We start from the raw sequence: 56,282 nt of genomic DNA on the forward strand, positions 1-56,282 counted from the left end.
CGTCGGCGATTCCGAGATGGCCCAGAAGCTGGGTTGCCTCGAGCTCGACGAGGAAGATCTGGCGCTGTGCAGCTACGTCTGTGCCGGCAAGTACGAATACGGTCCCATCCTGCGTGACAACCTCACGCGCATCGAGAAGGAGGGTTGAGCATGGGGCTGCGTTCCTGGCTCGACAGCATCGAGCACCATTTCCACAAGGGCGGCAAGTACGAGAAGTTCTATGCGCTCTACGAGGCCGTCGATACCGGTCTCTACAAGCCGGCCAGCGTGACCCGGACGACCGCCCATGTGCGCGACGGACTGGACCTCAAGCGGATGATGATCACCGTCTGGCTGTGCACTTTCCCGACGATGTTCTTCGGCATGTGGAACGTCGGTTTCCAGGCCAATACGGTTTTCGCCGCCAACCCGGAACTGCTCGCCGCCCAGGATAACTGGCGGCTGGCCCTGATCGCGCTGTTTGCCGGGTTCAACCCGGGCAGCGTCTGGGACAACCTGGTGCACGGCGCTGCCTACTTCCTGCCGATCTACGCCGTCACCTTCATCGTCGGCGGCTTCTGGGAAGTCCTGTTTGCGGCGATCCGCAAGCACGAGGTCAACGAGGGCTTCTTCGTCACCTCGGTGCTGTTCGCGCTCACCCTGCCGCCTTCGATTCCCTTGTGGCAGGTGGCGCTCGGCATCAGTTTCGGCGTCGTCATCGCCAAGGAGGTTTTCGGCGGTACCGGCAAAAACTTCCTCAACCCGGCGCTGGCCGGCCGTGCCTTCCTGTTCTTCGCCTATCCGGCGCAGATCTCGGGCGACGCGGTGTGGGTGGCGGTCGACGGCTTCACCGGCGCGACGCCGCTGGCGGTTGCCGCGGCCGGCGGGATCGAAGCGGTGATGGCCGGCGGCCTGAGCTGGACGCATGCCTTCTTCGGCCAGTTGCCTGGCTCGATCGGTGAAACCAGCACGCTTGCCATCCTGCTCGGCGGCGCCGTGCTGCTGGTGATGAAAATCGCCTCCTGGCGCATCGTCGCCGGCGTCATGCTTGGCATGGTCGCGACCAGCCTGCTGCTCAACGGCATCGGTTCGGCGACCAATCCGATGTTCGCGATGCCGTGGTACTGGCACCTGGTCGTCGGTGGTTTCGCCTTCGGCATGATGTTCATGGCCACCGACCCGGTATCGGCGTCGATGACCAACACTGGCAAATGGATTTTCGGTGCCTTGATCGGCCTGATGGTGGTGCTCATCCGCGTCGTCAATCCGGCTTTCCCCGAGGGCATGATGCTGGCGATCCTGTTCGCCAACCTTTGTGCCCCCTTGATCGACCACTTCGTGGTTACGGCCAACATCAAGCGGAGGGCGGCGCGCCATGTCCAGTAACAAAGAATCCACCAGCCGCACGCTGCTGGTTGCCCTGACCGTCAGCCTGGTGGCTGCGGTTTTCGTCGCCGGCGCGGCGGTTTCGCTGAAACCGGTGCAGGTCGAGAACCGTCTGCTCGACAAGCAGCGCAGCATCCTGTCAATCGCCGGTCTCGGTGACGAGCTGAGCTCGGCCCAGGTCAAGGACTTGTTCAACAGCCGGATCAAGGCGCGTGTCGTCGATCTGGCGACCGGCGACTACGCCGAGGGCTTCGACCCGGTCAGCTTCGATCCGCTGAAGGCGGCGCGCGACCCGAAAAACTCGAAGGCGCTTAGCGGCGATCAGGACAAGGCGCTGATCAAGCGGCGCGAACAGTACACCACGGTGTACATGGTCGAGCAGGACGGCAAGATCGAATCGCTGATCCTGCCGATCCGCGGCTACGGCCTGTGGTCGACGCTGCACGGCTTCCTCGCGCTGAAGGCCGATCTCAATACCGTGGTCGGTCTCGGCTTTTATCAGCATGCCGAGACCCCGGGTCTCGGCGGCGAGGTCGACAATCCGAAATGGAAAGCGCTGTGGCCCGGCAAGACGCTGTTCGACGATGCCGGCAAGCCGATCATCAAGGTGGTCAAGGGCGGTGTCGATCCGGCCAGTCCGGATGCCGGCCATCAGGTCGATGCACTGGCCGGCGCGACGCTGACCAGTAACGGCGTCGACAAGCTGCTGCAGTTCTGGCTCGGCGAGCAGGGCTTCGGGCCCTATCTCGCGAAATTGCGTCAACAGGGGGTGTGAGCGTGGCACAACAACCTACCGTCAAGGAAGTCCTGTTCAATCCGGTCTTCAACAACAATCCGATCGCATTGCAGATTCTCGGCATCTGCTCGGCGCTGGCCGTCACCTCCAACCTCAAGACGGCGCTGGTCATGGCCATCGCGCTGACGCTGGTGACCGCCTTCTCGAACCTGTTCATCTCGCTGATTCGCGCGCAGATTCCGGGTTCGATCCGGATGATCGTGCAGATGGTCATCATCGCCTCGCTGGTCATCGTCGTCGACCAGCTGCTGCGCGCCTATGCCTTCAGCCTGGCCAAGCAGCTGTCGGTGTTCGTCGGCCTGATCATCACCAACTGCATCGTCATGGGCCGGGCCGAGGCCTTCGCCATGCAGAACCCGCCGCTGCTGTCCTTCTGGGACGGGATCGGCAACGGTCTCGGCTACAGCACGATGCTCGTCGCGCTCGGCGTCATCCGCGAACTGTTCGGTGCCGGCAAGCTGCTCGGCGTCGAAATCCTGCCGCTGATCAAGGACGGCGGCTGGTACCAGCCGAACGGCCTGCTGCTGCTGCCGCCGTCGGCCTTCTTCCTGATCGGCCTGTTCATCTGGGGACTGCGTACCTGGAAGAAGAACCAGGTCGAGCCGGCAAGCTTCCGCATGGCGCCCCAGGTCAACGACAGGGAGGCCTACTGAGATGGAACACCTGCTGAGTCTTTTCGTCCGTTCCGTGTTCATCGAGAACATGGCGCTCTCCTTCTTCCTCGGGATGTGTTCGTTCATCGCCATCTCGAAGAAGGTCGAGACCGCCATCGGCCTCGGCATCGCCGTCGTCGTCGTCCAGGTGATCACGGTGCCGGCCAACAACCTGGCCTATACCTACCTGCTGCGCGAAGGCGCACTGGCCTGGGCCGGCATGCCCGATGTCGACCTGTCCTACCTCGGCCTGCTTACCTACATCGGTGTCATCGCGGCGATCGTCCAGATCCTCGAGATGCTGCTCGACAAGTACGTGCCCAGCCTGTACAACGCGCTCGGCATCTTCCTGCCGCTGATCACCGTCAACTGCGTGATCATGGCCGGTTCGCTGTTCATGGTCGAACGCGACTACAACTTCTCGGAGAGCGTGGTTTACGGCTTCGGTTCCGGCGCCTCGTGGGCGCTGGCGATCGCGCTGCTCGCCGGCATCCGCGAGAAGCTGAAGTACAGCGACGTGCCCGCCGGCCTGCAGGGCCTGGGCATCACTTTCATCACCATCGGCCTGATGTCGCTGGGCTTCATGTCCTTCTCGGGCATTCAACTCTAAGGGGCAGGAATGAACATCCAGGAAATCCTGCTCGCCATCGGCATGTTCACCGGCATCGTGCTGGCGCTCGCGGTCTTCATCATCGCCGCCCGTGCCAAGCTGGTGTCGTCGGGCGATGTCGAGATCGAGATCAACGGCGAGCGCACCATCACCGTGCCGGCCGGCGGCAAGCTGTTGCAGACGCTGGCCTCGAACAACATCTTCCTGTCGTCGGCCTGCGGCGGCGGCGGTACCTGCGCCCAGTGCAAGTGCCAGGTGCACGACGGCGGCGGCGAAATGCTGCCGACCGAGGAATCGCACTTCACCAAGCGCCAGGCCAAGGAAGGCTGGCGCCTGTCGTGCCAGACGCCGGTCAAGCAGAACATGAAGATCGAGGTGCCGGAAGAGGTCTTCGGCGTCAAGAAGTGGGAGTGCACGGTCGAGTCCAACCCGAACGTTGCCACCTTCATCAAGGAACTGACGCTGCGCCTGCCGGAAGGCGAGAGCGTCGATTTCCGGGCCGGCGGCTACGTCCAGCTCGAATGCCCGGCGCACGTCGCCAACTACAAGGACTTCGACATCCAGCCCGAATATCGCGGCGACTGGGACAAGTTCAACATGTGGCGTTTCGTGTCGAAGGTCGACGAGCCGGTCATCCGTGCCTACTCGATGGCCAACTATCCGGAGGAGAAGGGCGTCGTCAAGTTCAACATCCGCGTCGCCTCGCCACCGCCGAACCGCGACGACATCCCGCCGGGCAAGATGTCGTCCTTCGTCTTCAACCTCAAGCCGGGCGACAAGGTCACGGTCTACGGCCCGTTTGGCGAATTTTTCGCCCGCGACACCGAGGCCGAGATGGTCTTCATCGGCGGCGGCGCCGGCATGGCGCCGATGCGCTCGCACATCTTCGACCAGCTCAAGCGTCTCAAGTCGACGCGCAAGATCAGCTTCTGGTACGGCGCCCGCTCGATGCGCGAGGCCTTCTACGTCGAGGAATTCGACAAGCTGGCCGCCGAAAACCCGAACTTCAAGTGGCATCTGGCGCTGTCCGATCCGTTGCCGGAAGACAACTGGACCGGCTACACCGGCTTCATCCACAACGTGCTCTACGAGAACTACCTGAAGGACCATCCGGCGCCCGAGGATTGCGAGTTCTACATGTGCGGTCCACCGATGATGAACGCCGCGGTGATCAAGATGCTGCTCGATCTCGGCGTCGAGCGCGAGAACATCATGCTCGACGACTTCGGCGGCTGAGCGGCGGGGGAGCACTATGGAAACCTTCCTCGTCACTTTTGGCGTGATCGCCCTGCTGGTGCTGCTCATGGCCGTCGGCGTGATTTTCGGGCGCAAGCCGATCGCCGGCAGCTGCGGCGGCTACAAGGCGCTCGATCTCGATTGCGCAGCCGGTTGCAAGGAACCCTGTGAAAAGCGCCAGGCCAGGATCAAGGTGCAACAGGAAGCGGCTGGCAAAATGGCTGAAACGAAGGGGTAAACATGCTCAAATCCTTGCTCGTGAAGGATTACATGACGGCGGATCCGCTGTCCTTCAAACCCGGCACCGAGGTGCTGGCCGCCATTCATGCATTGCTGGCGCATGGTCTGACAGGGGCGCCCGTGGTCGATGAACGTGGTTGTCTGCTCGGCTTCTTTTCCGAAAAGGACGGCCTGAAGGCGGCACTCAACGCGTCTTACTACGAGCAACCGGGCGGTCCGCTGGATGCCTACATGACGCGCGAAGTTCAGGTGCTGGAGGCCAATGCTTCGATGGCCGATGCCGTTGAACGGTTCGTCGCCAATCACTACCATGCCTACCCGGTGATGGCCGACGGGCATCTGGTGGGTCAGTTGTCCCGCCGGGATGCCCTGAAGGCACTCGAAAAACTCTGGTAAAACGTGGCCGCCGTGGCGTGCCATACTTCGGCACGACATGACACATCCTCGACAGATCAGCGTACTCGGCGTTGCCAGCGGAATCGGCGCACAGGATCAGGCCTGCAAGGACGGGCCGCTGGCCTTCCGGCATTCGCACGCCTGGCAGGCGCTCGCCCGCCAGCCCGGGATCGACTGGGCCGATCTGCTGTTCGCGCCGGAAGTGGCGTACACGCCGATCCAGCGTATTGCCGCACTTGGCCGAATGCTGGCCGATGCTGTTGCCGGGCAACTGCATGTCGGCCATCTGCCCTTGGTGATCGGCGGCGATCATTCGGTGGCGATCGGCACCTGGAGCGGCGTGGCGCGTGCTCTGGGCGAGCGTCCCGGCTTGCTCTGGATCGATGCGCATCTCGACAGCCACACGCCATCCACCTCGTATTCGGGGGCGGTCCATGGCATGCCCCTGGCGGCCTTGCTCGGACAGGGAGATAAGCGCCTGCTCGATATCGGCTTGTCCGGCAGCCAGATCGACAGTGCGCACAGCGTCGTTTTCGGGGCGCGCAGTTATGAGCCGGAGGAACTGGCGTTTCTTCAGCGTCGCGGGGTGCGCTTGTATCTGGCCGAGGAGATCGCCCGTCGCGGTTTCCGCATCTGCTTTGCCGAAGCGCTGCATGCGGTGGCGCAGGCAACGGCCGGCTTTGGCGTCAGTATTGACCTCGATGCGGTCGATCCCGGTCTGGCGCCCGGCGTCGGCAGTCCGGAGCCGGGCGGCCTGTTGTCCTTCGATCTGATCGAGGCGATGCGCGAGGTCGCCGCCATGCCTGGCCTGCAAGCCGTGGAAATCGTCGAATACAACCCGGATCGGGATCGTCACGGTGCCACGGCGGCGCTGATCGCCGATCTGATCGAACTGCTGCTCGTCGCCCGCAAACATGCCTGAGATGGAATTTGATCCCTGTGCCATCCTCGGCGTTTCCCCGGGCGACTCCCCGGAAATATGGAAAAAAGCCTATCGGCGTCTGGCCATGCGCTGGCATCCGGACCGCAACGACGATCCGCAGGCAACCGAGCGGTTCAAGGAGATCGGTGCGGCTTACGAGGCGCTGCTGAGCGGCGACGACGAAGCGTCGGAAAATCCGCCGGCCGACGCGTCGACCGCAGCAACGCCGCCGCAGGCGCCCGATATCCGTCTTTCGCTCTCGCTGACGCTGGAGGAGGCGGCCCGCGGTTGCCGCCGCAGCGTTGATTTCATCCGCAGCGTCGATTGTCCGACCTGCGATGGCAGCGGCGAGGCCGGGCTGGCGCGGACCCGCTTCTGCAGCGCCTGTCACGGCAGCGGGCGCGTTCACGACGCGCATCGGCGGCTGATCCCCTGTGGCGCGTGTCATGGCAAGGGTTTGTTCACCGAGCGCATCTGCCCGGATTGCGAGGGCCACGGCAAGCACCGGACGCCTGTCCACCTGGAAATCACCGTGCCGCCCGGCATGTTGCAGGGCGATGAACTCAGGTTGACCGGGCAGGGGGAGGCGGCCAGCGGCGAACTGGCTGCCGGCGATCTCTACCTGACCATCCTGCTCGAACAGCACCGTCTGTTCCAACTCGATGGACGCGACCTCTGCTACCGGATGCCGGTCGATGCGCTGTTGCTGCTGGCCGGCGGCGATATCCGTGTACCCGGCCTGGCGGGCGAAGTGGTTTGCGAACTGGCTGCGGGCGATTCCGTGCCGCGCGAGATTCGTCTGGCGGGGGCCGGTTATCCCGGCCGTGGCCGGCATCCGGCCGGCGATCTGCGTGTCGAGCTGATGCCGGTATTTGCGGTAGACCTCACTGCCCGGCAAAAAACCGCCTTGCGCAACCTGCACGAGGCGTGGATGAAGGAGGCTGCCACCCACCTGCCGGCGGTCGCCGAATGGCGTCGCCGACAGGGGCTGGACTAGCGTCCGTGCTGGGTCAGGATCAGGCCGGCGACCAGCATCAGCCAGCTACTGCCGACGACGAACCTGCGGTAGATGTTTTCGAGCGTGTCCTGCATGGCGATTCCCCCTGAAGCGGCATGTTCGAGGAATATACCAAAAGATTATGACAGTTGTTTCTATCGCTTCAGGAGGTGCCCGGCGCGGCGGCCGGACGGGGCCGCGGATTGAAGCCGAAATCGCCGGCCAGCGCAGCGGCCTCGACCGGTTCCAGCGGAATGCCGTGCCAGTTCAGGGCGATCCGGCGGCCGTCGAGTATCGACTGCCAGTCGGTGTCGTCGGGCATTCCGCCTTGATCACGGCGGATTTCGTCGATCAGCGGCGCCAGATCGCGATCGTCCAGCAGGCCGATGCCGGGGGCGGCATCGAGCAGCAGGTTGCCTTGCCCATCGATCAGCAGGCGTCGCAGATCGCCGGCCATGCCGCCGACGTGCGAGATGAATCCTTGCCCGTGCCGGCGATAGATCCACGGCGTGCAGGCCAGATCGACATAGACCCGCTGCGGACCGTTCTGCACGTAGCCGCATCCCCGGTCGTCAACCGCATAGTGCGCGTTCAGGAAGGCGATCAGTCCGCGATGGGTGAGCGGTTCGCCCTGCAATCGCCAGTTGCCCCGCCTGTCGAGCGACAACCACTCGTAGCAGGCGGGGACGTTCGGCCATTTGATGCTGGCCGCTGCTTCCATCAGTCCTCGTAGGCGGACATCGGCGGACAGGCGCAGTTCAGGTTGCGGTCGCCGTACACATCGTCGATGCGATTGACGCTCGGCCAGAACTTGTTGGCTTTCACCCAGGATAGCGGGAAGACGGCTTCCGCGCGGCTGTAGGGGCGGTTCCATTCGCTATCGATGACGTCTGCCTGCGAATGCGGGGCATGCTTGAGCGGATTGTTGTCCGCCGGCAGTTCACCCTGTTCGATGCGGCGGATTTCTGCGCGAATGCTGATCATGGCCTCGATGAAGCGGTCCAGCTCGGCCTTCGATTCCGATTCGGTCGGTTCGACCATGATCGTGCCGGCGACCGGGAAGGACACCGTCGGCGCGTGGAAACCATAGTCCATCAGGCGCTTGGCGATGTCGATCTCGGCGATGCCGGTGGCGGCCTTGATCGGGCGGATGTCGAGGATGCACTCGTGCGCCACGCGGCCGTTCTTGCCGACGTAGAGCACCGGGTAGTGGTCCTTGAGCCGGGTCGCGACGTAGTTGGCGTTGAGGATGGCGACCTGGGTCGCCTTCTTGACTCCGGCGCCGCCGAGCATCGCCAGGTACATCCAGGAAATGGTCAGGATCGACGCTGAACCGAAGGGCGCCGCCGAGACCGCGCCCTGGCCACCGTGCGGACCGTCGATGGTAGCGACCGCATGGTTGGCCATGAACGGCGCGAGGTGGGCCTTCAGGCCGATTGGGCCCATGCCCGGTCCGCCGCCGCCGTGCGGGATGGCGAAGGTCTTGTGCAGGTTCATGTGGCTGACGTCGGCCCCGATGAAGCCGGGCGAGGTCAGGCCGACCTGGGCGTTGAGGTTGGCGCCGTCCATGTAAACCTGGCCACCGTTGGCATGGACGATGGCGCAAATGTCCATGATCGCTTCTTCGAACACGCCGTGCGTCGACGGGTAGGTGATCATCAGGCAGGCGAGGTCGTCCTTGTGTTCCTCGGCCTTGGCTTTCAGGTCCGCAACATCGACGTTGCCGTTGTCGTCGCAATCGACGACGACAACCTGCATGCCGCACATCTGGGCAGTGGCCGGGTTGGTGCCGTGCGCTGATTTCGGAATCAGGCAGACCTTGCGGTGCGCTTCGCTACGGCTGGCGTGGTAGCGGGCAATCGCCACCAGACCGGCGTATTCGCCCTGGGCGCCGGAGTTCGGCTGCATGCAGATGGCGTCGAAGCCGGTGACGGTTTTCAGCCATTCGGTCAGGCCGGCGATCATCTCGTGGTAGCCGGCAACCTGCTCGCGCGGGGCGAACGGGTGGATACCGCCGAATTCCGGCCAGGTCACCGGGATCATTTCGCTGGTCGCGTTCAGCTTCATCGTGCACGAGCCGAGCGAGATCATCGAATGGTCGAGCGCCAGGTCCTTGTTCTGCAGCGACTTCAGGTAGCGCAGCATCTCGTGTTCGGTGTGGTGGGTGTTGAACACCGGGTGCGACAGAATCGCGTCGCCGCGCAGCAGGGCGGCCGGGATCGCCGGGTCGGCGGCGGCGACCTGGGCGTCGATCTGGTCGATGTCCAGCGTGATCCGGGTGATCAGGTGGAACAGCGCGGCGACATCCTGGCGGGTAGTCGTTTCGTCGAGCGAGATACCGAGCACGCCGGCCGCCACGCGGCGCAGGTTGAATCCTGCGGTCGACGCCGCGAGATGGATGGTTTCGGCCCGCGCCCCCAGGTCGATGTGGATGGTGTCGAAGAACTGGCCGGCCAGCGGGGCGATGCCGGCGCGCTTCAGTGCTTCGGCGAGGATCGCGGTCAGCCGGTGGATGCGTGCGGCGATGGTCTGCAGGCCTTGCGGGCCGTGATAGACGGCGTACATGCCGGCCATGTTGGCGAGCAGCACCTGCGAGGTGCAGATGTTGGAATTGGCCTTCTCGCGGCGGATGTGCTGTTCGCGCGTCTGCAGCGTCATGCGGTAGGCGGTCTTGCCGCGCGCGTCCTTGGAGACGCCGATGATGCGGCCGGGCATCGAGCGGACGTTGGCTTCGCGGGTGGCGAAGAAGGCGGCGTGCGGGCCGCCGAAGCCCATCGGGATGCCGAAGCGCTGGCTCGAACCGAGGGCGATGTCGGCGCCCATGGCGCCCGGCGACTTGAGCAGCACCAGCGCCATCAGGTCGCTGGCGACGGCGACGGTGGCGCCTTTGGCCTTCAGTGCGGCGATGCTGTCGGTCAGGTCGCGCACTTCGCCGTTGTCGCCCGGATACTGCAGCAGGGCACCGAAGAATTCCTGGTCTTTCTGGCTGTCGACCGCAGCAATCACCAGTTCGAAACCGAAGTAGGCGGCGCGCGTCTTGATCACGTCGACGGTCTGCGGGAAACAGTTGGCGTCGATCAGGAAACGGTTCGACTTCGACTTGGAGACGCGCCGCGCCATCGTCATCGCTTCGGCGGCGGCGGTGGCTTCGTCGAGCAGCGAGGCGTTGGCGATTTCCAGGCCAGTCAGGTCGACGACCATCTGCTGGAAGTTCATCAGCGCTTCCAGGCGGCCCTGGGCGATTTCGGCCTGGTAGGGCGTGTAGGCGGTGTACCAGCCGGGGTTTTCCATGACGTTGCGCAGGATCACCTTCGGCGTCAGCGTGTCGTAGTAGCCCATGCCGATGCACGACTTCTGGATCACGTTCTTGCCGGCGATCGCCTTCAGGTCGGCGAGCGCCTCGTGTTCGCGGCGCGGCGCCGGCAACGGCAGGTCGGCGGGTAGGCGGATGGCGGCCGGGACGGTCTGGGCTATCAGCTGGTCGAGGCTGGCGGCACCGATAGCGGCCAGCATTTCGGTCATTTCGGTGGCGCAGGGGCCGATGTGGCGGCCGATGAACTCGTCGTGCTGTTCAAGGGCGCTCAGGGACAATGGGGTCATGGCGAAGGCGACTTGCGAAAGAAGGGCGGGAAGGCGGCCCGCAAACGGGCCCGGAAACGGGAATTTGCCCGATTCCTGCGGTCGACCGCAGGAATCGGCAAAAAACCGGTGCCGCTCAGGCGGCGTCGGCAACCGCCTGGTAAGCAGCAGCGTCGAGCAGGGCGTCGACGTCGGCGAGGTTGTCCGGGGTCATCTTGAACAGCCACGCGGCGTAGGCGTCGGCATTGACCGACTCCGGCGCGTCGACGGCGGCCTGGTTGACTTCGGTGACGGTGCCGGCGATCGGCGCGTACACGTCGGCGGCGGCCTTGACCGACTCGACCACGGCGATTTCCTTCTCGGCGGCGTAATGCGCGCCGACTTCCGGCAGTTCGACGAAGACCAGGTCACCCAGGGCTTCCTGCGCGTGGTCGGAAATGCCGACGGTGACGGTGCCATCGGCGTTCTTCAGGACCCACTCGTGGGAGGCGGCGTACTTGAGGTTGGACGGGACGTTGGACATGGTTTTTCTCCTGATTGGGTGAATTTGAATTAGACGACGGCTTTGCCGTTGCGGGCGAATACGGGTTTGCTGACCCTGGCCTTGAGCAGTTTGCCGCGGATGTCGACCTCGACTTCGTCGCCGATGGCGACGCCGAGCGGCAGGCGGGCCAGCGCGATGGATTGCTGCAGCGTCGGCGAGAAGGAGCCGGAGGTGATTTCGCCTTCGCCCTGGGCGGTGACGACCTTCTGGTGGCCGCGCAAGACGCCCTTGTCGAGCAGGATCAGGCCGAGGAACTGTTTCTGCTGGCCGGCTGCGGTCAACGCCGCCTTGCCGACGAAATCGCGCGCGTCCTTGATGGCGACGGTCCAGGCCAGGCCGGCGTCGAGCGGCGACACCGTCTCGTCCATGTCCTGGCCGTAGAGATTCATGCCGGCTTCCAGGCGCAGCGTGTCGCGGGCGCCGAGTCCGCAAGGGGCGACGCCGGCATCCTTCAGCGCATTCCACACGGCTTCGGCTTCGCCGGCCGGCAGCATGATTTCGTAGCCGTCCTCGCCGGTGTAGCCGGTGCTGGCGATGAAGTACTGATCGACTTCGGCGGCGAAGAAGGGCTTCAGGCCCTCGCTTGCGGCCTTCACTTGCGGCAGGACCTGCCACACCTTGGCACGGGCGTTCGGGCCCTGGACGGCGATGATGCCGAGATTGCCGGCGCCGTCGCGGCGCTGGGTGATGGTCACGTCCATCTTCCATTCGGCGGCCTTGGCCTGCATCCAGGCCAGGTCCTTGTCGGCGGTGCCGGCATTGACCACGATGCGAAAGCGCGTGTCGGTGAGGAAATAAATGATCAGGTCGTCGATGACGCCGCCGGTTTCATTGAGCATGGCGGCGTAGAGCGCCTTGCCGGAAACGGTCAGCTTGGCGACGTCGTTGGCGACTAGGCGCGACAGGAAGGGGCGGCAATCGGCGCCGACCAGATCGACCGGGCACATGTGCGAGACGTCGAACATGCCGCAATCCTTGCGCACCGCGTGGTGCTCCTCGATCTGCGAACCGTAGTTGACCGGCATGTCCCAGCCGCCGAAATCGACCATCCGGGCGTTGAGCGCGCGATGGGCGGCGTTCAGAACCGTTTTCTTCAGCATATCAATCCTTTGGTGGCTTTTCTCAAAGCCGTTTCTGGAAACGGAAAAGGGGTGAAACGAAAAACTCGCGTCTTGCGTTTCACCCCTCTGTCCTTGATACCTGAGAGATTTGCCCCATCGGTGGATGTCGACCGCAAGCGGTGACATCAGCTCTCCAGAGTTTCGGATTTGCATCCGGTTCCGCGGTCCTTTTGCCTGAGCGTTTTCGGGTGGGTTTGCGCCTTCGGCGGCAGAAGCATCTGCGCTCTCCCACGGAACGGGAGGCACTATAGCCGGACATCGTTGTCCAAGCAACATGTTGCGGCGCAGCATGCGGCCCGGTCGGGCCGGTGCTTCGTGTTACCATCCCGTTTTGCTTCCGATGCCTTTTTCGTGCAGCCGTCCAACTTCGATTTTCACTGTCACTCCCGCGTTTCCGATGGCTTGCTGCCGCCGGACGAGGTGGCGCGTCGTGCCGCCGGCAACGGGGTCGACCTGTGGGCGTTGACCGACCACGACGACCTCGGCGGCTTGGCCGACGCCCGCACGGCGGCCGAAGCGCTCGGCCTGCCTTTCGTCAATGGTGTCGAAATCTCGATCGAATGGCACGAAACGCCGATCCATATCGTCGGCCTCGGTTTCGACGCCGCGCATCCGGCGCTGGTCGACGGCCTGGCCGGGCTGCGTCAGGGACGCCAGGAGCGGGCCCGGCGCATGGGCGAATCGCTGGCGGCGATCGGCATCCACGGCGTCTATGAAGGCGCGCTGGCCTATGTCACCAATCCGAACCTGATCTCGCGCGCGCATTTCGCCCGCTATCTGGTCAGCATCGGCATTGCCCGCGATGTGCCGGGCGTTTTCCAGCATTACCTGGCGCCGGGCAAACCCGGCTATGTCGATCATCGCTGGGCCGGTCTGGCCGATGCCGTCGGCTGGATACGGGCTGCCGGTGGCGTCGCCGTGGTCGCCCATCCCGGGCGCTACAAGCTGTCCGGTGCCGACATGCAGCGTTTTCTCGACGAATTCAAGGATCTGGGCGGCGCTGCGATCGAAGTGGTCAGCGGCAGTCATTCGCCGGACCACGTCCTGCATTTCGCCCGTCTCGCCCGACGTTACGCTTTCCATGCCTCGCGCGGCTCCGATTTTCACGGCCCCGAAGAAAGCTACGTCGATCTCGGCCGCCTGGCGGCCCTCCCGCAGGACCTCAAACCGGTCTGGCGCCTGATCGTCTGAACATGGCCCGCGTCGTCAACATCCATCCGGAAAACCCGCAAACCCGGCTGCTCGCGCAGGCCGTGGAATTCATCCGCCAGGGCGCAATCGTCGCCTTGCCCACCGATTCGTGCTACGCGCTTGGCTGCCATCTTGGCGACAAGGAGGCGCTCGACCGCATCCGCGCCATCCGCCAGATCGACGACCGCCACCATCTGACGCTGATGGTCCGCGACCTGTCGCAGATCGCCACCTATGCCCGGGTCGACAATGCCCAGTACCGCATGCTCAAGGCGGCGACGCCGGGCAGTTATGTGTTCATCCTCGAAGGCAGCAAGGAATTGCCGCGCCGGGTCATGCACCCGAAGCGCAAGACCATCGGCCTGCGCATTCCCGATCATCCGGTGGCGCTGGCGCTGCTTGAGGAACTCGGCGAGCCGCTGCTGACCTGCACCCTGCAGTTGCCGGGCGACGAGGCACCGCTGACCGAAGGCTGGGAAATCCAGGATCGTCTCGACGATCACATCGAATGGATACTCGATGCCGGCTATTGCGGGACCGAGCCGACCACGGTCATCGATCTGACCGGGCCGAGTCCGGAACTGGTGCGCGCCGGCCGCGGCCCGCTCGAACCTTTCGGCTTGTGACATGCTGGACATCAACGCGCTGATCCAGACCATCGCCATCGCCGCCTTGCCGGTGATTTTTGCGATCACGCTGCACGAGGCGGCGCACGGTTACGCGGCCCGCCATTTCGGCGACCCGACCGCCTGGATGTTGGGCCGCATCAGCCTCAATCCGTTGCGCCACATCGATCCGCTCGGCACGATCGCCATTCCGCTGCTGATCCTGCTGTTTTCGGGCGGCAGCTTCCTGTTCGGCTACGCCAAGCCGGTGCCGGTCGATTTCGGTCGCCTGCGCCATCCCAAGAAGGACATGTTCTGGGTTGCCGCCGCCGGGCCGCTGGCCAACCTGTTCATGGCGCTGTGCTGGGCTTTCCTGCTCAAGCTGTCGTGGGAGATGCCGGTCAACCAGTTTACCCTGCCGCTATCGGAAATGAGCAAGGTCGGCATCATGATCAACTGCGTGCTGATGGTGCTCAACCTTTTGCCGCTGCCGCCGCTCGACGGCGGGCGCATCGCGGTCAGCCTGTTGCCGCATTCGCTGGCCTGGAAATACGCGCGGCTCGAACCCTGGGGCTTTCCGATTTTGCTGCTGCTGCTGTTCACCGGTATCCTCAGCGCCATCCTGAGCCCGCTGGTCGCGCTGGCCGCGCGTGCCATCGAAGTCATTTTCGGTCTTTATTAGAACAATCTCCTCATTTCCATGTACGCAGAACGTGTCCTTTCCGGCATGCGTCCCACCGGGGCGCTTCATCTCGGCCACTACCACGGGGTCCTCAAGAACTGGATCAAGCTCCAGCACGAATATCCCTGCCTGTTCTTCGTTGCCGACTGGCACGCGCTGACCACCAATTACGACAATCCGCAGAGCATCGAGAAGGCTGCCTGGGACATGGTCATCGACTGGCTGGCTGCTGGCGTCGATCCGAACCAGGCGACGCTGTTCATCCAGTCCAAGGTGCCCGAACACGCCGAACTGCACCTGCTGATGTCGATGATGACGCCGCTCGGCTGGCTCGAGCGCGTGCCGACCTACAAGGACCAGCAGGAAAAGCTGGCCAACAAGGACTTGTCGACCTACGGCTTCCTCGGCTACCCGCTGCTGATGAGCGCCGACATCCTGATCTACCGCGCCGACAAGGTGCCGGTCGGCGAGGACCAGATTCCGCACGTCGAATTCACCCGCGAACTGGCCCGCCGCTTCAACCACATGTACGGCCGCGAACCCGGTTTCGAGGACAAGGCGCGCGAGGCGGTGAAGAAGCTCGGCGGCAAGAAGGCGCGCCTGTACGAGGAACTGCGCACCCGCTTCCAGCAGGAAGGCGACAAGGAAGCGATCGAACAGGCCAAGGCCGTGCTCAATGAAATCCAGCATCTGTCGGCCGTCGACCGCGAGCGGTTGTTCGGTTTCCTCGAAGGCACCGGCAAGATGATCCTGGTCGAACCGGGTTACCTGCTGACGCCGGAATCGAAGATGCCGGGCCTGGACGGGCAGAAGATGTCCAAGTCCTACAACAACACGATCACGCTGCGCGAATCCGAAGAGTCGGTGGCCAAGAAGGTCAAGTCGATGCCGACCGACACCCAGCGCGTGCGCCGTACCGATCCGGGCGATCCGGCGCGCTGCCCGGTGTGGCAGCTGCATCAGGTCTATTCCGACGACGCGACGCGCGACTGGGCCAGCCAGGGCTGCCGTACCGCCGGCATCGGCTGCATCGAATGCAAGCAGCCGGTGATCGAGGGCATCCTCAAGGAACAGGCACCGATGCGCGAGCGGGCGCAGGTCTATCTGGACGATCCGACGCTGGTCAAGAACATCATCGCCGACGGCTGCGAAAAGGCTCGCGAACTGGCGCGCGAGACGATGCGCGACGTGCGCGAGTCGATGGGGCTGGAATACCACTGATGATCCAGGCGTCGTCCCGCGTCCGCAGGCAGGCGGTCGGCGCATGAATCTTGCGGTCGACGCGCCCCAGGCGGCACTTTTCGAGCCGGTCGCCCGCATCTACGGCGAACCGATGGCGGCCTTGCCGCAGGATTTGTACATTCCGCCGGATGCGCTGGCGATCATGCTCGACGCCTTCGAAGGTCCGCTCGACCTGCTGCTCTACCTGATCCGCAAGGCCAACGTCGATATCCTCGACATCCCGATGGCGCCGCTGACCCGGCAGTATCTCGACTACGTCGAGGCGATGCGCGCGCAGAACCTCGAGCTGGCGGCCGAATACCTGGTCATGGCGGCGATGCTGATCGAGATCAAGTCGCGCATGCTGCTGCCGCGGCCCAAGCTGGCCGGCGACGACGATGCCGAGGATCCGCGCGCCGAGCTGGTCCGCCGGCTGATGGAATACGAGCAGATGAAGCTGGCCGGCCAGAAGCTCAACGAAATGCCGCAGGCCGAGCGCGATTTCTACTGGGTCGAGACGCTGGTCGAAAAATCGTTGCTGGTACGGCTGCCGGAAGTGTCGGTCGACGACCTGAAGGAAGCCTGGATGGCCGTCGTCCGCCAGGCGGCGCTGAAGCGCAACCACAAGATCAGCCGCGAGGAGTTGTCGGTGCGCGAGCACATGGGCATCATTCTTCGCCATCTGCAGGAAAAGGGCGGCTTCGTGCAGTTCGAAACGCTGTTCGATCCGGCGATGGGCCCGCCCGGGCTGGTCGTGCATTTCATCGCGATGCTCGAACTGGGCCGCGAAAAGCTGATCCGCATCACGCAGACCGAGGCGTTTGCGCCGATCTATGTCAATCTGCGCGACGGCGAGCCGGAAGCGGTATTGGAAGAGGAAGATGGAACCGAGTCAGGCCACGAAGATTCTTGAGGCGGCACTGCTCGCCGCACGCGAGCCGATGACCACCAACGACATGAAGCAGATGTTCGACGACGAGGTGTCGACCGACACGCTGCGCAAGCTGCTCGACCAGATCCGCGAGGACTGGGCCGAACGTCCCGTCGAACTGGTGCAACTGGCCAGCGGCTGGCGTTTCCGCACGCGGCCGGAATACCTGCCTTACCTCGAGCGGCTGAACCCCGAAAAACCGCCGAAATACTCGCGCGCCGTGCTCGAAACGCTGGCCATCATCGCCTACCGGCAGCCGGTGACGCGCGGCGACATCGAAGACATCCGCGGCGTCACGGTCAACAGCAACGTCATCAAGACGCTGGAAGACCGCGGCTGGATCGACGTCGTCGGTCACCGCGACACCCCCGGACGGCCGGCGCTGTTCGCCACCACCAAACAATTTCTCGACGATCTCGGGTTGCGCGCCGTCAGCGAACTGCCGCCGCTCGAACAAATCGTCCAGACCCTGGAGCTGAACCATGAACCCACGTAAACGAAGCCCGTTCCGCACGCCGCAGGCAGCGCCCGAAGCGCCCGCCGCCGGCCGGCGTGGAAAAGGTCGCAATCCTGCGGTCGACCGCGAAATCGGCGGAAAACCCCGTACTGCTGCGGTCGACCGCAACAACGAGGAAATTTCCGACGAAGCGCCGGTCCAGCCGGCGCCGCGCAAACGCATCGGCACGCCGCCGACCGGTCGCGCCAACCGCGGCAACATCGGCCGCAACGGCAAACCGTTGGTCGAAGCCAAGCCGGAACGCCTGCAGAAGGTGCTGGCCCAGGCCGGCGTCGGCTCGCGCCGCGAGATGGAAGAATGGATTGCCGCCGGCAAGGTCAGCGTCAATGGCGAAGTGGCGCATCTCGGCCAGTCCGTCGTGCCGACCGACAAGGTCAAGGTCGGCGGCCGGCTGGTCAACATCCGCTTCACCGGCAGCGCCGCCCGCGCGCCGCGCGTGCTGATCTACCACAAGCCGGAAGGCGAAATCGTCTCGCGCGACGACCCGGACGGCCGCCCGTCGGTCTTCTCCGCACTGCCGCGCATGCGCGGCGGGCGCTGGATCAATGTCGGCCGGCTCGACTTCAATACCTCCGGCCTGTTGCTGTTCACCACATCCGGCGAACTGGCCAACAAGCTGATGCATCCGAGCTCGCAGCTGGTCCGCGAGTACGCCGTGCGCGTGCTCGGCGAGCTGACCCTGGAAGCGCAGCAGCAACTGCTCAAGGGGGTCGAACTGGAAGACGGCCAGGCCAGTTTCTCCAGTCTGCTCGATGCGGGCGGCGAGGGGGCCAACAAATGGTATCGGGCGACCCTGTTCGAAGGCCGCAACCGCGAGGTCCGGCGCATGTTCGAAGCGGTCGGCTGCACGGTCAGCCGGCTGATCCGCGTCCGTTACGGTCCCTTCGTGCTGCCGCCGCAATTGAAGCGCGGCCGCTGCCGCGAACTCGACGAAGCCGAGGTCAAGGCCCTGATGCGTGCGCTGGCGCCCTCGGCAAAGCCGCAAGCCTGACGACGGACGGCCCGACAACCCGTCGTCGCCGTCAAATGGATTGTCCGGGAGGAATAAACTCGTTATAATTCACGGGTTTGTTCCTCCCGTGTTTTCTGCGGGCATCTTGTTTTTTCCGAGGTGGGCGTTTCGCCCATTTTTTATTTGTAGCCATGGATTTGAATTCTCTGCTTGAAACCACGGTCGTCGGTCTCGGCTATGAGCTCGTCGACGTCGAAATGTCGCCGCGCGGCCGGACCATTCGCGTGTTCATCGATGCCCCCGGCAAGGACGGCGGGATCGATGTCGAAGACTGCGCCAAGGTCTCCAACCAGTTGTCGCGCGTCTTCGAAGTCGAGAATGTCGATTATGACCGGCTCGAGATCTCCTCGCCGGGCATGGACCGTGTCGTCAAGAAGGAAGCGGATTTTGCCCGTTTTGCCGGGCACGACATCCAGATCAAGCTGCGTATCCCGCACAACAACCGGCGCAATTTCCAGGGCGAACTGCTCGGCTGTGCCGACGGCAAGGTCGGCCTGCGCCTGCCAGGCAGCGGCAAACCCGATGCCGCGCCCGACGACGTGGAACTCGAATTCAACAACATCGAAAAGGCACGTCTCGTGCCGCGATTCGACTGAAGTACCTGGAGGTCTTACATGAGCCGTGAAATGTTGCTGCTGGTCGATGCGCTGGCCCGCGAAAAGAATGTCGCCAAGGACATCGTCTTCGGTGCCCTGGAACTGGCGCTGGCATCCGCGACCAAGAAACGCATCCACGACGAAGCCGAAGTCCGCGTGTCGATCGACCGCGATACCGGCAATTTCGACTCCTTCCGTCGCTGGCAGGTGGTTGCCGACGACGAGTACGTCAACGAATTCCTCCAGATTCCGCTGTCCGACGCCCAGAAGGAAGATCCGGAAGTCGAGCCGGGCGATTACCTCGAAGAACCGCTGGAACCGATCGATTTCGGTCGCATCGGCGCCCAGGCCGCCAAGCAGGTGATCCTGCAGAAAATCCGCGACGCCGAGCGCGAACAGGTACTGCAGGACTTCCTTGAGCGCAAGGAACATGTGGTGTCCGGCACCATCAAGCGCATGGAGCGCGGCAATGCCATCATCGAAGCCGGCAAGATCGAAGCCCTGCTGCCGCGCGACCAGATGATTCCGAAGGAAAACCTGCGCATCGGCGACCGCGTTCGCGCCTACTTGCTGCGCATCGATCGCAATGCCCGCGGTCCGCAGATCATCCTGTCGCGTACCGCGCCGGAATTCGTCATGAAGCTGTTCGCCATCGAAGTGCCGGAAATCGAGGACGAGCTGATGGAACTCAAGGCCTGCGCCCGCGATCCCGGCATGCGCGCCAAGATTGCCGTCAAGTCGAACGACCCGCGCATCGATCCGATCGGTACCTGCGTCGGCCTGCGCGGTTCGCGGGTGACCGCCGTGCGCAACGAGATCGGCGGCGAGAACATCGATATCGTGCTGTGGTCGGCCGATCCGGCCCAGTTCGTGATCGGCGCGCTGTCGCCGGCCGAAGTCACCTCGATCGTCGTCGATGAGGAAAAGCACGCCATGGACGTCGTCGTCGACGAGGACAACCTGGCCATCGCTATCGGTCGCAGCGGCCAGAACGTTCGCCTGGCCTCGGAGCTGACCGGCTGGACGATCAACCTGATGACCCAGGACGAGTCGGCCAAGAAGGCCGAAGCCGAATACGCCGTGACCCGCGTCGTGTTCATGGAAAAGCTGGATATCGACGAGGAACTGGCCGACCTGCTGATCGAGGAAGGTTTCTCGACGCTGGAAGAAGTGGCCTATGTGCCGCTGGCCGAAATGCTCGAAATCGAAGGGCTCGACGAGGACATCGTGAACGAGCTGCGCAACCGGGCGCGCAACGTGCTGCTGACCGAAGCCATCGCTACCGAGGAAAAGCTGGAAAGCGTTTCCGAAGACCTGATCGGCCTCGAGGGCATGACCAAGGATCTGGCTGCCAGACTGGCCGAACAGGGCGTCAAGACACGCGACGACCTGGCCGAGCTGGCGGTCGATGAACTGACTGAAATGACCGGCATTGACGAAGAGCGTGCCAAGGAACTGATTCTGAAGGCACGAGCTCACTGGTTCGAGTGAGCAGGGAGGTAGTAACCATGTCTGCAACAACCGTTTCTCAATTTGCCGTTGAACTGAAGATGCCTGTCGAGGCCCTGCTGGAGCAGCTGGGCCGCGCCGGTGTCGGCAAGGCCAACGGCAGCGATCCCCTGACCGATCAGGACAAGGCCAGCCTGCTCGACTATCTGCGCCGCTCGCACGGCGATGACCAGCCGAAGAACAAGATCACGCTGACGCGCAAGCAGACGTCCGAGATCAAGGCCACCGACGCCCACGGCCGTGCCCGCACGGTGCAGGTCGAAGTCCGCAAGAAGCGCGTGCTGATCAAGCGCGATACGCCGGATCATCTGCCGGAAAACGAAGCCGAAATCGAGCAGGAGCTGCTTGAGCCGGCGCCGCTCGTCGAGGAAGTTCAGATCGTCGAGCCGGAACCGGTGATCGAGATGCCGGCGGTCGAGCCGGAACCGCTTGTCGAGCCGGAACCGGAGCCCGAGCCTGAGCCCGAGCCGGTCGTCGAAGCCGAACCGGAAATCATCGAAGAAGCGGCCACGGATGAAACCGCAGCGGATGCCCCGGCCCCTGCGCCGCGCCTGACCCGTGCCGCGATCATCGGCGAAAAGGAACTCAAGGCGCGCGAAGAGGAAGCCAAGCGCTACAACCGTCTGCGCGAAATCCAGGAACGCGAACTGCGCGAGAAGCAGGCCCGCGAAGCCCAGTTGGTGCTCATGCGCCAGCAGGCCGAAGCCGCAGCGGCGGCAGCCAAGGCCGCCGAGCAGGCCAAGCAGCAGGTGGCAGCGCAAGCCAAATCCGGCGAAGGCGAGAAGGGCACCCTGCACAAGCGTCCCGATGCGCCCAAGAAGGGTGACAAGGGCGGTCGCGCTCCGGATGACGGCAAGAAGAAGGGCGGTCTGAAGACCCGTGGCTCCGATGTCGGCGGCGGCTGGAAGGAAGGTCGCCACGGCCACAAGAAGTCGCACAAGTCGGACGACGGCCAGGGCAGTTTCCAGGCGCCGACCGAACCGATCATCCGCGAAGTGCACGTGCCGGAAACCATTTCGGTGTCCGATCTCGCGCACAAGATGGCCATCAAGGCGACCGAGATCATCAAGGCCATGATGAAGATGGGCTCGATGGTCACCATCAACCAGGTGCTGGACCAGGAAACGGCGATGATCGTCGTCGAGGAAATGGGCCACAAGGCGGTCGCCGCCAAGCTGGACGATCCCGATGCCTTCCTCGAGGAAAGCAACGAGCACAAGGATGTGCCGCTGCTGCCGCGCGCGCCGGTGGTTACCGTCATGGGCCACGTCGACCACGGCAAGACCTCGCTGCTTGACTACATCCGTCGCGCCAAGGTCGCTGCGGGCGAAGCCGGCGGCATCACGCAGCACATCGGTGCCTATCACGTGGAAACCGAACGCGGCATGATCACCTTCCTCGACACCCCGGGTCACGAAGCGTTTACCGCGATGCGTGCCCGCGGCGCCAAGGCCACCGACATCGTCATCCTGGTGGTCGCAGCCGACGACGGCGTGATGCCGCAGACGAAGGAAGCCATCCACCATGCCAAGGCGGCCGGCGTGCCGCTGGTCGTGGCGGTGAACAAGATCGACAAGCCGGATGCCAACCCGGACCGCGTCAAGCAGGAACTGGTTGCCGAAGGCGTCATTCCGGAAGAGTATGGCGGCGATTCGCCGTTCTGCCCGGTATCCGCCAAGAAGGGTACCGGTATCGACGAACTGCTCGAGCAGGTGCTGCTGCAGGCCGAAGTGCTGGAACTGACGGCGCAACAGGATGCACCGGCCAAGGGCCTGATCATCGAAGCGCGTCTCGACAAGGGCCGCGGCGCCGTGGCCACCATGCTGGTGCAGTCCGGTACCCTGAAGCGCGGCGACGTCGTGCTGGCCGGCCAGGTGTTCGGCAAGGTGCGCGCCATGCTCGACGAGAACGGCAAGCCGATCAACGAAGCCGGCCCGTCGATTCCGGTCGAAATCCTCGGCCTGTCGGATGTTCCGGCGGCCGGCGAGGAAGCCATCGTGCTGACCGACGAAAAGAAGGCGCGCGAAATCGCCCTGTTCCGTCAGGGCAAGTTCCGCGACGTCAAGCTGGCCAAGCAACAGGCCGCCAAGCTGGAAAGCATGTTCCAGCAGATGGAAGAAGGCGAGGTCAAGACCCTGCCGCTGATCGTCAAGGCCGACGTGCAAGGTTCGCAGGAAGCGCTGGTCCAGACGCTGGCCAAGCTGTCCAACGAGGAAGTCCGGGTCAACGTCATCCACGGTGCCGTCGGTGCGATTTCCGAATCCGACGTCAACCTGGCGCAAGCTTCCGGTGCCGTCATCATCGGCTTCAACACCCGTGCCGATGCCGGCGCGCGCAAGCTGGCCGAGACCTTCGGTGTCGATATCCGTTACTACAATGTGATCTATGACGCGGTCGACGAGGTCAAGGCGGCACTTTCCGGCATGCTGTCGCCGGAGAAGCGCGAGCAGGTCACCGGCATGGTCGAGATTCGCCAGGTCTTCCACGTCTCGAAGGTCGGCGCGATCGCCGGCTGTTACGTGCTGGAAGGTATCGTCAAGCGTTCCTCGCGCATCCGCCTGATCCGCAACAACGTGGTTCAGTGGGACGGCGAGCTCGATTCGCTCAAGCGCTTCAAGGACGACGTCAAGGAAGTGCGTTCGAATTTCGAGTGCGGTCTCTCCCTGCGTGGCAACAACGACATCCAGGAAGGCGATCAGCTCGAAGTGTATGAAATCCAGGAAGTGGCGCGTTCCCTGTAATGAAGAAGCAGGGACCTCGCGGATTTCAGCGCAGTGACCGGGTCGCGGAGCAGGTGCGCCGCGATCTGGCCGATCTGATCCGTAACGAACTGAAGGATCCGCGCGTCGGCATGATCAGCCTCACGGCGGTCGAGCTGACGCCGGACTACGCCCATGCCAAGGTGTTCTTCACGACGCTCGATGCCGACCATCTGGAAGAGGTCGAGCGCGGCCTGAAACGGGCGGCCGGCTTCCTGCGGCGCGAACTCGGCCGGCGTATCCACATCCACACGTTGCCCGAACTACACTTCGTCTACGACAATTCGCTGGAGCGTGGCAGCAGCCTGTCCCAGTTGATCGACAAGGCGAATGCCCTGTCCGATCAGACGCCGGACGACTGATTTCCGCATGCAGCCGAAGGTGAAGAAGGCCTGGCGCCAGGTCGATGGCGTGCTGTTGCTCGACAAGCCGGGCGGCATGACCTCCAACGATGCCTTGCAGAAGGCGCGCCGGCTGTTTTCGGCGGCCAAGGGCGGCCACACCGGCACCCTCGATCCGCTGGCCACCGGTCTGCTGCCCTTGTGCTTCGGCGAAGCAACCAAGTTTTCGGCCGACCTGCTTGACGCCGACAAGACCTACGAAGCGACCTTGCGCTTGGGGGTCACCACCGATTCCGGCGACAGCGAAGGGCAGGTGAGCGCGACGGCTGCGGTCGACGTCGCCGAAAGCGATATTTTGCGCGTGCTGCCGCAATTCACCGGCGACATCCTGCAGGTGCCGCCGATGCATTCGGCGCTCAAGCGTGACGGTCGGCCGCTCTACGAACTCGCCCGCCAGGGCATCGAAGTCGAGCGCCAGCCCCGGCCGGTAACCATCCATCGCATCGACCTGCTGGCCTTCGCCGGCGACGAAGTCCGCCTGTCGGTCAGTTGCAGCAAGGGGACCTACATTCGCGTGCTGGCTGCCGACATCGGTGCCGTGCTTGGCTGTGGTGCCCACCTGATCGCCTTGCGCCGGACGCGCGTCGGCGACCTGACGCTGGCGACTGCCGCCACGCTGGCCGAACTCGATGCCATCCCGGAAGGCGAGCGCGAACAGCGTCTGCAGGCGGTTGATGCCCTGCTGCAATCGCTGCCCAGGGTCGACCTCGATGCGGCGGCAGAAAACCGCTTCAGTCATGGCAATCCGGTCGACCTGCCGGCCGGGCTGAGCGGCAAGATTCGCGTCTACGGACAGGGGCGCCTGTTAGGCGTCGGCGAGCCAGGGCCGGAAAGTCGTCTGTGGCCGAAAAGGCTGGTGCAACTGGCTGTCTGATCTGCTAGAATTTAAGGCTTCCCGTATTGACGGGTTTTTCAACTGGCATGCGCTCTATCAAACCGGGGCCGTGTCGTTTCAATCAAAGAGGGTTTTGAAAATGATCTCTACCGAAAAGAAGGCCGGCATTGTTGCCGAATTTGCCCAGGGCAAGGGCGACACGGGTTCCCCGGAAGTCCAGGTCGCACTGCTGACCGCCCGCATCAACGACCTGCAGCCGCACTTCAAGGAGCACACCAAGGACCACCACTCGCGTCGTGGTCTGCTGCGCCTGGTTTCCCAGCGCCGCAAGCTGCTCGACTACCTGAAGGGCAAGGATGTTGATCGTTACCGCACGCTGATCACCAAGCTTGGCCTGCGCAAGTAAGCGCTGCCGAAGCTGGCAAGAAGCGGCCCGGAAAACTCCCGGCCGCTTTTTTCGTTTTTGTCGTACTGTTCTTTGAATGTCGTAAAGCGTTGTTATTGTTGATTATTGTGAGAGAGTGAAAGGAAGTACATGTTCAATGTCGTGAAAAAGACCTTCGCCTATGGCGAACACCAGGTCACCCTGGAAACCGGCGAAATCGCCCGCCAGGCCGGCGGTGCCGTCGTCGTCTCGATGGAAGAGACGGTCGTTCTGGTGACCGTCGTCGGTGCCAAGAATGCCAAGCCCGGTCAGGATTTCTTCCCGCTGACCGTCGATTATCAGGAAAAGGTTTACGCTGCCGGCCGTATCCCCGGCGGCTTCTTCAAGCGCGAAGGCCGCCCGTCGGAAAAGGAAACGCTGACCTGCCGCCTGATCGACCGCCCGATCCGCCCGCTGTTCCCGGACGGTTTCTACAATGAAGTCCAGATCGTCGCCACCGTCATCTCGCTGAATCCGGAAATCGATTCCGACATTCCGGCGATGATCGGTGCCTCGGCTGCCCTGGCCATCTCCGGCATCCCGTTCGCCGGCCCGATCGGCGCCGCCCGCGTCGGCTACATCAACGGCCAGTACGTGCTGTGCCCGACCTTGAGCCAACTCAAGGACAGCCAGCTCGACCTCGTCGTCGCCGGTACCGAAGCCGCCGTGCTGATGGTCGAGTCGGAAGCCGACCAGCTGTCGGAAGACGTCATGCTCGGCGCCGTCGTGTTCGGCCACACCGAAATGCAGAAGGCGATCAACGCCATCAACGAACTCGTTGAAGAAGCCGGCAAGCCGGAATGGGACTGGCAAGCCCCGGCCAAGGACGAAGCCCTGGTCGCCCGCCTGAAGGACCTGGTCGGTGCCAAGCTCGAAGAGGCTTACAGCATCACCTCCAAGCAGGCCCGCAGCCAGACCGTCAAGGCGATTGCCGCCGAAGCCGTCGCCGCGCTGTGCACCGGCGAAGAAGGCGCACCGGATGCCAACACCGTCGGTAACCTGTTCTTCGAAATGGAAGCCGCCATCGTGCGTGGTCGCATCCTGAGCGGCGCCCCGCGTATCGACGGTCGCGACACGCGCACCGTGCGGCCGATCACCATGCGTTCCGGCGTCCTGCCGCGTACCCATGGTTCGGCGCTGTTCACCCGCGGCGAGACGCAGGCGCTGGCCGTTGCCACGCTGGGCACCAACCGCGACGAGCAGATCATCGACGCGCTGGCCGGTGAATACCGCGACCGCTTCATGCTGCACTACAACATGCCCCCGTACGCCACCGGCGAATGCGGTCGCGTCGGTACGCCGAAGCGTCGTGAAATCGGTCACGGCCGTCTGGCCAAGCGCGCGCTGCTGGCCGTGCTGCCGAAGCCGGAAGACTTCTCCTACTCGATGCGCGTCGTTTCGGAAATCACCGAGTCGAACGGCTCCTCGTCGATGGCTTCGGTCTGCGGCGGCTGCCTGGCGCTGATGGATGCCGGCGTGCCGCTGAAGGCGCACGTTGCCGGTATCGCCATGGGCCTGATCAAGGACGGCAACCGTTTCGCCGTGCTCACCGACATCCTCGGCGACGAAGATCACCTCGGCGACATGGACTTCAAGGTGGCCGGCTCGACGACCGGCATCACCGCGCTGCAGATGGACATCAAGATCCAGGGCATCACCAAGGAAATCATGCAGGTTGCGCTGGCCCAGGCCAAGGAAGCCCGTCTGCACATCCTCGGCCTGATGCAGGAAGCCGCTGCCGGCCCGCGTGAAGAGATGTCGGCCTACGCGCCGCGTCTGTACACCTTCAAGATCAATCCGGAGAAGATCCGCGACGTGATCGGCAAGGGCGGCGCCGTGATCCGCAGCATCACCGAAGAAACCGGTACCACCATCGACATCCAGGACGACGGCACGATCACCATCGCCGCCACCTCGGGCGAGGCCGCCGCCGCTGCCCGCGCCAAGATCGATGCGATCACCGCGGAAGTCGAGATCGGCAAGATCTACGAAGGCACCGTGCTCAAGATCCTCGAATTCGGTGCGATCGTCTCGGTCCTGCCGGGCAAGGACGGCCTGCTGCACATCTCGCAGATCGCCAAGGAGCGCGTCAACAAGGTCGAGGACTACGTCAAGGAAGGCCAGGTCGTGCGCGTCAAGGTTCTGGAAACCGACGACCGCGGCCGCGTCAAGCTGTCGATGAAGGCACTGCTCGACGAAGCGCCGGCTGCTGCCGCTGAACCGGCCACCCAGCAGCAACAGCAGCAACAGCAATAATTCCGCTCAGCCGGAACGGGAAGGGCGCCTGCGTGGCGCCCTTTTTTTCGGGGTTTTTCGGGGATACTTGCGGTCGACCGCAGCAACGCCCGAAAAATCGGGACATGGCGTCAAAGGACGCCGGCAAAGAAAAAGCCACCGCAAGGGTGGCTTTGTTCATTTTCCGGCCGATGCCGGCGCATCCGGCGATTACTTCGCCATCTGCTTTTCCTTCATTTCGTCCAGCGTCTTGCAATCGATGCACAGGGTCGCCGTCGGACGCGCTTCCAGGCGCTTGATGCCGATCTCGACGCCGCACTTGTCGCAGAAGCCGTAATCGTCTCCTTCGATGCGGCCGAGCGTCTCGTCGATCTTCTTGATCAGCTTGCGTTCGCGGTCGCGGTTGCGCAGTTCGATCGCAATGTCGGTTTCCTGGCTGGCGCGGTCATTGGGGTCGGCGAACACCGTCGCTTCGTCCTGCATCGTATGCACCGTGCGGTCGATGTCCTCGCTCAGCTCCTTCTTGAGAGCTTCCAGGATCTTTTTGAAATGAGCACGCTGCTTGCTGCTCATGTATTCCTCACCGGCCTTGGGTTCGTAAGGAGTGAAGTGCTTGTGGAGCAATTCTTCTGCCATTTTCAAAGTGCGCCCGAGTTGACGAAAAACCGATTAAATATCAGAAAGCCGCAGGGGGAGCAAGGGAAGCGCATGCTGCGGCGCAATGTAAGAAAAACAACTACTGCAATATCAGCCAGATAGGTCTGGCGCGCCCGGAGGGACTCGAACCCCCGACCTGCTGCTTAGAAGGCAGCTGCTCTATCCAGTTGAGCTACGGGCGCGGGGTCAATGGTCGGGGCGGTGGGATTCGAACTCACGACCCTCTGCTCCCAAAGCAGATGCGCTACCAGACTGCGCTACGCCCCGACGAGGCGCGCATTGTATCAGCGCCAGCGTCGCAGGGCCAGCCATTCCCTGAAAATCGTGACATCCGCTTCCGCCGTTCCCGACAAAATGGCAAAATCATGCGGTCGACCGCAATCCTGCGGTAAAAACCGCGGCGCATCATGCCCGCATCAGAACAGCGAGTCCTGAATTCCATGAAGATTGCCATTGCCGGAACCGGTTACGTCGGTTTGTCGAACGCCCTGCTGCTGGCGCAGCACAACGAAGTCGTCGCGCTGGACATCGTCGCCGAGAAGGTCGAGATGCTCAACCGCAAGCAGTCGCCGATCGTCGATACCGAAATCGAGGACTACCTGGCCAACAAGCCGCTCAATTTCCGCGCCACGCTGGACAAGCACGAAGCCTATGCCGGCGCCGAGTTCGTCATCATCGCCACGCCGACCGACTACGACCCGGAAACCAACTACTTCAACACCGGCTCGGTCGAAGCGGTGATCCGCGACGTGATGGCGATCAACCCCAAGGCCGTGATGGTCGTCAAATCGACGATCCCGGTCGGCTTCACGGCCGGTGCCCGCGAGAAGTACGGTTGCGACAACCTGATCTTCTCGCCGGAATTCCTGCGCGAGGGCAAGGCGCTGTACGACAACCTCTACCCGTCGCGGATCATCGTCGGCGAGCGCTCGGCGCGTGCCGAAACCTTTGCCAACCTGCTCAGACAGGGCGCGCTCAAGGACGACATCCCGGTCCTGTTCACCGACAGCACCGAAGCCGAAGCGGTCAAGCTGTTCTCCAACACCTATCTGGCGATGCGCGTCGCCTACTTTAACGAACTCGACACCTACGCCGCGACGCACGGCCTGGACACGCGCCAGATCATCACCGGCGTCAGCCTCGACCCGCGCATCGGCAACCACTACAACAACCCGTCTTTTGGCTATGGCGGCTACTGTCTGCCCAAGGACACCAAGCAGTTGCTGGCCAACTACCGCGACGTGCCGCAGAACCTGATTCACGCCATTGTCGAATCGAACACCACGCGCAAGGATTTCGTCGCCGACGAGATCATCCGCCGCAATCCGAAGGTGGTCGGCGTCTACCGGCTGATCATGAAGGCCGGCTCGGACAATTTCCGCGCCTCCAGCATCCAGGGCATCATGAAGCGGATCAAGGCGAAGGGGATCGAAGTGGTGATCTACGAACCGGTGCTCAAGGAAAACGAGTTTTTCCGCTCACGCGTGGTCAATGACCTGGCCGCCTTCAAACGCGAAGCCGACGTGATCATCGCCAACCGCATCACCGACGACATCCGCGATGTCGAAGCCAAGGTATACAGCCGCGACCTGTTCGGCGGCGACTGAAACGCCATGAAAAAGGGAGAGGGCCTGGCGGCCGTCTCCCTGTGGTATCGCGAAAGCCGGCTTGCGCCGGCTTTTTTTCAGCCCGGCGCGGCCGGCGTCGTCTTGAAGATGAAAGTCGCCTTCTCGATGTCGGTGACCCATACCAGACCGTCGCCGTAATGGCCGGTCTGGCCAACCTTGCAGATTGCCTCGTAGAGCGTTTCCGCGGCCTCGTCCGGGGCAACGATCTCGATCCTCACCTTCGGTGAAAAATCGGTCAGCTCTTCCTTGATCGAATTCTGCCGGATATGGCGCGACGGCGCGCTGCAACCTTCCACCTTGGTGACCGTCATCCCCGGAAAATCCGGCAGGGCGACCAGCGCTTCGCGCAAGGCGGCCAGTTTGTTGGGCCGGATCACGGCCTTGATTTCCTTCATCTCATGGTCTCCCTTGCGTATGAATCATGCCTCGATCTTCTCTTCGTCGAACCAGCGGTAGATCGTCGGCAGCATCACCAACGTCAGCAGCGTCGATGTGATCAGTCCACCGATCACCACGATCGCCAGCGGTCGCTGAACTTCCGAGCCCGGGCCGGTCGAGAACAGGAAGGGGATCAGGCCGAGCATGGCCACCGTCGCCGTCATCATCACCGGCCGGAAGCGTAGCGTCGAACCTTCCACCACCGCCTCGCGCACGCCGCGTCCTTCCTCGCGCAGACCGCGGATGTAGGACACCAGCACCACGCCGTTCAGCACCGCAATGCCCCACAGCGCGATGAAGCCCACCGATGCCGGCACCGACAGGTATTCGCCGGTGACGAACAGGCCAATCACGCCGCCGATCGACGCGAAGGGCAGCACGGTGATGATCAGCGTCGCGTAGCGCAGCGAATTGAACAGCAGGAACAGCAGGAAGAAGATCGCCGCCACGGTGATCGGCACGATGATCGTCAGGTGGCCCAGCGCCCGCTCCATGTTCTGGAACTGGCCGCCCCATTCGAGGTAATAGCCGTCCGGCAGCTTGATCTGGCGTTCCACCTTCTGCTTCAGCTCGGCGACGAAGCCGCCCAGGTCGCGATCCTTGACGTTCACGCCGACCACGATGCGCCGCTTGCCCAGTTCGCGCGAAATCTGCGCCGGGCCATCCTGCAGGCGGATGTCGGCGATGTCGATCAGCCGTACCTGGGCGCCCTTCGGCGAAGTGATCAGCAGATTGGAAATGGCATCGATGTCGTCGCGGAAATGCTCGGGCAGGCGGACCACGCCGGGGAAGCGGCGCTCGCCCTCGAAGATTTCCGTCGCCTCCTTGCCGCCCACCGCCGTTTCCAGCACATCGTTGACGTCGGCCACGTTCAGGCCCAGCCGCGCCACCGCCTGGCGGTCGATATCCACCGTCAGGTACTGCTGACCGCTGGTCCGCTCGATGCGCAGATCCTGCGCGCCTTTCAGCGTCTGGGCCACCTTGCCGATATCGTTGGCGACACGGCGCAACTGATCGAGATCGTCGCCGAAGACCTTGACGGCGATGTCCGAGCGCACGCCGGTCACCATCTCGTCCACCCGGTCCGAAATCGGTTGCGCCATGACGATCTGCACGCCCGGCAGCACCTTCAGCTTGTCGCGCATGGCCTCGGCGATGTCGTCCTGGTTCCAGCCCTTCGGCCATTCATCGCGCGGCTTCAGGCTGACGATGGGCGTCGACTCGTTCGGCCCCTGCGGGTCGGCCGGCGATTCGCCGCGACCGACGCCGGACACCGCCGACTTGACGCCCGGCACCTCCATCACCAGGCGCATCGCCTCCATTTCCATCTTGATCGATTCGTCGAGCGAGATGTTCGCCACCCGGTTGATGCCCGGCACCACCGAACCTTCCTTCATTTCCGGGATGAAGGCGGTACCGAGGAAAGGCAGCAGGCCCACTGCAGCGACGAACAGGCCGCCGGCCAGCGCCACCGTCTTGCGCTCGTTGGCCAGTGCCCAGTGCAGCATCTTCAAGTAGCGCGACTTCATCGCCGCGATCAGCTTGGTGTCGTGGTCGCCGGCGTGGGCCGGCGGCTTCAGCAGGTAGGTCGACAGCACCGGTGTCAGCGTCAGCGACAGGATCAGCGAAATGCCCAGCGCAATGGCGATGGTGTAGGCGAGCGGCGCGAACATCTTGCCTTCCATGCCCTGCAGCGTCATCAGCGGCAGGAACACCAGGATGATGATGCCGACGCCGAAGATCACCGGCGTCGCCACTTCCACCACCGCCTTCAGGATGATGCGCAACGGGCTTTCGCCGCTGTTTGCCCGGTTGCCCAACTGCAGGAAGGCGTTTTCGACGACCACCACCGAGCCGTCCACCATCAGGCCGATGGCAATCGCCAGACCGCCCAGCGACATCAGGTTGGCCGAAATGCCCAACTGGTTCATCGCCATGAAGGTCAGCAATGGCGTCAGGATCAGCGTGCCGACCACGATCAGCGAAGAACGCACGTCGCCGAGGAACAGGAACAGCACGACGACGACCAGCAGCACGCCTTCGAGCAGCACCTTGGTCACGGTCCACAGCGCCGCATCGACCAATTCCGAACGGTCGTAATACGCGCTGATCTTCAGCCCCTCGGGCAGCATGCCCTTGGCGTTGATCTCGTCGACCCTGGCCTTGATCCGACTGACCACTTCCTTGGCGTTGCCGCCGGCAATCATCATCACGATACCGCCGACCGCCTCGGTCACCCCGTTCTTGATTACCGCACCCTGACGCACCTCGTGGCCGATCTGGATGGTTGCCAGATCGCGCAGGTAGACCGGCACGCCATCCTTCTCGCGCAGCACGATCAGGCCCAGATCGTCGAGATCGCGGATCAGGCCGACGCCGCGGATCAGATATTGCTCGGCGTAGTGCGGCAGCACGCCGCCGCCGGCATTGGCGTTGTTGCGGCCGACCGCCACATAAACATCCTGGATGCTGATCCCGTAATGGCGCAGCTTGTCCGGATTGACCAGCACCTGGTACTGCTTGGCGAAGCCGCCCTGCGAATTGATTTCGGCCACGCCGGGAATCGAGCGCAGCAACGGGCGGGCCACCCAGTCCTGGACGATCCGCCGCTTCATCAGCTCTTCCTCGCTGAGCGTCCGGTCGCCATCGTCCGGGTGATCCAGCGTGTACTGGTATACCTCGCCCAGGCCGGTCGATACCGGGCCGAGCACCGGCGTGATGCCTTCCGGCAGCCGCGAGCCCACTTCCAGCAGGCGCTCCATGACCAGCTGGCGGGCAAAATAGACGCTGGTCGAATCGCTGAATACCAGCGTGATCAACGACAGCCCCGGCTTGTTCAGCGAACGCATTTCCTCCAGCCCGGGCAGGCCGGTCATCGCCACTTCCAGCGGCACCGTGGCGAAGCGTTCGACTTCTTCCGGTGAACGGCCCGGCGCCTCGGTGGCGATCTGGACCTGGATGTTGGTCACATCGGGGAAGGCATCCACCGACAGCTTGCGCGCGGCATCCAGCCCGAACACCAGCATGATCGCCGCGATCACCGCAACGATCAGCCGCTGCTTCAGGGCCGACCGGATCAGTGACTCGATCATGCGCCGCCCTCCAGGGCCTGACGATTGCGCTCGTTGTTCAGATGGAAGGCGCCGTCGACCACCAGCTTTTCACCCGGCTTCAGGCCGGACAACACAACGCGGTAATCGTCCTGCTCGATGCCCAGCTTGACCGGACGCAGCCGATAACGGCCATCGTCGCCGACGACGAACACGTGGTCCGCATCGTTCTCGCGGACCACCGCCTTTTCCGGCACGACCAGCCGGTCGACCGGCTTGGCCTCGATCAGCATGGTGGCCAGCATGGCCGGTTTCAATTGACCGTCGGCGTTATCCAGTTCGGTGCGGACCAGCACCGTCCGCGTTTCCGGATTGACCGTCTGTCCGACGTAGATCAGTTTGCCGACGCGCTTCTCGTTACCCAGTGCCGGGATTTCGATGCTCACCGACTGGCCGGCCTTGACCTGGCTGACCTGCTGTTCCGGTACTTGCGCCACGGCCCACAGCCGGCCCAGATCGGCGACCACGAACAGCACGTCGGCCGGCTGCACGACCTGGCCCTGGTTCAGGTTGCGCTCGACCACGATGCCGCGCAGGGTCGACGCCACCGGCGTCACCGAATTGATCGCGCCCTTTTCGCCCAGGCGGGTGATTGCCGCCGCCGACACGCCGAGCAGCTTCAACTGGTCGGATGCCGCATTTTCCTCGGCGATGGCGATCTGGTATTCGGCCTGGCGGCGCTGCAGTTCGGCCGCACTGATCACATCGGCCTCAAACAGCGACTTGGCGCGTTCGGCATTGCGCTTGCTCAATTCGAGTTGCGAGCGGGCCTTCAGATAAGCCAGTTGCTGTGTCGACAGCTCGCTGCTGTTGATGGTGGCCAGCACACTGCCCTTGTCGACCGCGGTACCGACGTTAACCTCGATATCCATGACCCGCCCGGTGATCGTCGCCCCGATGCGCGCCAGCCGGTTCTCGTCAAAGCTGATCTGGCCCGCCACCCGCAGCGTTTCGGCAATCGGCCGCAAGCCCGCGGCTTCGATCTTCAGCTGGGCAACCAGGCTTTCCGCCGGTTCCACGATATTGCTATCGGCAACGGCCGGCGCGGCGGTATTCACTTCTTCCTTGCCGCAGCCGCCGAGCAGCGCGGCAGCCACCAGCGTCGCCAGGACTTTCTTGATCATTTGCTTTCTCCAGATTGGGCCCGCAGTTTTTCGAATTCCACCCAGGCCGCGGCCAGCTCATAACGGGCGATGGTCAGTTCGGCGCGCGCCGCGCGATAGACACGCTGCGCATCGAGCACTTCGATGAAGCCGCGCTCGCCGAAACGGTAGGCGGCTTCGGCCACCTTCAGCGCCGCTTCCGCCTGGCGCACGATGCCGCCTTCCAGCGCGGCCACTTGCGACAAGGCGATCTCGTATTGCTGGTAAGCCATCTCCAGCCCCTGCGCCACCGAAAACTCCTGGTCGCGCAACTCGTTGCGGGCCCGCGCCAGCTGTGCGCTGGCCTCGCCGACCGGGCCGCGGCGCCAGTCCCACAACGGCACCGAGACCACCACGCCGCCCATCGTGCTGCGCGTGTCCGGATCGGTGGTCTGCGTGGCTTTCAAGGCCAGGCTGGGCAGGCGCTGGGCCTTTTCATAGGAAAGCTGCTGCTCGGCACGCTGCACTTCGGCGCGGGCGCGGGCAATGCTCGGATTGTCACCGGCCAGCGCCTCGCGCATCGTTTCGATCGGCGGCAGTTCCGGCACGTTCTGCAACTGGCCGGTCAGCTGGAAATTTTCCGGCAGCGCCGCGCCGACCGCCTGCCGCAACTGCAGCCGGGCATGCGCGACGCGGGCCGAGGCCGCCTGCACGTTCTTCTGCACGTTGAGCATTTCGGCTTCCGACTTGATCAGCTCGAAGCGCGCCGCATCGCCGCTGTCGACTCGCGTGCGGATGCGCGAATTGACGCCCTGGATCAACTTCAGGTCTTCCTTGGCGTTGCGCCATTCGGATTCGCGGCGGAGTACCTCGTAATAGCGCAGCCGCAGCCGGGCCAGCCATTCCGCCTGAACCACGCGGTAATTCGCCTGGCTGGCTGCATAACCGGCCTCGGCGGCACCGATCCGCGGAAAGCGCTGAATCAGGTCGAGCGGCTGGGTCACGCTGACCGAATCGGTATTGCCGGTATTGGTGCCCGGGCTGCGTGCCTTGGTCGAACCTTTCAGGTATTCCACTTCCGGGTTCGGGATCGCCGAAGCGCTGCGGATCGCGCTTTCCGAGGCCCGCACCTGCTCGCGGGCGGCCTGCAGCGCGGGGCTGGATTCGCTGGCCAGGTTTTCCAGATCCTTCAAGTCATAGGCCGTCTGGGCCGCAACAAGGCCGGACCAAAGACCGAGGCCGATGATCCAGAGTTTCGTCCGATACATGGTGCGTGACATCCGATAGATTGGGGCTGGCCGGGGAGGCCGGTTGGATTTCAGGAATCGCCATAGCACGTTTAGCGATGACGATATTGCTCGCAGGATATTGCACCGCAACAAGCTTTGCAATGTTAAGCAAGCTGAAAGATCGTCAGCTTTTATCGAATTTTTGCGCGTTAATAATCCGTAAATTCCGACCCCGCCGCCAACCGGGGCTTTATCCGCGACGGACCAGAACGTCGACCCGCTGCGGGTTTTGGAAGCTGGCGCCCTCGGGCGTCATGAACGACATGAACTTCGCCCGAACCGCATCCAGCAAGGCCGGCGAAAGCCGGTGATCGGTATGCGTCACGTGGATCATCCGCGCCTCGAACTGCGCAAAATCCGCGAAGAAACTGCGCGTATGGAAGAACAACTCTTCCTGCAAGGCCAGCGGCCCCTGCGCCACCGCCCGGCAGATCGCCGCGAATGCCGCCTCGCGTACCGTCTTCTCGTCATGGAACAGCTTGAAGACTTCGTTCAGCTCGCCGGCATAGACCGGTTCCGAAATCCAGGCCAGGCCGCCCGGCTTCAGCACCCGGGCGATTTCCGACAGCGCCGCCTCCATCTGTCCGAGCGGCACATGATGCAGCGACTTGAACATCAGCACGATGTCGAAACTCGCATCCGCCGCCGGAATCGCCTCGGCGCCGCCATGCGCGAAAATCACCCCGGGCAGGTCGTCGACCGCAAGATTCTTCGCATGCTGGATCGCATCGACCTCCAGCGCCACAATCTCGCGTACCCGACCGGTCTGTGCCAGGGTCCGCGTCTTTTCCGCCTTGCCGCAACCCAGTTCCAGCACGCGTGCGCCGTCCAGCGGCAGCCTGTCGAGCAGCAGCTTCATTTCGTTGACCGGCGGGGTATCGATGGGGCGGGCGATCTGCATGGCGGAAATCCTGTGTATCAGAAAATCCTTATGGTAGCTGCTGCGCCGACATCGAGCCATGTCCCGGCGACAAAAAGCCGCAGACGGCCGCCGCATCGGAAACTACAATACGGCCTTTGCCATGCGGCAAGAATGATGGCTGCGAAGCGAAACGCATGAAAATCCTCCTGACGGGCAAGCACGGACAAGTCGGTTTCGAACTGCAGCGATTGCTGGCGGTACTGGGCGAAGTAGTTGCGGTCGACCACGCCGAATGCGATCTTTCCGACCCGGCGGCGATCCGCCGGCTGGTAGCGGCGGTGCAACCGCAAATCATCGTCAACCCGGCGGCCTATACCGCGGTCGACAAGGCGGAAAGCGACGAAACCACGGCCCATGCGGTCAACGCCGTTGCGCCGGGGATTTTCGGCGAAGCGGCGAAGGCCCTCGGTGCCGTCGTCGTCCATTACTCCACCGACTACGTTTTCGATGGCACCGGCGCAGGCGCCTACCGCGAAGACGATGCGCCCAACCCGCAGAGCGTCTACGGCAAGAGCAAGCTGGCCGGCGAACGGGCGCTGCAGGCGAGTGGTGCCGACTGCCTGATCTTCCGCACCAGCTGGGTGTTCGGCGCGCACGGCGGCAACTTTGCCAAGACCATGCTGCGGCTGGCGGGTGAGCGCGACACGCTGAAAGTCGTTGCCGACCAGTTCGGCGCACCGACCAGCGCCGCGCTGCTGGCGGATGCCACCGCACAAGTGCTGGCACGGCTGATCCGCGACGGCCGGGCCGGTTTCCCGTTCGGTCTCTACCACCTGGTGGCCGGCGGCGTGACGAACTGGCACGCCTACGCGCAGGCCGTTGTCTCGGCCGCTGCCGCCGCCGGCAAACCGCTGAAGATCGCCGCCGCCGACATCGAGCCGATTCCGAGCAGCGCCTACCCGGTACCGGCACCGCGCCCGGCCAACTCACGGCTGGCGACCGGCAAATTCACCGACACCTTCGGCCTGCGCCTGCCCCCCTGGGAAGACGGGCTGGCGCACGTCCTGCAACAGATACTTTAAGGAAACAAATCATGCGCAAGGGCATCATTCTCGCCGGCGGTTCCGGCACCCGTCTTTACCCGGTCACGCTGGCGGTTTCCAAGCAGCTGCTGCCGATCCACGACAAACCGATGATCTACTACCCGCTCTCGACGCTGATGCTGGCGGGGATTCGCGACATCCTGATCATCTCCACACCGCAGGACACGCCGCGCTTCCAGCAACTGCTGGGCGACGGCAGCCAGTGGGGGCTGAACCTGCAATACGCCGTGCAGCCCAGCCCGGACGGCCTGGCGCAGGCCTTCGTCATCGGCCGCGAGTTCATCGGCAATGGCGACAGCGCCTTGGTCCTCGGCGACAACATCTTCTACGGCCACGAATTCGCCAACGACCTGGTCAATGCCGACGCGCGCAGCGCCGGCGCCACCGTCTTCGCCTACCACGTGCATGATCCCGAACGTTACGGCGTGGTCGAATTCGACGCGCAGGGCAGGGCGGTCAGCCTGGAAGAAAAGCCCAAGGCGCCCAAATCGAACTACGCGGTGACCGGCCTGTACTTCTACGACAACCAGGTGCTCGACATCGCCCGCGACCTCAAGCCTTCGCCGCGCGGTGAACTGGAGATCACCGACGTCAATCGCATCTACCTCGAACGCGGCATGCTCAACGTACAGGTGATGGGCCGCGGCCACGCCTGGCTCGATACCGGCACGCATGAAAGCCTGCTCGAAGCCGGCCAGTTCATCGCCACCATCGAGAAACGGCAGGGCCTGAAAATCGCCTGTCCGGAAGAAATCGCCTACCGCAAGGGCTGGTTGAGCGCCGCCAGGCTCGAAACCCTGGCCCAGCCGATGCTGAAAAACCCCTACGGCCAATACCTGATCGGCCTGCTCAAGGAACAGGTGTTCTGATGCAAGTGATCGACACGGCGATCCCGGAAGTCAAACTGATCGAACCGAAAGTCTTCGGCGATGCCCGCGGCTTCTTCTACGAAAGCTTCAACCTCAAGGCCTTCCGCGACGCCACCGGCCTGCCCGACATCGACTTCGTGCAGGACAACCACTCGAAAAGTGTGCGCGGGGTGCTGCGCGGCCTGCACTACCAGATCGAACAGGCGCAGGGCAAACTGGTGCGCGTCGTGCAGGGCGAAGTCTTCGATGTTGCGGTCGACCTGCGCCAAAGCGCAAAAACCTTCGGCCAGTGGGTCGGCGAACGGCTGAGTGCCGACAACCAGCGCCAGCTGTGGATACCGCCCGGCTTCGCGCACGGTTTCATCGTGCTCAGCGAGACGGCAGAATTCCTCTACAAGACCACCGACTACTACGCGCCGCAGCACGAACGCGCCATCCGCTGGAACGACCCGCAACTGGCCATCGACTGGCAGTTCGACGGCATGCCGCAACTGTCGGCCAAGGATGCAGCGGCGCTTTCGTTCGCTGAGGCAACGTATTTCGGATGAGGGCAGGCGGTATTCGGGTTCGTGTTGTCGTCGCCGAGATTGTTGCTAACTAATCTATTGAAAAATAAAAAATTATCCTGTAATTTTAATTTTAAATTTTTTGCGGAATAATTTTTCGGCCGATGACCCCGCTTAACGAGCAGCAACGACTGTTTCTGGTTGAATCAACCCAGCTTCATGGCCCTTGGGCTCAGGCCAGGCAGCAGGTTGCCCAGTTCAAATACGGCATGAAATGGCAAATGGTCAAAGGCAAGGATTACCTCTACAGAGTCCAGGATGCCAGGGGAAATGCCAAATCACTAGGGCCGCGCAGCCCGGAGACAGAGGCGAAATACCTGGCATTTATCGAAGCCAAAGCACGGGCAAAGGAGCGTGTTGAAGCGCTTGACGAACGCATGCGTACGCAGGCCAGGTTGAACAAGGCGGTCAATCTGGGGCGATTACCTTTGACGGTTGCCGAAATTTTCCAAGTCATCGATGCATCGCAGGCTCGGGATGACTTCAGGGTCGTTGGCACACATGCCATTTACGCCTATGAAAGTATGGCAGGCGTCCACTTGCGGATGGAATTGCTGGCGTCCGGTGATGTCGATCTGCTCTACGATCCCCGTAAAAAATTGGCGGTTGTCGCCAGGAATCTCGATGGCTACGGTCTTCTCGGACTGCTGCGCAAAGCCGATGCCTCCTTCGAGATCAACCCTGAAGAACCATTGCGTGCCACCAACAAGCAAGGTTTCATGGTCGATCTGATCATTCCTCAGCGGGACATGCGCGAGACAGAAACAATCACCTTTGCCGACAACGATTTGCAAGCAGTGGAAGTACCCAATTTGCAATGGCTGGCCAATGCACCGGCGGTGGAAAGCATCATCATCGCCAGCAATGGCATGCCCGTCCGGGCTAAAGTGCCAGACCCTCGAGCCTTTGCCGTGCATAAGGCATGGCTTTCCGAGCAGACCGACCGTGACCCGGTAAAAAAAAGACGCGACCTGGCTCAGTCAAAAATGGTCTATGCGCTTGTGAATGAATATCTGCCGCTATACCCGTTTGAAGCCAGCCACATGCGGTACTTCCCGAAAGCACTGCTAGCTCGCCTGCTTTAATTTGCGCTCTTTCGGCCTCCTGCGGTCAACCTCGGCCTGCCCGGCATTTCTCCTCGAACTGCCAGGCATGCCCGATGATCGTTTCCAGATCCGGAAACTGCGGTTGCCAGCCCAACTTCTCCCGCGCGTTGCGTGAATCCGCCACCAGCCGGGCCGGATCGCCGGCACGGCGCGCGCCGTATTGAACCGGAATCGGCCGACCGGTGACCCGGCCGGCGGCGTCGATCACTTCCTGCACTGAAAACCCGTTGCCGTTGCCCAGGTTGTAGGCCTGGCTGTCCTGGCCGGCCACCAGGCTCTGCAGCGCCAGCCAATGCGCCTCGCACAGATCGGCAATATGGATGTAATCACGGATGCAGGTGCCGTCCGGCGTATCGTAATCCGTACCGAAAACCGAAATATTCGGGCGTCGACCGGAAGCCGCCTGCAACACCAGCGGAATCAGATGGGTTTCCGGATCGTGGCGCTCGCCCAACTGGCCTTCGGGATCGGCGCCGGCCGCATTGAAATAACGCAGGCAGACCGACTTCAGGCCATAGGCCGTGTCGTAATCGGCCAGCGCCTGTTCCACCATCAGCTTGGTCCGGCCGTAAGGATTGATCGGCCGCTGCGGGTGCGCCTCGTCAATCGGCGAATACTGCGGCTCACCGAAGGTTGCTGCGGTCGACGAGAAGATGAAGCGCAAAACCCCGAACGCCTTCATCGCATTCAGCAGGTTCAACGTGTTCGTCACATTGTTTTCGTAGTACTTCGCCGGATGCTGCACCGACTCGCCCACCTGGATGAAGGACGCAAAGTGCATCACCGCATCGAAACGGCCGCGCTCGAACAGCGAATGCAGCAGGGCGGTATCCGCAATGTCGCCCACCACCAACTCGCCGGCCAGCACGGCATCGGCATGGCCGCTGGAAAGATTGTCCAGCGTCGTCACCGTGCAACCCAACTGCCCCAGCCGCTTGACCATATGCGAACCGATGTAACCGGCACCCCCTACGACAAGAACTTTCACGAAGCGCTCCCCCTGTCAAAACGCAGCGAACTATACCGGATGAAACAATTGCCGGACCAGTCATTTCAATAGCATTTCTTGACAGAACTAACGGTCTTGCTAGGCCGAAAGTCATAGCAGAATATGCGAAATGGTGCACTGCAAGATATTTCTTTATCATCCATGAAGGAACTGGCAGAATCGCGCGGTCGACCGTAACAATTGGCGCCATTACGGCCAGGAGTGCGGGCGGTGTTTCGACCAACAAAGAAAACGTTCATCATGGCCAAAGACAGCAAAATTTATGAGGTGGGGCATTGGGAAAAGATCACCTCGACCGTGGTTTGCTATACGCATCCCATGAATAATTGTAAAAATTCGGAAACGATCGATGGTGATGGTCTAATCCGCCGCGCAAGGGGAAGCAAATGACGATCCTGGTCACCGGCGGCGCCGGCTTCATCGGCAGCAATTTTGTCCTCGACTGGCTGGCGCAGTGCGACGAGCCGGTCATCAACCTGGATGCGCTGACCTATGCCGGCAACCGGCAGAACCTGGCCACGGTCGACGGCGATGCGCGGCACATTTTCGTCCATGGCGACATCGGGGATTGCGAACTGCTCAGCAAGCTGCTGGCCGAACACCGGCCGCGCGCGGTGGTCAATTTTGCCGCCGAATCGCACGTCGACCGCAGCATCCACGGACCGGAAGACTTCATCCAGACCAACATCGTCGGCACCTTCCGGCTGCTCGAAGCGGTGCGCGCCTGGTACGGTCAACTGGACGAAACCGGGAAAAACGCCTTCCGTTTCCTGCACGTGTCGACCGACGAAGTTTACGGCTCGCTGACCAAGGACGACCCGGCCTTCCGGGAAACCAACCGCTACGAGCCGAACAGCCCGTACTCGGCGAGCAAGGCGGCCTCCGACCATCTGGTGCGCGCCTACCACCACACCTACCGCCTGCCGGTGCTGACTACCAACTGCTCGAACAACTACGGCCCCTACCATTTCCCGGAAAAGCTGATCCCGCTGGTCATCCACAATGCGCTGGCCGGCCAGCCGCTGCCGATCTACGGCGACGGCCAGCAAATCCGCGACTGGCTCTACGTCAAGGATCACTGCAGCGCCATCCGCCGCGTGCTCGAAGCCGGCCAACTGGGCGAAACCTACAACGTCGGCGGCTGGAATGAAAAGGCCAATCTGGACGTGGTGCACACGCTGTGCGCCATCCTCGACGAACTGAGCCCGCGTGCCGACGGCCAGTCGTACCGGACGCAGATCACCTTCGTGACCGACCGTCCGGGCCACGACCGGCGCTACGCGATCGACGCCACGAAGCTCGAACGCGAGCTGGGCTGGAAACCGGCCGAGACCTTCGAGACCGGCATCCGCAAGACGGTGCAGTGGTATCTCGACAACCAGGATTGGGTACATAACGTGACCAGCGGTGCCTACAAGCAGTGGCTGGGCAAGCAGTACGGAGCGGCTGCATGAAAATCCTCCTGACGGGCAAGCACGGACAAGTTGGTTTCGAACTGCAGCGATCGCTGGCGGTACTGGGCGAAGTAGTTGCGGTCGACCACGCCGAATGCGATCTTTCCGACCCGGCGGCGATCCGCCGGCTGGTGTCGGCGGTGCAACCGCAAATCATCGTCAACCCGGCGGCCTATACCGCGGTCGACAAGGCGGAAAGCGACGAAACCACGGCCCATGCGGTCAACGCCGTTGCACCGGGGATTTTCGGCGAAGCGGCAAAGGCCCTCGGTGCCGTCGTCGTCCATTACTCCACCGACTACGTTTTCGACGGCACCGGCGCAGGCGCCTACCGCGAAGACGATGCGCCCAACCCGCAGAGCGTCTACGGCAAGAGCAAGCTGGCCGGCGAACGGGCGCTGCAGGCGAGTGGTGCCGACTGCCTGATCTTCCGCACCAGCTGGGTGTTCGGCGCGCACGGCGGCAACTTTGCCAAGACCATGCTGCGGCTGGCCGGCGAGCGCGACACGCTGAAAGTCGTTGCCGACCAGTTCGGCGCGCCGACCAGCGCCGCGCTGCTGGCGGATGCCACCGCACAAGTGCTGGCACGGCTGATCCGCGACGGCCGGGCCGGTTTCCCGTTCGGTCTCTACCACCTGGTGGCCGGCGGCGTGACGAACTGGCACGCCTACGCGCAGGCCGTTGTCTCGGCGGCTGCCGCCGCCGGCAAACCGCTGAAGATCGCCGCCGCCGACATCGAGCCGATTCCGAGCAGCGCCTACCCGGTACCGGCACCGCGCCCGGCCAACTCGCGGCTGGCGACCGGCAAATTCACCGACACCTTCGGCCTGCGCCTGCCCCCCTGGGAAGACGGGCTGGCGCACGTCCTGCAACAGATACTTTAGTTTTGGCTTATCTGACATGAAGATCACACCCACTCAAATTCCGGATGTTGTACTGATTGAACCTCAGGTTTTTGGCGACGAGAGAGGCTTCTTTTTTGAAAGCTTCAATCTAAAGAAATTTGCTGAAGCGACCGGCGTTACTTTGCCCTTTGTTCAGGACAACCATTCAAAAAGCGCCAGGAATGTATTAAGAGGATTGCACTACCAGACAGCGCCACATGCACAGGGAAAGCTGGTTCGTGTTGTTCAGGGATGTGTTTTTGATGTAGCCGTAGACATCAGAAAAAATTCAGAGACATATGGAAAATGGGTTGGTTATGAATTGTCCGAAACCAATAAGCGACAACTCTGGATTCCGCCTGGATTTGCACATGGCTTCCTTGTGCTGAGTGAAACTGCCGAGTTTCTCTATAAAACAACGGATTATTACGCACCTCATGCAGAGAAAAGTTTGCGTTGGGATGACCCGGTTATTGGAATTGAATGGCCGTTAAACGGAACGCCGCTGCTTTCCCTAAAAGATGCCAGCGCTTCTCCGTTCACTGAAAATACAGGGAGTTAAAATGCGTAAAGGAATTATTCTTGCCGGAGGTTCGGGTACCAGATTGCATCCGGCAACTTTGGCAATATCAAAACAGTTATTGCCGGTTTACGATAAGCCGATGATTTATTATCCATTGACCACGCTGATGCTGGCCGGGATAAGAGATATTCTGGTGATTTCCACCCCTCAGGACACGCCGCGATTTGAATCGCTGTTGGGCAATGGCGAGCAGTGGGGTGTCAATATTCAATATCAGGTTCAACCCTCTCCGGATGGCCTAGCACAAGCCTTCATCATCGGTCGAGATTTTGTTGCTAACAACAAGAGTGCATTGGTTCTCGGCGATAATATTTTTTATGGTCATGATTTTCACGGGTTATTAAAAAGCGCCGCAGAAAAAGATGGAGGGGCAACGGTGTTTGCTTATCATGTTAACGACCCAGAAAGATATGGTGTTGTTGATTTTGATAACAACAAGAATGCTTTGTCCATAGAAGAAAAGCCACAAAAGCCAAAATCAAACTATGCTGTTACTGGTTTGTATTTTTATGATGAGCATGTCTGTGACATAGCCCGAGAAATAAAGCCGTCCGCACGCGGAGAGCTTGAAATTACCGATGTCAATGCATGTTATTTGCGCCAGGGAAATCTCAACGTAGAAATAATGGGCCGTGGCTATGCGTGGCTGGATACAGGGACCCACGATAGCCTTCTTGAAGCCGGGCAATTCATTGCCACGCTAGAAAAACGGCAAGGCATGAAAGTGGCTTGCCCTGAAGAAGTTGCCTTCAGAATGGGGTGGATAGATCAGGAAAAGCTTATGCAGCTAGCGAAGCCGTTATTAAAAAATTCCTACGGAAAATATTTGTCAAGTTTGGTTTGCGTCGGGCTATAAAGGCTTTTAATCGGTGAGCAATCAATTTTTACATAGAGCATATCCTGTTCTGTTTGGGGCCGGATACTGCTTGTTTTTTCTTTCGCTAGAAAAAGCTTTTGGAATGGAGTTTGCTCCTTTGGTATCCAAGCTTTTTTTGCTTTTTTCTGCACTGTTCTGCGTTTTTTTCAACAGGATAGATGAAATAAACTTGATTTCCGTTTTTTTTGTTTTAGCACTAATTTCTATCTCCGGAGTGCTTACGGATTACCATTACTTTGAGTGGAGTATTTTTTTTCTGGCGTTGAACCAGGTTGTTTCATTATTTTTACTTTTTGTGGCTACTCCAAGAAAAAACCAGATGGTAACTGTGGTCAGGCTGGTAATGTATTCCCCGCTACTGTCAATTACGGCAGGGGTATTTTATGAAATGATCGGTGTCGGTTCGATTTTTGGAATCGATGGCGCTATTGAAGTGCCAAGACTGCAAGGCTCAACAGTTCCCGCATTTCTTGCGGGAATTTCTTTAAGTGGTGTTTTGTCAGCACTTTTGCTCTATTACTATCAGGGAAAAAAACAAAATATTTTCTGGTTTGTTTTTAACTTTTGCATTTTGTTATTAACTGCGGCAAGAATGCCGATTGCGTTAGGTTGTTTCCTGGTGGCAACAATATTTTTTATTATCGATAAATCTAGCCTGGCAAAGAAGCTCTTAACCTTACTAGCAGGGATTTGCGGACTGCTGGTTTTCTTGGTTTTTTTTGGAAAGTCAATTCTGGATAGATTCGGTAACGAAAGCTCTAGTGGCAGAGATGTGCTTTGGGATTACTTTTATGGACTGATGTCAGATTATCCTGACTTCGGAATTGGTTTTGGACATTCTTTTTATTCTGTACCGCCGGAAATATCCGTTTTGGTTGGTGGTGGAACGGCTGCTCATAATGATTATATTCGATTAGCAGTCGAAATCGGTTTTTATCAAACAATTGTATTTTTTTTGGTTTTTTCTTTTTTGTATTTAAGAAATATTTTCTCTGGTAGTAAGGATGGATGGCTTGTTGGATTTGCTTTTCTTGTTTCGTACTTGATATTTGTTTATGTTGAAAACGCATTAGCAACGCCTACATATTATCCGATGCTGCTCGTTGGTTGGTATGGGTCATTATTGATATTTGGAAATAAGAAAGCGGGTTCTAATGAGCAAAGATCGACTTGTTGAAATCGACTTAATCAAAGGGGTTTTGATTTTTTTGGTGGTGGTTGGTCACGTCACGCCAAAAGACATTGGGTTGGATTGGTTTTCTAATCTTCGCTCTTTTATTTATGGTTTCCACATGCCGGTATTCATGATGGTGAGTGGTTATTTATTTTTTCTAAGTGGTAAGCATTCTCTGGCTAGTGACCAAGTATTTAATTATTTCCGAAAAATTGCTGATCGGTTGTTAGTGCCGTTTTTCTTTGTGGGAATACTGGTTGTTTTTGGGAAATATTTTTCCGCTTTTTTTCTAAAAGTTGATGATCCGGTTACAAATGTATTTACTGGTGCTCTTAGAATGTTTGTGCAAACATCGGAAAGTCCAGTTCAGAGTATATGGTATTTATTTGTTCTGTTTTTTTGCTGTGTAATTACTGCTGTTTTTTTTAAAAAAAATCCTTGGCTTTTGTTCTTGTTCTCCGCGGTGCTGGTTTTTTTTCCTGACTGGGATATTTTTTATTTCGATAAATTCAAACGGTATTATGTGTTCTTTTTAATTGGTGGTTTTGTACACCTGTACAGAAATTGGTTTTTTCGCCGTCTGTATCTTGGGTGTTTGTTTTTATTTGCATTCTTTGTTTCTTCCGTTGCGTTTTTTGGTGATGATTTTAGATTTATTCCAATGGGGGTTTTCGGCGGGTTTGCATTTTTCTGCTTGAATGGTTTCTATAAGGCACAAAGCCTGTGTTTTGTTGAGGGCTTGGGTAAAAAATCAATGGCTGTGTATCTGCTAAATACGATTGCCATTGGTGTTGTTAAGGGAATGGTTTTGAAATTTTATCCCGAAACGTCAAGTGAAATTTTGTTGTTTGTGTTAGTGGTTTCTGGGATTTTAATTCCTTTGCTGCTCTCGTTTATTGTGGAACGATTTTCTGTATTTTTGATTTTTCGGAAGTATCTTGCATGAGTGATTGTTTCGATTTACTTAAAGAGGATTTCAAGATTTATCGAAGGCCTTTTATTTCTCAAGGCTATTACTCTTTACTGGTACATCGTTTTGGTAGGATGACTAGGACGATTGGCTTTAAGCCAGTTTATTTCCTATTGAGAATAGTGCATATTATTTTTACAAAGTTGTGCGAAATTGCCTTTGGTATCTACATTGGCGCGCATGTACGGATTGGACGGCGATTCATCATTGAGCATTTTGGCTGCATCATAATTCATAGCGAGGCTGTAATTGGTGACGATGTAATAGTGCGCCAAGGGGTTACTATCGGAAATAAAGTAATTGATCATCCGCTTGATGCGCCAGTAATTGGTAATCGAGTGAACATTGGGGCTGGAGCAAAGATTCTTGGAAAAGTTGTGATTGGTGATGATGTTGATATTGGTGCCAACGCAGTTGTTATCACCAATGTTCCCTCTAATTCGATCGCTGTTGGCGTTCCTGCTCGTATCATCCCCAAAAAAAGCGAAATAGAGGTTTGATAATGAAATTGTTATGTTTTACGACATGCGACAATGATTCAAAACGACTTGAGAAGTTGTATGTCATGGTCGAGTCTTTGCAGCAGGTAAAACTGCGCAACCCGGACGTTGATGTTCACGCATATTTGCTGATTCAGAGATGTTCAGAGGAGGATTTTCAGTACATTAGCAGCAGAATCCCGGACTTTTTTAGAGTGTTTCATCTGAACTCTCGAGTGTCTTTGTCCAGAGCACGAAATATTCTTCTTGGGCATGCCGGGCATGAGGATTTTACTGGGGCGATTGTGGCGTTTCCGGACGATGATTGCTGGTATCCCTTTGAAAATCTGGATCGTATTATTTTCCGGTTTAAAAATGATTATTCGTTGGATTATTTGTTTTGCAGATATTCTTTTTCGCCAGTCGAATTTACAAATAAACTGATAATTAATGATCTTCCGAGCGTATTCAAAGTGGCTGCATTCGCTTCATCCAATACTTTTTTTGCGCGGGGTGATTTAATCAAAAAATCCGGTTTTTTTGATGAAGATCTTGGTGTCGGTGCAAAATATAATGGCGGAGAAGATACTGATTATGCCTTGAGGATTTTTTCCATTGCGGAAAAATGTGAATTTATTAATGAACCATTAATTGGACATCGAGATCCAGATCCAACCTTGAAAGGGGTTTACTACCCAGGTGCATTGCTGGCGATAGCTAGTAATGCTCGTTTTGTCAAGGGCGGATGGAAATTGTTTATAAAGAAAATTCTAGTTGGGGGACATCTCGTGATTACCGGGAAAGTTCCAATTGGAAAGTACGGGAATTTGCTAATTATCTCCCTGAAGCGTTTTTTTCAAAGTGGAAATAAGAAAAAATAATAAATGCGAAAATTTTTTATTTCCGTTTTTTTGTTTTTTTTGTGCAATTCGCTTGTTTTTGGGGCTTCCAATTGCACTCCAAAATTATACGAAATTGAAATTGATACCAATCCTCTGGTTGGTAAAAATATTCTGGCTTTAAAGCGCCTGTACACCGGTAATGAAAAATCGGCCTTCATGTTCAGAAAGGTAGTTGAGGGTTTTGATATTGATCAGATTTCTGGCGTGCTATCTGTTTCAAAAAGAATAAGCCTTACGGAGAAACACGATAGCTATTTAGTTCTGGATATTATAGAAAGGGCAACTGATTTCTCTTGCCCACATAAGGTTGTACTTCATGTCGTGTCCAAGGATATTCAAAGCTGGTTGGATAAGGGTAGTAATTGGATTGCTGATTTTCGAAAGAATGAATATTTTTTGAACGGCCATTTTTTCGGTAGTGAGTCAAATTTTCGAGAAGCTTCCGGCGGTTTTTTTTCCCGGGATAGTGAAAAAAACTCCCTGAATGCCGGTCGCAAGGTTTTTAATTTTAAAAAAAATATTCCCGCTATAACAGATCGCGGTCTTTTATTGGAAGGCGCACGAACTCAGTACCTTCTGAATCCCGACTCCCCCAGCGTTCAAGAGGTCGTTTTGGTCAAGGGTAATTACATCCTGCAGATGTGGGGGAGCGGTGCTGTCAAGATTGATGGTGTTGTTACGGGAGTAGCGAAGGAACATGAACCGTTCCGGTTTTCTATTCCAAAAAATGGAATAGTTACCGTAACACCGCTATATGTTCAAACAGAATCAAAAGTTCAGAAAACGGTTCGGAAGTTTCAACTTACGAACAGTTCCAGTCCGACCACATTTATACCGTATGGAAGTCGTGCCGGAGATAAGCTTTCGTATAACATCACGAAAGGCATAGAAAATGGGGCTTTTCTCGCAGTATTTGATTTGGATTTGCCTCCGTTGGGCAATGATCACGCTTTTTCGTTTCGTGCGATTAGAAGCGACTACGGATCTGGTTTAATAGTCAAGTTTTCCGCGCAGGGTGAAATTGAATTGCTTCTTCGTGTGAATGGTGAAAGTTCTACCGTTATCCGTTTCGATGCGTATAAATCAGAATTTGGTAATCGTGGTTCAAGATTAGCGATCGGCTTTGATCCATTCAAGGAAAAAACCGTTTATGTTTATCTGGACGGTAATATTATTGGTCAATTGCCTATTAGGCACCCATTTCGTTTGGCGGAAATCGTTTTTGGGGATGATCTTGATCGAGAAAAAATCAATTTGGATTCTTATCTGAAGAAGTTGGTTGTTCTGCCGTTTGTACCTTCATCGATGGCTGATACTGTGCTAGGTGCTTCGGATCGTTGGGATTTGCCGCAAACACACCAGGCTGTTAATACCCTTAAATTGATTGATCCGATTATTGTCGATCTTGAGGAAATGGAAGCTGACCAGGTTTTTCCTGGTTTCGGTACCGGGGAATTGCTCGATTACAAATTAAACTGGACAAAAACATTTCCGATTCCAAGGCGTGATGTACTTATCGTTGGGGCCCGTACAAAAGTCAGAAAGGTTCGAAATGTTTATGGCAACCGTGGCAATGAATCGGCCGTTACTATACCCGTCAATAAAAATGATCGGGTTGATACTGATGTAATCAACTCTATTGGTACTGTTTGGGAAATTGGTGGCTATAAATTTACACGTTCAGTTTTTCATAATGCGATATCTGGTTTGAGGGCCGGGATTTACCGTGATATGAATCCGCTTGAAAATGGCAGGGACGACTGGAATCTTGTAACACGAAATGATCCTCATCAGACTCGACTTAACTGGAATACTCGGCAGCTAAAAGCCGAAAGTTATGATTATTATATTGATCTTATAACCGAGTCAGTTTCCGGAACGGTTGAGGGGTATCATGGCGATGCGGGTATGCAATGGCAAACTGCATCAACCGATGGGAAGTCCAGTCCTTTGGGGGCCGTTGCAGATTACTGTGGGCACTTTAATATTAAATTTTCTACTTACTATGCGGGTTTCTTTTTGCCAGTTCAGTATCTGTCAAAAGATGTGGAGTTGAACGAGTCAGCTCCCTTGCCTCGGTGGTTGAAAATTTCTCGAGTTCAGGGGCGAATGGCTGCAGAGTATCGCCAATATGAAAAGGATAGACCGGAAGATATAAAGAAAAGCCCTGGTAATGTCACTTCCGCATTTTATCATTTGGATACAAGTGACGGAAATCGTTACGGATCCTATCGCCCTTATCCTGTTTTTCTGAAAGATTTTTATATTGAGCCATTTCCAGGGCGAAATTTGATAGATCATGTTCGCCCACTGAATGGAAAACCAATTTATCAATTCATCAATTCGAAGAAAGAAATTCGTTACGATATCGATGGAAGGGTTGCTTCTGATGGTGGTGTATATTTCCCCGAGGTGACCATGATTTCTGGTTTTATAAAACCAGGAAAGCCTTCTAGAGATTACGTTGATTCAACGTCAGAATATGGGCCCGGCGCTTGGTATTGGCCAAGATTCGAAGGGATGATTTACTAAAATAATGGTGCTTTATGAATATCAGACATTTGATTATAACCAGGTTTAATGTCGCTTCGCCGGGGCGAGAAGCTGCAATCCGTCTGAAAAGAGGCTGGCTTGATGAGCGCTTCATACTGTTTGAGGATATTTGTCTTCCTAGTGTGAAGGCCCAAAGCAATCAGTGCTTTGAATGGATAATATTTTTTGATGTGGAAACTCCTGCCGATTACAAGGAAAAAATTTCTGAATTGACCAAGGTCTATCCTTTCAAGCCGGTTTATACGGATAGCTTTGATATGCGGGTACTGGGACCGCAGATTGTAAGAGATTGCGAACCTGCTGATTTTTTATTAACTTCGCGACTTGATAGTGACGATATCCTTGCCGATGATTACGTGGCCAGAGTGCAAGATGTTGCGCTCTCCGGAAAAGGAAAGTTTGTTATCAATTTTGATCAGGGAGCCATTCTCCAACTAAATGGTTCAAAGCAGGCTCTTTATGAGTATTGGGATCACAGTAATCCATTTTCTTCCATGGTGGAGCCATTTGGGCTTGATGCGGTAACGATTTGGGGCGTACAACATACCGAGTTATCTCAGCTCGGCCAAGTTCAGCATATCTCTGGAACGCCGATGTGGCTTCAGGTTGTTCATGGTGGAAATGTTTCCAATCGTGTTCGTGGTACGCGTGTTCGTATTAATGCTTACGACGACCGTTTTGGTTATCTAAGAAATTTTTCTTGCAAAGTGCGGGAAAATGCTTTTGAGTTCGGATTGGATCGATATTTTTTTGGAAACGTTCGACTCGCTAAAGAGTTCGCCAGAAAAATACTGAAACATTTATATCGATTTATTTTTAAGTAGTACTGCATGGCGCGCTTAATTTCGTTGTTCGATCAATTGGCTTTTTCTGCAGCCAATTTTCTGATCGGTTTGGTATTGATTCGGACTTATACTCCAATTGAATATGCTGGCTATGCTAATGGTTTGTTGGTTTCTTTAGCGATTTCCGGTATTTACCGTATGAGCTTTTCTGTTCCCGTTTCATTGATGGGGCAAGATTTGTTCATGAAACGAGTGCGCGCTGTTCCAGCGCAACATGCGCTGGTGGTTTTCCCGTTGTTGCTTATTTCAGGGCTTGTTGTTTTATTCGAATTGTTTTTTGGGCAACGTACTTTGGTTTACACCACGGCATTCGGGGTTCTTGCTTGTCTCGCGTTATTCATGTCGATTGATATTGACCGGGTGGTTTTGTATCGCTTTGTTGGAGGAAGCTTTCGTTGGTTAATACCTATTTTGACCTCTGGGAGTGTGGTTTTTCTGGTTGGTGTTGTTTACGTTATTAAGCCCAGATTTGAGATTGCCATGTTTGGGTTGATGTGTATTTCTTTGGCAAAGTTGTTAATCATTGCTTTTAAGGTTGGCGGGTATCGATGGCGGCATGCTATTTTTTTATGGCGGCGTATGCTTAAGGATTCTGTCCGTTGGAATACCTTTGGCGCTCTTTCGGCGATTGGGTTTACTTCTGCGCCGCAATGGGTTTTAGGTTTTTTTGGTGGTGCATATGCTGTAGCTGGTTATGCCGCTGTTCGGCTCCCATTACAACCAATGATGGTGCTTATCAGAAGTTTGGATGTGGTCGATAAATTGGTTTTTGCAAAGGTTTTTTCTGAGTCCGTGGAGCTTGGGAAAAGAAAGGTAATTCGGAGTTATCTGTTTTATTTGCTTCTCAGCATATTTCTTGGCGTGTTGGCAGTTATTTGGGCGGATGAAATAATTTCAGTGGTTGTTGGAGGTAAGTACACCGAGTTTGATAAGGTTTTTATGTTGACTGTTGTCTCTTATATTTTGATTGCAAGCATGCCACCGCTAGAGTCTGTTGTATATAAAATTGGGATGTATAAAAATTATGCGATGTCCCAGTTTTTTGGCGCTTTATTGTCGCTAATTGTCACGGTGCCTCTCGTTATGAAATATTCGTCGGAAGGCGCTGTCATTGGTGGGATTTGTGGTTTTTTGGTTCCATATTCATATCTTTTATTTGTTTTTTTTAAGAATATAGTAACCAAGGAACGTGCTGAGGTGATCAATTGAAAAATCTATTGGCAGTGGCTTCGAGTGGTGGGCATTGGATTCAGTTATCCAGACTTACACCTGCTTTCAAAGGTTTTTATGTTTCTTACCTGACTACCAATCCTGCTCACAAGCGAGAGGTTGATGGCCATTTTTATTCCGTTATTGATGCCAATCAGTGGCAAAAAATCCGTTTGCTGTTCATGTTTGTTCAGGTGGCCTGGGTGATCATGCGTAGCAGGCCTGATGTGGTTATTACGACTGGCGCAGCTGTTGGATTTGCTGCATTAATGTTTGGTAAATTGATCGGCGCAAAAACTGTCTGGATCGATAGCATCGCGAATGCCGAAGAGTTATCTGGTTCTGGTGCTAGAGTTGGGCGATGGGCCGATATTTGGCTCACACAGTGGGAGCATTTGGCTAATACAGATGACGGACCCGATTTTTGGGGGAGTGTGCTGTGATTTTTATTTCCGTTGGAACTCAATTGCCGTTTGATCGTCTAGTTGAAATTGTTGATGATTGGGCAGGTAATGTCGATGGAGTGGAGATTTTTGCTCAAATAGGCCCAGGGAAGTATTCTCCGAGAAACTTCAAGGCGGTGGATTTTTTAAAACCGAATGAAATTTCGGCCTGCTATGAAAAGTCGTCATTAATTGTTGCTCATGCTGGTATGGGTACTGTTCTTACAGCAATGAAAATTCGAAAACCGATTATTATTTTTCCACGCAGATTTGAATTGGGTGAGCACAGAAATGATCATCAAATGGCTACCGCTCGTTGGTTAAAGGATAAACTTGATGTTCCCGTGGCTTTTGAAAAAAATGAGCTATTAACGTTGCTTTCAGCAAGGAATGGCATCTCAGCGCCTCGATATATATCAGATTATGCGCCTGCCGGCTTTATCGATAAGCTTCACAAAGCGTTGCATGCTAGTTGAATTCTATGAGTTCTGTTTCTGATGATGTTCGTGACGATTTTTTTGTAAAAAACCTGCTCGAAAAGCTGCCTTCCGATTCCAGGGGGTCTTTCAGTGCGGATCAACTCTTGGCACTGAAAGTTGCGTTCGGTGGGAGAGCATGGGGCGTACATGCGGTCGACCTGCGCTGGACTCTGAAAATATGGCGATGGCATTACTACTTTGTGGTGCTGGCGGGGCGTAACCGGCGGGAGTTGTCGCGGCGGGAACGAGAGATTGCGCGCGTTGCAATGGTGCTTTCGTTAGCCATCTTTCTCGTTTTCTCGGCGTTGCTCGGTTTGCTCATGTTGTATCTGGTCAAGTCGGCTTTTGGCATCAATTTATTCCCCGGGTTTTCGCTCGGTATCTGGGGATGGTTTCAGGAGAGCATCCTGCGTTGATGTGGTTTGTGCGTCGCAGCATTTTTACTTCGTTTATGACTAAAGTCATATATACGAAGTAAGGGCTGTCGTGGCAAGATTCGCCCCAAACACATTGTTGCAAGATACTAAAAAACCCCATGTCCCTCATCAGTTCCGGTCTGCTGCGGCCGCATAGCTCCAAGATCGCCTTCTTTCGGCGGGTCCTTGATGCGCTGGTCATCGTCGTTTCACTTTATGTTGCACTGCAAATAACGCACGATCTTGAACTGGATCGTCTGTACACCCACGCGGCGGCTTGGGCGGTGATGTTGTTCATGAGCATCGGCGGGGCGCGGCAGATTTATGGCTCGTGGCGGGTGATGACCATTCAGGCAGCCGTCAGCCTGACCTTGACCACCTGGATGATGACGACCGTAGCACTGGTTTTCCTGGCTTTCCTGACCAAGACCTCGGCCGACTATTCCCGGGCGGCGGTGCTGGTCTGGTTCGTGTTGACGCCGGTTTTGCTGGCTGTGGCGCGGGTTTCCGTGCGCGTGGTGCTCAACGCCATGCGTTCCGGCGGGCAGAACACCCGCACGCTGGCCATTGCCGGCAAGACCAAGCTGGGCAAGCAGGTGGTCGACAAGATTCAGGCATCGCCGTGGATGGGCATGCAGTTCGTCGGTTATTTCGATGACCGGCTGGCCAAGCGGGACTGCAACCATACGGCGGATGACGTCCAGGGGATCGGGCGTTTCGACGAGCTGATCGAGCTGGCCCGTGCCGGCAAGGTGGATTACGTCTACATCACGCTGCCGATGAAGGCGGAAAACCGTATCGTCGAGTTGGTCAATGCGCTCAGCGACACCACGGCTTCGGTCTATCTGGTGCCCAATTTCTTCGTCTTCGACCTGCTGCATGGGCGCCTCGCCAGCCTGGACGGCATCCCGGTGCTCAGCCTCCACGAAACGCCGTTTTATGGTGTCGATGGTTGGGTCAAGCGCCTGGAGGATATTGTCGTCGCCAGCCTGATCCTGGCCATCATCGCCATTCCGATGGCCATCATCGCGTTGGGGGTCAAGCTCACCTCGCCGGGGCCGGCATTGTTCAAGCAGCGGCGTTACGGCCTGAACGGGGCGGTAGTGGAGGTCTGGAAATTCCGCAGCATGACGGTTTGCGACAACGGCGACAAGATCGTCCAGGCGCAAAAGAACGATGTCCGCATCACGCCGTTCGGCGCCTTCCTGCGCAGGACGTCGCTCGATGAGTTACCGCAGTTCTTCAATGTGCTGCAGGGCACGATGTCGGTGGTCGGGCCGCGGCCGCATGCCGTGGCGCACAACGAGCAGTACCGCAAGCTGATCCGCGGCTACATGCTGCGCCACAAGGTTAAACCCGGCATTACCGGCTGGGCGCAGATCAGCGGTTGGCGGGGTGAGACTGAAACGCTGGAAAAGATGGAAATGCGGGTCAAGCACGATCTGGCGTATCTGCAGAACTGGTCGCTGTGGCTGGATCTGAAGATCATCTTCTTGACCGTCTTCAAGGGCTTCGTCAACAAGAACGCGTATTGAGGGTTCCGGCCGGCAACGACCGGCCATTTTTTATTCATGGGGTGATCGAGTGGCAAAGGGAATGATCCTGGCGGCTGGCCAGGGAACGCGGGTGCGTCCGCTGACCAAGAACGTGCCGAAACCGATGGTGCCCATCCTGGGCAAACCGGTGATGGAATACCTGATCGAGCACATGGCGCGCTATGGCGTGCGCGAGATCATGGTTAACGTCGCCTTCAATCATTACAAGATCGAAAACTACTTTGGCGATGGCCGTCGCTGGGGCGTTGACCTCGGCTATTCCTACGAAGGCGCGCGCGAACATGGCGAGATCGTGCCCAAACCCTTCGGTTCGGCCGGCGGCATGCGCAAGATTCAGGATTTCGGCGGTTTCTTCGATGAAA

57 protein-coding genes, 2 tRNA genes and 2 riboswitches (2 of these 61 cut by a window edge) are annotated in these 56,282 nt (G+C 58.8%); of the genes, 46 read left to right on the top strand and 13 right to left on the bottom strand.

What is annotated here, in order from left to right:
• The 10 genes in view from L0962_RS11645 to L0962_RS11690 are tightly spaced (at most 37 nt apart) and all read left to right on the top strand, a layout consistent with a single transcriptional unit that may run on beyond the window.
• Positions 1-148: the end of a Na(+)-translocating NADH-quinone reductase subunit A gene (locus L0962_RS11645; RefSeq protein WP_234086599.1), read on the top strand. It extends 1,193 nt beyond the left edge of the window; only the last 148 of its 1,341 coding nucleotides appear in the window; its start codon lies off the left edge, out of view; it ends in the stop codon at positions 146-148.
• Between the two features lie 2 nt (positions 149-150).
• Complete coding sequence (locus L0962_RS11650) at positions 151-1,365, top strand: NADH:ubiquinone reductase (Na(+)-transporting) subunit B (RefSeq protein WP_234086600.1); 1,215 nt, start codon at positions 151-153, stop codon at positions 1,363-1,365.
• Complete coding sequence (locus L0962_RS11655; RefSeq protein WP_234086601.1) at positions 1,355-2,140, top strand: Na(+)-translocating NADH-quinone reductase subunit C; 786 nt, start codon at positions 1,355-1,357, stop codon at positions 2,138-2,140. The genes L0962_RS11650 and L0962_RS11655 overlap by 11 nt, the downstream gene beginning before the upstream one ends.
• A 2-nt stretch (positions 2,141-2,142) precedes the next feature.
• The gene (locus L0962_RS11660; protein WP_234086602.1) at positions 2,143-2,814 is read left to right on the top strand and encodes an NADH:ubiquinone reductase (Na(+)-transporting) subunit D; all 672 of its coding nucleotides are present in this window, start codon (positions 2,143-2,145) and stop codon (positions 2,812-2,814) included.
• 1 nt (position 2,815) lies between these two features.
• Entirely contained in the window at positions 2,816-3,424 is a 609-nt protein-coding gene (gene nqrE, locus L0962_RS11665; protein ID WP_121459530.1) for an NADH:ubiquinone reductase (Na(+)-transporting) subunit E, read from the top strand.
• Positions 3,425-3,433: 9 nt separating this feature from the next.
• Positions 3,434-4,660 (top strand): NADH:ubiquinone reductase (Na(+)-transporting) subunit F, encoded by a 1,227-nt coding sequence (nqrF, locus tag L0962_RS11670; RefSeq protein WP_121459531.1) that lies wholly within the window; start codon positions 3,434-3,436, stop codon positions 4,658-4,660.
• A gap of 16 nt (positions 4,661-4,676) precedes the next feature.
• Complete coding sequence (gene nqrM / locus L0962_RS11675; protein WP_234086603.1) at positions 4,677-4,898, top strand: (Na+)-NQR maturation NqrM; 222 nt, start codon at positions 4,677-4,679, stop codon at positions 4,896-4,898.
• A 2-nt stretch (positions 4,899-4,900) separates the two neighbouring features.
• A complete protein-coding gene (locus L0962_RS11680; RefSeq protein ID WP_234086604.1) occupies positions 4,901-5,296 on the top strand; it encodes a CBS domain-containing protein in 396 nt (131 codons plus the stop codon).
• Positions 5,297-5,333: 37 nt separating this feature from the next.
• Positions 5,334-6,218, top strand: a complete 885-nt coding sequence (locus L0962_RS11685; protein WP_234086605.1) for an arginase — start codon at positions 5,334-5,336, stop codon at positions 6,216-6,218.
• A 1-nt stretch (position 6,219) separates the two neighbouring features.
• A complete protein-coding gene (locus tag L0962_RS11690) occupies positions 6,220-7,215 on the top strand; it encodes a DnaJ C-terminal domain-containing protein (protein ID WP_234086606.1) in 996 nt (331 codons plus the stop codon).
• Between the two features lie 163 nt (positions 7,216-7,378).
• Here the strand turns inward: L0962_RS11690 and L0962_RS11695 are convergent, their stop codons facing one another.
• From L0962_RS11695 to gcvT, 4 genes are all read right to left on the bottom strand, one after another.
• Positions 7,379-7,936 carry a DUF2946 family protein gene (locus tag L0962_RS11695; protein WP_234086607.1) on the bottom strand — a complete coding sequence of 186 codons (558 nt, stop codon included), beginning with the start codon at positions 7,934-7,936 and terminating at the stop codon, positions 7,379-7,381.
• The gene (gcvP, locus tag L0962_RS11700) at positions 7,936-10,815 is read right to left on the bottom strand and encodes an aminomethyl-transferring glycine dehydrogenase (protein ID WP_234086608.1); all 2,880 of its coding nucleotides are present in this window, start codon (positions 10,813-10,815) and stop codon (positions 7,936-7,938) included. Before gcvP ends, L0962_RS11695 begins: the two co-directional genes overlap by 1 nt.
• Positions 10,816-10,930: 115 nt before the next feature.
• On the bottom strand, positions 10,931-11,317 hold the full coding sequence (gene gcvH / locus L0962_RS11705; protein ID WP_234086609.1) for a glycine cleavage system protein GcvH: 387 nt from the start codon (positions 11,315-11,317) through the stop codon (positions 10,931-10,933).
• 29 nt (positions 11,318-11,346) lie between these two features.
• The gene (gene gcvT / locus L0962_RS11710; RefSeq protein WP_234086610.1) at positions 11,347-12,438 is read right to left on the bottom strand and encodes a glycine cleavage system aminomethyltransferase GcvT; all 1,092 of its coding nucleotides are present in this window, start codon (positions 12,436-12,438) and stop codon (positions 11,347-11,349) included.
• Positions 12,439-12,515: 77 nt separating this feature from the next.
• Positions 12,516-12,606: riboswitch (glycine riboswitch) on the bottom strand.
• Between the two features lie 5 nt (positions 12,607-12,611).
• Positions 12,612-12,700, bottom strand: a riboswitch (glycine riboswitch).
• Positions 12,701-12,810: 110 nt separating this feature from the next.
• Here gcvT and L0962_RS11715 point away from each other — a divergent pair.
• From L0962_RS11715 to pnp, 14 genes are all read left to right on the top strand, one after another.
• Positions 12,811-13,650, top strand: coding sequence for a 3',5'-nucleoside bisphosphate phosphatase (locus L0962_RS11715; RefSeq protein WP_234086611.1), 840 nt, complete (start codon positions 12,811-12,813; stop codon positions 13,648-13,650).
• A 2-nt stretch (positions 13,651-13,652) separates the two neighbouring features.
• Complete coding sequence (locus tag L0962_RS11720) at positions 13,653-14,276, top strand: L-threonylcarbamoyladenylate synthase (protein WP_234086612.1); 624 nt, start codon at positions 13,653-13,655, stop codon at positions 14,274-14,276.
• A 10-nt stretch (positions 14,277-14,286) separates the two neighbouring features.
• The gene (locus tag L0962_RS11725) at positions 14,287-14,937 is read left to right on the top strand and encodes a site-2 protease family protein (RefSeq protein WP_234086927.1); all 651 of its coding nucleotides are present in this window, start codon (positions 14,287-14,289) and stop codon (positions 14,935-14,937) included.
• An 18-nt stretch (positions 14,938-14,955) separates the two neighbouring features.
• Positions 14,956-16,158, top strand: coding sequence for a tryptophan--tRNA ligase (locus L0962_RS11730; RefSeq protein ID WP_234086613.1), 1,203 nt, complete (start codon positions 14,956-14,958; stop codon positions 16,156-16,158).
• A 43-nt stretch (positions 16,159-16,201) separates the two neighbouring features.
• On the top strand, positions 16,202-17,071 hold the full coding sequence (locus tag L0962_RS11735; protein ID WP_234086614.1) for a ScpA family protein: 870 nt from the start codon (positions 16,202-16,204) through the stop codon (positions 17,069-17,071).
• A complete protein-coding gene (gene scpB, locus L0962_RS11740; protein ID WP_234086615.1) occupies positions 17,040-17,585 on the top strand; it encodes an SMC-Scp complex subunit ScpB in 546 nt (181 codons plus the stop codon). The genes L0962_RS11735 and scpB overlap by 32 nt, the downstream gene beginning before the upstream one ends.
• A complete protein-coding gene (rluB, locus tag L0962_RS11745; RefSeq protein ID WP_234086616.1) occupies positions 17,572-18,597 on the top strand; it encodes a 23S rRNA pseudouridine(2605) synthase RluB in 1,026 nt (341 codons plus the stop codon). Before scpB ends, rluB begins: the two co-directional genes overlap by 14 nt.
• Positions 18,598-18,749: 152 nt before the next feature.
• Positions 18,750-19,214, top strand: a complete 465-nt coding sequence (rimP, locus tag L0962_RS11750) for a ribosome maturation factor RimP (protein WP_234086617.1) — start codon at positions 18,750-18,752, stop codon at positions 19,212-19,214.
• Between the two features lie 18 nt (positions 19,215-19,232).
• Entirely contained in the window at positions 19,233-20,705 is a 1,473-nt protein-coding gene (nusA, locus tag L0962_RS11755; RefSeq protein ID WP_234086618.1) for a transcription termination factor NusA, read from the top strand.
• Between the two features lie 17 nt (positions 20,706-20,722).
• Positions 20,723-23,464 carry a translation initiation factor IF-2 gene (gene infB, locus L0962_RS11760; RefSeq protein ID WP_234086619.1) on the top strand — a complete coding sequence of 914 codons (2,742 nt, stop codon included), beginning with the start codon at positions 20,723-20,725 and terminating at the stop codon, positions 23,462-23,464.
• Entirely contained in the window at positions 23,464-23,844 is a 381-nt protein-coding gene (rbfA, locus tag L0962_RS11765) for a 30S ribosome-binding factor RbfA (RefSeq protein ID WP_234086620.1), read from the top strand. Before infB ends, rbfA begins: the two co-directional genes overlap by 1 nt.
• Before the next feature lie 7 nt (positions 23,845-23,851).
• Positions 23,852-24,757, top strand: a complete 906-nt coding sequence (gene truB, locus L0962_RS11770; RefSeq protein WP_234086621.1) for a tRNA pseudouridine(55) synthase TruB — start codon at positions 23,852-23,854, stop codon at positions 24,755-24,757.
• Positions 24,758-24,857: 100 nt separating this feature from the next.
• Positions 24,858-25,124 carry a 30S ribosomal protein S15 gene (gene rpsO / locus L0962_RS11775; protein WP_234086622.1) on the top strand — a complete coding sequence of 89 codons (267 nt, stop codon included), beginning with the start codon at positions 24,858-24,860 and terminating at the stop codon, positions 25,122-25,124.
• 129 nt (positions 25,125-25,253) lie between these two features.
• Positions 25,254-27,398, top strand: a complete 2,145-nt coding sequence (gene pnp / locus L0962_RS11780) for a polyribonucleotide nucleotidyltransferase (protein WP_234086623.1) — start codon at positions 25,254-25,256, stop codon at positions 27,396-27,398.
• Positions 27,399-27,587: 189 nt separating this feature from the next.
• On the opposite strand, the gene dksA is transcribed toward pnp, so the two are convergent.
• The 3 genes from dksA to L0962_RS11795 form a co-directional block, all read right to left on the bottom strand.
• Positions 27,588-28,013 carry an RNA polymerase-binding protein DksA gene (gene dksA / locus L0962_RS11785; RefSeq protein ID WP_234086624.1) on the bottom strand — a complete coding sequence of 142 codons (426 nt, stop codon included), beginning with the start codon at positions 28,011-28,013 and terminating at the stop codon, positions 27,588-27,590.
• Between the two features lie 126 nt (positions 28,014-28,139).
• Positions 28,140-28,216, bottom strand: a tRNA-Arg gene (locus L0962_RS11790).
• An 8-nt stretch (positions 28,217-28,224) separates the two neighbouring features.
• Positions 28,225-28,301 (bottom strand) — tRNA-Pro (locus L0962_RS11795).
• Between the two features lie 173 nt (positions 28,302-28,474).
• Between L0962_RS11795 and L0962_RS11800 the strand changes: the two genes are divergently transcribed.
• Positions 28,475-29,641, top strand: a complete 1,167-nt coding sequence (locus L0962_RS11800) for a nucleotide sugar dehydrogenase (protein ID WP_234086625.1) — start codon at positions 28,475-28,477, stop codon at positions 29,639-29,641.
• 77 nt (positions 29,642-29,718) lie between these two features.
• On the opposite strand, the gene L0962_RS11805 is transcribed toward L0962_RS11800, so the two are convergent.
• The 5 genes from L0962_RS11805 to L0962_RS11825 all read right to left on the bottom strand — a co-directional run bounded on the left by L0962_RS11805 (position 29,719) and on the right by L0962_RS11825 (position 36,482).
• The gene (locus L0962_RS11805; protein WP_234086626.1) at positions 29,719-30,057 is read right to left on the bottom strand and encodes a P-II family nitrogen regulator; all 339 of its coding nucleotides are present in this window, start codon (positions 30,055-30,057) and stop codon (positions 29,719-29,721) included.
• A gap of 24 nt (positions 30,058-30,081) precedes the next feature.
• Positions 30,082-33,192: an efflux RND transporter permease subunit gene (locus L0962_RS11810; RefSeq protein WP_234086627.1), complete on the bottom strand. Its 3,111-nt coding sequence runs from the start codon at positions 33,190-33,192 to the stop codon at positions 30,082-30,084.
• Entirely contained in the window at positions 33,189-34,334 is a 1,146-nt protein-coding gene (locus L0962_RS11815; RefSeq protein ID WP_234086628.1) for an efflux RND transporter periplasmic adaptor subunit, read from the bottom strand. The genes L0962_RS11810 and L0962_RS11815 overlap by 4 nt, the downstream gene beginning before the upstream one ends.
• Entirely contained in the window at positions 34,331-35,560 is a 1,230-nt protein-coding gene (locus L0962_RS11820) for a TolC family protein (protein WP_234086629.1), read from the bottom strand. Before L0962_RS11820 ends, L0962_RS11815 begins: the two co-directional genes overlap by 4 nt.
• 211 nt (positions 35,561-35,771) lie before the next feature.
• A complete protein-coding gene (locus L0962_RS11825) occupies positions 35,772-36,482 on the bottom strand; it encodes a class I SAM-dependent methyltransferase (RefSeq protein WP_234086630.1) in 711 nt (236 codons plus the stop codon).
• 155 nt (positions 36,483-36,637) lie between these two features.
• Between L0962_RS11825 and rfbD (L0962_RS11830) the strand changes: the two genes are divergently transcribed.
• The 4 genes from rfbD (L0962_RS11830) (at position 36,638) to L0962_RS11845 (ending at position 40,066) form a co-directional block, all read left to right on the top strand.
• Positions 36,638-37,525: a dTDP-4-dehydrorhamnose reductase gene (gene rfbD / locus L0962_RS11830; protein WP_234086631.1), complete on the top strand. Its 888-nt coding sequence runs from the start codon at positions 36,638-36,640 to the stop codon at positions 37,523-37,525.
• An 11-nt stretch (positions 37,526-37,536) separates the two neighbouring features.
• On the top strand, positions 37,537-38,415 hold the full coding sequence (rfbA, locus tag L0962_RS11835) for a glucose-1-phosphate thymidylyltransferase RfbA (RefSeq protein WP_234086632.1): 879 nt from the start codon (positions 37,537-37,539) through the stop codon (positions 38,413-38,415).
• Complete coding sequence (gene rfbC / locus L0962_RS11840) at positions 38,415-38,963, top strand: dTDP-4-dehydrorhamnose 3,5-epimerase (protein ID WP_234086633.1); 549 nt, start codon at positions 38,415-38,417, stop codon at positions 38,961-38,963. Before rfbA (L0962_RS11835) ends, rfbC (L0962_RS11840) begins: the two co-directional genes overlap by 1 nt.
• A gap of 122 nt (positions 38,964-39,085) precedes the next feature.
• On the top strand, positions 39,086-40,066 hold the full coding sequence (locus tag L0962_RS11845; RefSeq protein ID WP_234086634.1) for a nucleotidyltransferase domain-containing protein: 981 nt from the start codon (positions 39,086-39,088) through the stop codon (positions 40,064-40,066).
• 25 nt (positions 40,067-40,091) lie between these two features.
• On the opposite strand, the gene galE is transcribed toward L0962_RS11845, so the two are convergent.
• Positions 40,092-41,075 carry a UDP-glucose 4-epimerase GalE gene (gene galE / locus L0962_RS11850; protein ID WP_234086635.1) on the bottom strand — a complete coding sequence of 328 codons (984 nt, stop codon included), beginning with the start codon at positions 41,073-41,075 and terminating at the stop codon, positions 40,092-40,094.
• A 261-nt stretch (positions 41,076-41,336) separates the two neighbouring features.
• Between galE and L0962_RS11855 the strand changes: the two genes are divergently transcribed.
• The 17 genes from L0962_RS11855 to L0962_RS11935 form a co-directional block, all read left to right on the top strand.
• A complete protein-coding gene (locus tag L0962_RS11855; protein WP_234086636.1) occupies positions 41,337-41,486 on the top strand; it encodes a hypothetical protein in 150 nt (49 codons plus the stop codon).
• Positions 41,483-42,550 (top strand): dTDP-glucose 4,6-dehydratase, encoded by a 1,068-nt coding sequence (rfbB, locus tag L0962_RS11860; RefSeq protein WP_234086637.1) that lies wholly within the window; start codon positions 41,483-41,485, stop codon positions 42,548-42,550. Before L0962_RS11855 ends, rfbB begins: the two co-directional genes overlap by 4 nt.
• A complete protein-coding gene (rfbD, locus tag L0962_RS11865) occupies positions 42,547-43,434 on the top strand; it encodes a dTDP-4-dehydrorhamnose reductase (RefSeq protein ID WP_234086638.1) in 888 nt (295 codons plus the stop codon). The genes rfbB and rfbD (L0962_RS11865) overlap by 4 nt, the downstream gene beginning before the upstream one ends.
• A 16-nt stretch (positions 43,435-43,450) precedes the next feature.
• Entirely contained in the window at positions 43,451-43,996 is a 546-nt protein-coding gene (rfbC, locus tag L0962_RS11870) for a dTDP-4-dehydrorhamnose 3,5-epimerase (RefSeq protein WP_234086639.1), read from the top strand.
• A 1-nt stretch (position 43,997) separates the two neighbouring features.
• Positions 43,998-44,873: a glucose-1-phosphate thymidylyltransferase RfbA gene (gene rfbA, locus L0962_RS11875; protein ID WP_234086640.1), complete on the top strand. Its 876-nt coding sequence runs from the start codon at positions 43,998-44,000 to the stop codon at positions 44,871-44,873.
• Positions 44,874-44,886: 13 nt separating this feature from the next.
• Positions 44,887-46,071 carry an O-antigen ligase family protein gene (locus L0962_RS11880; protein WP_234086641.1) on the top strand — a complete coding sequence of 395 codons (1,185 nt, stop codon included), beginning with the start codon at positions 44,887-44,889 and terminating at the stop codon, positions 46,069-46,071.
• On the top strand, positions 46,049-47,014 hold the full coding sequence (locus tag L0962_RS11885) for an acyltransferase family protein (RefSeq protein ID WP_234086642.1): 966 nt from the start codon (positions 46,049-46,051) through the stop codon (positions 47,012-47,014). Before L0962_RS11880 ends, L0962_RS11885 begins: the two co-directional genes overlap by 23 nt.
• Positions 47,011-47,538 carry a serine O-acetyltransferase gene (locus L0962_RS11890; RefSeq protein WP_234086643.1) on the top strand — a complete coding sequence of 176 codons (528 nt, stop codon included), beginning with the start codon at positions 47,011-47,013 and terminating at the stop codon, positions 47,536-47,538. Before L0962_RS11885 ends, L0962_RS11890 begins: the two co-directional genes overlap by 4 nt.
• A gap of 65 nt (positions 47,539-47,603) precedes the next feature.
• On the top strand, positions 47,604-48,398 hold the full coding sequence (locus L0962_RS11895) for a glycosyltransferase (RefSeq protein WP_234086644.1): 795 nt from the start codon (positions 47,604-47,606) through the stop codon (positions 48,396-48,398).
• Positions 48,399-48,401: 3 nt separating this feature from the next.
• Positions 48,402-50,951 carry a hypothetical protein gene (locus L0962_RS11900; RefSeq protein ID WP_234086645.1) on the top strand — a complete coding sequence of 850 codons (2,550 nt, stop codon included), beginning with the start codon at positions 48,402-48,404 and terminating at the stop codon, positions 50,949-50,951.
• A 14-nt stretch (positions 50,952-50,965) separates the two neighbouring features.
• Positions 50,966-51,796 (top strand): glycosyltransferase, encoded by an 831-nt coding sequence (locus L0962_RS11905; RefSeq protein ID WP_234086646.1) that lies wholly within the window; start codon positions 50,966-50,968, stop codon positions 51,794-51,796.
• 6 nt (positions 51,797-51,802) lie between these two features.
• Complete coding sequence (locus L0962_RS11910) at positions 51,803-53,026, top strand: hypothetical protein (protein ID WP_234086647.1); 1,224 nt, start codon at positions 51,803-51,805, stop codon at positions 53,024-53,026.
• Positions 53,023-53,469, top strand: a complete 447-nt coding sequence (locus L0962_RS11915; RefSeq protein WP_234086648.1) for a hypothetical protein — start codon at positions 53,023-53,025, stop codon at positions 53,467-53,469. The genes L0962_RS11910 and L0962_RS11915 overlap by 4 nt, the downstream gene beginning before the upstream one ends.
• Positions 53,466-53,945: a glycosyltransferase gene (locus L0962_RS11920; protein ID WP_234086649.1), complete on the top strand. Its 480-nt coding sequence runs from the start codon at positions 53,466-53,468 to the stop codon at positions 53,943-53,945. The genes L0962_RS11915 and L0962_RS11920 overlap by 4 nt, the downstream gene beginning before the upstream one ends.
• A 5-nt stretch (positions 53,946-53,950) precedes the next feature.
• Positions 53,951-54,364, top strand: coding sequence for a hypothetical protein (locus L0962_RS11925; protein ID WP_234086650.1), 414 nt, complete (start codon positions 53,951-53,953; stop codon positions 54,362-54,364).
• Positions 54,365-54,483: 119 nt separating this feature from the next.
• On the top strand, positions 54,484-55,899 hold the full coding sequence (locus tag L0962_RS11930; RefSeq protein ID WP_234086651.1) for an undecaprenyl-phosphate glucose phosphotransferase: 1,416 nt from the start codon (positions 54,484-54,486) through the stop codon (positions 55,897-55,899).
• 61 nt (positions 55,900-55,960) lie between these two features.
• Positions 55,961-56,282: the start of a sugar phosphate nucleotidyltransferase gene (locus L0962_RS11935; protein WP_234086652.1), read on the top strand. It continues 770 nt past the right edge of the window; 322 of the gene's 1,092 nt are visible here — the first part of the coding sequence; its start codon is at positions 55,961-55,963; the stop codon falls past the right edge of the window.

Source organism: Azonexus sp. R2A61 (genome assembly GCF_021401135.1).
GTDB lineage: Bacteria > Pseudomonadota > Gammaproteobacteria > Burkholderiales > Rhodocyclaceae > Azonexus.

Bases quoted from the DNA above. Each gene is read 5' to 3' on its own strand.
- L0962_RS11905 (WP_234086646.1), top strand. From the start codon at position 50,966: ATGAATATCAGACATTTGATTATAACCAGGTTTAATGTCGCTTCGCCG.
- gcvP (WP_234086608.1), bottom strand. From the start codon at position 10,815: ATGACCCCATTGTCCCTGAGCGCCCTTGAACAGCACGACGAGTTCATC.
- truB (WP_234086621.1), top strand. From the start codon at position 23,852: ATGCAGCCGAAGGTGAAGAAGGCCTGGCGCCAGGTCGATGGCGTGCTG.
- infB (WP_234086619.1), top strand. From the start codon at position 20,723: ATGTCTGCAACAACCGTTTCTCAATTTGCCGTTGAACTGAAGATGCCT.
- L0962_RS11810 (WP_234086627.1), bottom strand. From the start codon at position 33,192: ATGATCGAGTCACTGATCCGGTCGGCCCTGAAGCAGCGGCTGATCGTT.
- gcvH (WP_234086609.1), bottom strand. From the start codon at position 11,317: ATGTCCAACGTCCCGTCCAACCTCAAGTACGCCGCCTCCCACGAGTGG.
- L0962_RS11895 (WP_234086644.1), top strand. From the start codon at position 47,604: ATGGTCGAGTCTTTGCAGCAGGTAAAACTGCGCAACCCGGACGTTGAT.
- rfbB (WP_234086637.1), top strand. From the start codon at position 41,483: ATGACGATCCTGGTCACCGGCGGCGCCGGCTTCATCGGCAGCAATTTT.
- rfbC (WP_234086639.1), top strand. From the start codon at position 43,451: ATGAAGATCACACCCACTCAAATTCCGGATGTTGTACTGATTGAACCT.
- dksA (WP_234086624.1), bottom strand. From the start codon at position 28,013: ATGGCAGAAGAATTGCTCCACAAGCACTTCACTCCTTACGAACCCAAG.
- nusA (WP_234086618.1), top strand. From the start codon at position 19,233: ATGAGCCGTGAAATGTTGCTGCTGGTCGATGCGCTGGCCCGCGAAAAG.
- rbfA (WP_234086620.1), top strand. From the start codon at position 23,464: ATGAAGAAGCAGGGACCTCGCGGATTTCAGCGCAGTGACCGGGTCGCG.
- L0962_RS11930 (WP_234086651.1), top strand. From the start codon at position 54,484: ATGTCCCTCATCAGTTCCGGTCTGCTGCGGCCGCATAGCTCCAAGATC.
- rfbD (WP_234086638.1), top strand. From the start codon at position 42,547: ATGAAAATCCTCCTGACGGGCAAGCACGGACAAGTTGGTTTCGAACTG.
- L0962_RS11680 (WP_234086604.1), top strand. From the start codon at position 4,901: ATGCTCAAATCCTTGCTCGTGAAGGATTACATGACGGCGGATCCGCTG.
- nqrE (WP_121459530.1), top strand. From the start codon at position 2,816: ATGGAACACCTGCTGAGTCTTTTCGTCCGTTCCGTGTTCATCGAGAAC.
- pnp (WP_234086623.1), top strand. From the start codon at position 25,254: ATGTTCAATGTCGTGAAAAAGACCTTCGCCTATGGCGAACACCAGGTC.
- rfbC (WP_234086633.1), top strand. From the start codon at position 38,415: ATGCAAGTGATCGACACGGCGATCCCGGAAGTCAAACTGATCGAACCG.
- L0962_RS11720 (WP_234086612.1), top strand. From the start codon at position 13,653: ATGGCCCGCGTCGTCAACATCCATCCGGAAAACCCGCAAACCCGGCTG.
- L0962_RS11805 (WP_234086626.1), bottom strand. From the start codon at position 30,057: ATGAAGGAAATCAAGGCCGTGATCCGGCCCAACAAACTGGCCGCCTTG.
- L0962_RS11685 (WP_234086605.1), top strand. From the start codon at position 5,334: ATGACACATCCTCGACAGATCAGCGTACTCGGCGTTGCCAGCGGAATC.
- nqrF (WP_121459531.1), top strand. From the start codon at position 3,434: ATGAACATCCAGGAAATCCTGCTCGCCATCGGCATGTTCACCGGCATC.
- L0962_RS11845 (WP_234086634.1), top strand. From the start codon at position 39,086: ATGACCCCGCTTAACGAGCAGCAACGACTGTTTCTGGTTGAATCAACC.
- L0962_RS11890 (WP_234086643.1), top strand. From the start codon at position 47,011: ATGAGTGATTGTTTCGATTTACTTAAAGAGGATTTCAAGATTTATCGA.
- L0962_RS11800 (WP_234086625.1), top strand. From the start codon at position 28,475: ATGAAGATTGCCATTGCCGGAACCGGTTACGTCGGTTTGTCGAACGCC.
- rpsO (WP_234086622.1), top strand. From the start codon at position 24,858: ATGATCTCTACCGAAAAGAAGGCCGGCATTGTTGCCGAATTTGCCCAG.
- L0962_RS11690 (WP_234086606.1), top strand. From the start codon at position 6,220: ATGGAATTTGATCCCTGTGCCATCCTCGGCGTTTCCCCGGGCGACTCC.
- scpB (WP_234086615.1), top strand. From the start codon at position 17,040: ATGGAACCGAGTCAGGCCACGAAGATTCTTGAGGCGGCACTGCTCGCC.
- L0962_RS11655 (WP_234086601.1), top strand. From the start codon at position 1,355: ATGTCCAGTAACAAAGAATCCACCAGCCGCACGCTGCTGGTTGCCCTG.
- L0962_RS11650 (WP_234086600.1), top strand. From the start codon at position 151: ATGGGGCTGCGTTCCTGGCTCGACAGCATCGAGCACCATTTCCACAAG.
- L0962_RS11855 (WP_234086636.1), top strand. From the start codon at position 41,337: ATGGCCAAAGACAGCAAAATTTATGAGGTGGGGCATTGGGAAAAGATC.
- L0962_RS11815 (WP_234086628.1), bottom strand. From the start codon at position 34,334: ATGATCAAGAAAGTCCTGGCGACGCTGGTGGCTGCCGCGCTGCTCGGC.
- L0962_RS11900 (WP_234086645.1), top strand. From the start codon at position 48,402: ATGCGAAAATTTTTTATTTCCGTTTTTTTGTTTTTTTTGTGCAATTCG.
- L0962_RS11925 (WP_234086650.1), top strand. From the start codon at position 53,951: ATGAGTTCTGTTTCTGATGATGTTCGTGACGATTTTTTTGTAAAAAAC.
- rfbD (WP_234086631.1), top strand. From the start codon at position 36,638: ATGAAAATCCTCCTGACGGGCAAGCACGGACAAGTCGGTTTCGAACTG.
- rimP (WP_234086617.1), top strand. From the start codon at position 18,750: ATGGATTTGAATTCTCTGCTTGAAACCACGGTCGTCGGTCTCGGCTAT.
- gcvT (WP_234086610.1), bottom strand. From the start codon at position 12,438: ATGCTGAAGAAAACGGTTCTGAACGCCGCCCATCGCGCGCTCAACGCC.
- L0962_RS11820 (WP_234086629.1), bottom strand. From the start codon at position 35,560: ATGTATCGGACGAAACTCTGGATCATCGGCCTCGGTCTTTGGTCCGGC.
- L0962_RS11825 (WP_234086630.1), bottom strand. From the start codon at position 36,482: ATGCAGATCGCCCGCCCCATCGATACCCCGCCGGTCAACGAAATGAAG.
- rfbA (WP_234086640.1), top strand. From the start codon at position 43,998: ATGCGTAAAGGAATTATTCTTGCCGGAGGTTCGGGTACCAGATTGCAT.
- L0962_RS11910 (WP_234086647.1), top strand. From the start codon at position 51,803: ATGGCGCGCTTAATTTCGTTGTTCGATCAATTGGCTTTTTCTGCAGCC.
- L0962_RS11885 (WP_234086642.1), top strand. From the start codon at position 46,049: ATGAGCAAAGATCGACTTGTTGAAATCGACTTAATCAAAGGGGTTTTG.
- L0962_RS11735 (WP_234086614.1), top strand. From the start codon at position 16,202: ATGAATCTTGCGGTCGACGCGCCCCAGGCGGCACTTTTCGAGCCGGTC.
- L0962_RS11695 (WP_234086607.1), bottom strand. From the start codon at position 7,936: ATGGAAGCAGCGGCCAGCATCAAATGGCCGAACGTCCCCGCCTGCTAC.
- rfbA (WP_234086632.1), top strand. From the start codon at position 37,537: ATGCGCAAGGGCATCATTCTCGCCGGCGGTTCCGGCACCCGTCTTTAC.
- nqrM (WP_234086603.1), top strand. From the start codon at position 4,677: ATGGAAACCTTCCTCGTCACTTTTGGCGTGATCGCCCTGCTGGTGCTG.
- L0962_RS11730 (WP_234086613.1), top strand. From the start codon at position 14,956: ATGTACGCAGAACGTGTCCTTTCCGGCATGCGTCCCACCGGGGCGCTT.
- rluB (WP_234086616.1), top strand. From the start codon at position 17,572: ATGAACCCACGTAAACGAAGCCCGTTCCGCACGCCGCAGGCAGCGCCC.